Genomic DNA, 56,799 nt, shown 5'->3' with positions numbered 1-56,799 from the left:
TCCCACAGCCGGACGCGTTCGGTCTGCAACGCGGCGTTGTCGCGCCGCAGTTCGTCTTGGCCGCCGCGCAGCGAGCCCACGATCCGGTTGAGCGTGCCCTGCGCGGAGGCGTACTTGGCGACGTGGTCGCGCAGTTTGTTGCCGCCGGGCAGCCGGGAGAGGAGCCTGCGCCCCTTGGAGGCCGGCAGATCACGCGGGTCCAGGTCCTCGACCACCCGCCGGAGTTCGACGAGCGAACCCGCGACCTGCGACTGGGCGTCCCCGCCCTTGTCCGGCAGGCTCCGGATGGTCCGCTCCAGCATGCGGTTGGACTGCGCGGCGGCCGTGCGCATCTCACCGGCGCCGAGCGCGGTGATCTCGCCGACCTTGCCGGCGAACTCGGGCGAGCGGGCGTCCAGCGCGGCGAGGCCTTCGACGTACGCGGCGGCCTTCGTGGCCATGTCCGTGCGGACCGAGTCGTCGACGGGCACGAGCCCGCCGGCCTTCTCGCGCGGCACGGCGGCGACGGCCTCGGGCGGCGTGAGGGTGAAGGTGGAGGTGGAGGTGTCATCGGACATGTGCTGTGTTCCCCCTATCCGCGCGCCCGTCGCGCCAGCTCGTGCAGCACCGTGGAGGTGGGCACGGGCGCCTGGCGGACGCCGGTCAGTTCCTGCTTGAGGTAGGTGGTGGCCGAGGCGAACTCGGCGGCGACGCCCTGCGGCCGGAACCCGTGCCGGATCTCCAGCCTGCGCAACTGCGGGTCGGCCGCCAGGAGCCCGGCGAGAGCGCTGCCGTTCTCGGTGAGCGGTACGGCGGTGTGGTCGCTGTTGACGGTGGTGTCCGGGTAGAGCACCACCAGGTCGTCCGGCTGCTGCCGGTCCGCCAGGAGCGAGGCGACCTGCGACTCGTAGACGAGGACGAGCGGGTTGCCGGCGCCGCTGACGAAGTCCCGGAAGGCCGCGTCCGTGCTGGACTGCTGGGCGCCCTGGACGCTGACCAGCTTGTGCAGGAGGGGCGCCGTGCGCTCGATCTCCGCGTCGCTCGCGACCACCTTGCCGCCGTTGGCCACGTAGGACGCGGCGGCCAGGTAGAGGGCGCCCGAGCTGGAGGTCTCCGGGTCGGTGCTGGACAGATAGAGGGTGCCGGTCAACTCCCCGTACTTCTCGGCGCCCTTGAGCTGCTGCCAGGTCCGGTCGGCGCGGGCCGCGTCGAGGTAGGCGGCCATCTTCAAGGTGCCGCGGTGTTCGGCGTCCAGCGTGGCCAGGCCGTTGCCCGCGAGCACCCCGGCGGCGTTCTTGTGCGCCACGACGACGAGGGGCGAGTAGAAGGGGCGCGGGAGGGTCCCCCGCACCTTGTACTTCGCGGCCAGCTCGGTGGCGGGCGCCTGGCTGGAGGGGAAGGCGAGGTCGTACCCCTCGAGGTCGAGCCCCTCCATGGCCCAGGACCCGGAGGTCTCGGCCTCGACGGTGTAGCCCTTGGCGGCGAGGGCCTTCACCACGTCCGGATCAGCGAAGAACTCCGCCTTCTCCGACCCGATCACCATGCGCACGGTCTTCGTTGCCGTGCCCTTGTCCTCATCACTGCGGCCCGCGACGACGGCGACCACCACACCCGTCATCAGCAGTACCGCGAGGACGATTCCTGCGATTCGTCTCACATGCGGAGCGTGCTCGCGGAACCCCACGTTCCCGGGTGGTCCGGGTGAACGGGGGGTGAAGGGGGTGCCCCGGAACGCAACAGGAAGGGGAGGTTCCCCTTGCCGGGTGACGACCGGTCAGTCCGTGCGGTCGCCGGCCTTGCCGTAGCGCCGAAAGTCGTCGGTCTCCACGGTCCAGGGGCCGAAGGGGACCTTGTCGCCGTAGATGTAGGACTCGGTGTGGCGGTAGCGCCCCCGGCTCGGGTCGGAGTGCACCTCGATGGTGCCCTTGCGGGGGCCAACGATCATGAAACAAGGGATGCCCATGGCCGGATAGTCGGCGAGCTTCTCGATCAGGTCGTGGTTTGGGGCGGACGGCGGGAGGATCTCGACGACCGCCAGTACGTGCGTGGAGTCGACGGCGAGGCCCTCCTCGTCGAGCACCGCCTCGGGGATGACGACGGCATCGGGGCGGCGCATGCGGGCGATCGCGGGGCGTTCGATCAGGGGGCCGTTCGCACAGACATGGCCGGGGTGTGTGGTGGGCAGCTGGGCATCGAGTTGCTCGCGGATGCGATGGAGCGTGCCCTGATGACGATTCGACGGGCGCCTCATGGCCAGTACCGGACCGGAGGGGCCGATCTCCGCGCGCCAGGTTCCTTCGAGTGCCTCGGCGAAGGCCTCGAGCTCCTCGGCGATCGCGCGCATCTTCACGTACCCCATGCCCATTTCCTCAGAGTACGGAGAAAGATGGCGCCCGGTCCGCGCGTCGCTGCGGGTGCACGCGGACCGGGGCCGTTCATGGTCCCCGGAGGGAAGCCCCGGCCAGGGGTGGGGCCGGGGAGGGGGTTCACCGGGAGGGTGGCCCCGGTGAACCGGGTTCAGCCGGCGGTGCTCAGTTCCTTGTTCTCCACCAGGGCGGCGGCGTGCGCGTCCATGCGCTGGGCCGCCAGGATGGCCGCCGCGGTGTCCGCGCGGGACGCGGCGACGAGGAGGGCGCGGCCCGCCAGGGCGTGCGCCCGCTCGTGCAGGACCGCGGGGCCCGGGTCCGCCGGGCCGGCGGCGAGGGTGGAGCGGACCGGCGTCCGTCCTCCTCGCAACCGGGTCACCTGCTGCGCGAGCCGTGTGGCCGCGGAGTCCAGGTCGGCGGACGGCGCCGCCGCGCGCAGCTCGTCGGTGACGGCGAGCAGCGCCGCGAGATGAGCTGCGAGCTGGATGTCCAGCTCCTCCTCGCGGGAGCGATGGGGGAAGTCCGAGGGCGTGCCGGCCATCGTGGTGTGGACAGACCCACGGGATGAAGGCTTGCGGATCGGTTCGTACATGAGGATGGCCTCCTGTGCTGTCAGGAAACCATCCTAGCTTGGATTTCGTCTAAAGTTGAGCCGCCCATGAAACCGCCGCGGTCACTAGGGCTGGCTGTAGCCGTCCAGGAAGCGGGCGATCCGGCCCACCGCGTCCCGCAGGTCCGTCGCGGTCGGCAGCGTGACGACCCGGAAGTGGTCCGGCTCCGGCCAGTTGAAGCCGGTGCCCTGGACGACCATGATCTTCTCCTGGCGCAGCAGGTCCAGGACCATCTGCCGGTCGTCCTTGATCTTGAAGACGGTGGGGTCCAGGCGCGGGAACAGATACAGCGCCCCCTTCGGGCGGACGCACGTCACGCCCGGGATCTGCGTCAGCAGCTCGTACGCCGTGTCCACCTGCTCCTTGAGCCGCCCGCCCGGCAGCACCAGGTCCTGGATCGTCTGGCGCCCGCTGAGCGCGGCCACGACACCGTGCTGCCCCGGCATGTTCGCGCACAGGCGCATGTTCGCCAGGATCGTCAGACCCTCGATGTAGGAGTCGGCGTGCGCGCGCGGACCGGAGATCGCCATCCAGCCCACCCGGTAGCCGGCCACCCGGTACGCCTTCGACATGCCGTTGAAGGTGAGGGTGAGCAGGTCCGGGGCGACCTTGGCGGTCGGGGTGTGCGTGGCGCCGTCGTAGAGGATCTTGTCGTAGATCTCGTCCGAGCAGACCAGGAGGTTGTGGCGGCGCGCGATGTCCGTCAGTCCCCGGATCATCGCCTCGTCGTACACCGCGCCCGTCGGGTTGTTCGGGTTGATGATGACGATCGCCTTGGTGCGGTCGGTGACCTTGCGCTCGACGTCCGCGAGGTCGGGCATCCAGTCCGACTGCTCGTCGCACCGGTAGTGCACGGCGGTGCCGCCGGAGAGGGAGACGGCGGCGGTCCACAGCGGGTAGTCCGGGGCCGGGACCAGGACCTCGTCACCGTCGTCCAGCAGGCCCTGCATCGCCATGACGATCAGCTCGGACACGCCGTTGCCGATGAAGACGTGCTCGACGTCCGTCTCGATGCCGAGTGTCTGGTTGTGCATCACGACGGCCCTGCGCGCGGCCAGCAGACCCTTCGCGTCGCCGTAGCCGTGTGCCGTCGAGACGTTGCGGAGGATGTCCTCGAGGATCTCCGGCGGGCAGTCGAAGCCGAAGGCGGCCGGGTTGCCGGTGTTCAGCTTGAGGATGCGGTGACCAGCCGCTTCCAGGCGCATCGCCTCCTCGAGAACCGGGCCCCGGATCTCGTAACAGACGTTGGCGAGCTTGGTCGACTGGATCACCTGCATGTCTGGGAGCTTACGGCCCGGTAACGCTTCCGGGGGCGTGTTTCCCGCCACGTGAGACGGGCGGTTTGGGTCGTTATCGGCGGTAGCTGTCCCAGGAGTCACTCCTGTCCCTACAATCCGCGGCATGTTCAGGCCAGGTGAGAGTGGCGTACCTCCGGTGCGGCCGATCGTGTACCACCCGTACGCCGAGACCGATCCGGCCCCGTACGAGCGGTACGCCGATCCGGCGGCCGCCCATGGGTGGGAGAACGCGTACGACGAGACGGCCGAGCTGCCTCGGGTCCGTTCTGCGGAGAGGGAGTCGGTGCCCGAGCCGGGCGGCCGGGCGGACCGTCGGCGTGCCGCGCGCCGGCCGGGCGGCCGCTACTCGCGCCGCGTGAAGGTCGCCGCCGGGGGCGGTCGGGGCGGTGGCGCTGGCCGCGGTGGTGGCGGGGATGTCCCTCTCCGGGGATCCGGGCGGGGATCCGGCCGGGGACCAGCGGGGTGAGCAGGGGGGGCACGCGTTCGGCGTCGGACGACGCGGTGAGCCCGTCGGACGTGCCGGCTTCGGCGGCGAGCGGCTCCGCCGGATCGGTGGAGCCGACCCCGTCCGCTTCGGTCGCTCCGGTGCCGTCCTCGGGGGTCACGGCGTCCGAGGCGCCCTCCGTCGGGTCGTCGGCCGGCGCCGCCACGAGCCAGGCGCCGACTGCCGCGGTCTCCGCCTCGGCGTCCGGGTCCGCGAAGGGCAACCCCGGGAAGGGTCGGGGCCGGGACAAGGGGGGCAGGTAGGCCGGGGCGCACCCCGGAAGCGAGGTCCCGGCGGCTGAAAAGCGACCCTTGTCCTCCCCTCTCCCTGCGCTAACAATGCGCATGACAAAAGCTACGGGCGGCCGGAAGATCTCCGGTCGCCTTGTCGTAAGAGGGGACCCCCACATGAGAAAGCCTCTCGTTGCCGTGCTCTTCGCCCTGGCCATCGCCGGGGCGGGCGCGGCACCCGCGGTCGCCGCGCCGGTGAGCGCGAAGCCCGCGACGGCCTCCGCGGCCTCGGCTTCCGCGGCCTCCGCGGTCACGGCGGGCACCAAGGCCGCCGCCGCGCCGACGCTCCAGGCCGTCAACCTCGCCGGGACCGTCGCGCTCAGCAACTGTTCCGGCTCGGTCGTCCGCTTCCCCAACTCCCTGGACACCGACCCGGCGCTGGTGCTCTCCAACGGCCACTGCCTGTCGACCGGCTTCCCGGAGCCGGGCGAGGTGCTCGTCAACCAGGCCTCCAGCCGTACCTTCGGCCTGCTCAACTCGGCCGGCACCCGGGTCGCGACCCTGCGCGCCAGCAAGCTGGCCTACGGGACGATGACCGACACGGACATCTCGATCTACCAGCTCACCAGCACGTACGCCACGATCAAGAACTCGTACGGGATCTCCGCGCTGACGGTGCAGAACACCCACCCGACCGCGGGCACCGCCATCACCGTGGCCTCCGGGTACTGGAAGACGCTCTACAACTGCAACATCGACGGCTTCGTGTACCGCCTGAAGGAGGGGGACTGGACCTGGAAGGACTCGGTCCGTTACACCTCCGCCTGCCAGACCATCGGCGGCACCTCCGGCTCGCCGGTGATCGACCAGTCCACCGGCAAGGTCGTCGCCGTCAACAACACCGGCAACGAGGACGGCGCGCGCTGCACCGAGAACAACCCCTGTGAGGTCGACGCGAGCGGCACCGTCACCGTCCGCCAGGGCATCAACTACGCCCAGGAGACCTACATCATCCCGGCCTGCTTCACGACCGGCAACCAGCTCAACCTGAGCGCCACCGCCTGCACCCTGCCCAAGCCGTAGGGCTCGGACCACCGGGAGGCGTTCCGTCACATGGGACTGCGACGGACCGCCCGCCCCGCCAGTACGTCCGTGCGCCGGCCGTTCTCGATGACGAAGCGGCCGTCGATCAGGACGTGCGGGATGCCGGTGGGCAGGGTGCGCGGGGCTTCGTAGGTGGAGCCCGCCGCCACCGTGTGCGGGTCGAAGAGCACCAGGTCGGCGCGGTGGCCCTCGCGAACCAGGCCCCGGTCCGGCAGGCGCAGGCGGGCCGCCGGACGGCCGGTCAGGTGGGCGACGCACTCCTCCAGGGACAGGATTCCCGACTCCCGTACGTAGTGGCCGAGGTAGCGCGGGAACGTGCCGTACGCCCGCGGATGCGGCTTGGCGCCGGTCAGGACGCCGTCCGAGCCGCCCGTGTGGACGCGGTGGCGCATGATCGTGCGGACGTTCTCCTCGTGGCCGACGTGCTGGAGGATCGTGGGGGCCAGCCGGTCCTCGAGGAGGAGGCGGCGGGCCGTCGTCCAGGGCTCCTCGCCGCGCAGCAGCGCCGAGGCGTGGACCGTGCGGCCCACGTGGTCCGCCAGCCGCTCGTCGCCCACGCCCGAGATCTCGATCGTGTCCCAGTCCACCGGCACCCCGTGGCAGCCGTCCGCGCCGGTCACCTCCAGGTCGTGGCGGATGCGGGCGGCCGTGCCGTCGTCCGCGAGACGGCGCAGGATCTCCGCCGGGCCGCCCTCGCTCGCCCAGCTGGGCAGCAGGGCCGCGAGCGTCGTGCAGCCGGGGGTGTAGGGGTAGGTGTCGAGGGTGATGTCGGCGCCCGAGTCGAGCGCTTCGTCCAGGAGGGTCAGGAGCTCCGGGGCGCGGCCCTCGTTCACGCCGAAGTTCATGGTGGCGTGGGCGAGGTGCAGCGGGCAGCCCGCCTCGCGGGTCAGCTCGACCATCTCCGCGTACGCCTGGAGCGCGCCGGCCCCGTAACTGCGGTGGTGGGGGCAGTAGTAGCCGCCGTAGCGGGCCACCACCCGGCACAGTTCGGTCAGTTCGGCGCCTCGCGCGTACATGCCGGGCGTGTAGGTCAGCCCGGAGGAGAGGCCGACGGCGCCCTGTTCCAGCCCCTCCGCGACCAGCCGGCGCATCCGGTCCAGCTCCCGGTCGGTGGCCGGGCGGTCCTCCCAGCCGACGACGAGGGCACGGACCGTTCCCTGGGGGACGAGGTAGGCCGCGTTGACGGCGATGCCCCGGCCGTCGAAGCCGTGGTCCAGGCGGTCCAGGTACTCGCCGACCGAACGCCAGTCGAAGTCGAGGTCCTCGCCGTAGCCGTTCCAGCCGGTGATGGCCCGGCGGACCCCTTCGAGGGTGCGGTCGTCGACCGGGGCGTACGACAGCCCGTCCTGGCCGAGGACCTCCAGGGTGACGCCCTGCGCGGCCTTCGCGCTGTGGTCGGGGTCCCGCAGCAGGGCGAGGTCGCTGTGGGCGTGCATGTCGATGAAGCCGGGGGAGAGGACCAGCCCCTCCGCGTCCAGTTCCCGTACCGCCTTCGGGCGCTGGCAGCCGGCGGCCGCCGCCTCCTTCACGATGGAGACGATCCTGCCGTCGTCGATCAGCACGTCCGCGCGGTAGGAGTCCGCGCCGGTGCCGTCGACGACGTCCGCGTCCCGGATGACGAGGTCTTCCACGTTCCGACTCCCTAGAAGAATGTGCGGATGTAGTCGACGACGGTGCCGTCCGCCTCGGCCAGCGGGATCAGCGGCCACTTGTCGAAGGACGTGCAGGGGTGGGAGAGGCCCAGGCCGACCCAGTCGCCGACCTCGACGTCTGCCTCGGCGGTGGTGCGCAGCCAGGCGTGCTGGTCGGAGAGCGCGGTCACCGAGACGCCGGTGGCGGGGCGTTCCGTGCCGTCGCGGCGGATCACCTGGGCGAACGGCAGGTCCAGGTCGTAGGCCGCGTCCCGCTTGCCCGCGTTGACGAACGCCTGGTCGGGGGCGGGGCGGGAGACCACCTGGGTCCACAGGCGGAACGCGGGCTCCAGCGCGCCCTCCTCGGGAACCCGGTTGAACGGCGTGAGCTCGCGGTAGTGGCCGTCGTCGTGCGAGACGTACGCGCCGGAGCGCAGCAGCTTCAGCACCGGCTGGGAGAGTGCGGGGATCCGGGCGAAGACCTCGGCGACCGTGTCGAACCAGGCGCTGCCGCCCGCGCTGACGACGATCTCCTCGACGCCCGCGAACCGTCCCGCCTCGTCGAAGTCTACGGCGAGGGCGACCAGGCGGCGCAGCCAGGCCCGCACCCGCTCCGGGTCGGCCCGCGGGACCTCGCCCTCGTAGCCCGCGACCCCGACCAGCCGCAGGGTCGGCGCGGCGGCCACCGCGTCCGCGACCGCCGCGCACTCCGTCTCCGTACGGACGCCGGTGCGGGCGCCCTCGCCGGCGGCCAGTTCGACGACGACGTCCAGGGGGCGTCGCGCGCCGCGCAGCGCGGTGTCCATCAGCTCGACGCCGCGCACCGAGTCGACGTAGCAGACGAGGCGGAACCCGGGGTCGGCGTCGAGCTGCGCGGAGATCCAGCGCAGGGCGGCCGGGTCCACCAGTTCGTTGGCGAGGAAGACCCGCTGGACGCCGTACGCACGGGCCACCCGCACCTGATGCGGGACCGCGAGGGTGATGCCCCAGGCGCCGCGGTCGAGCTGGCGTCGGAAGAGCTGCGGGGCCATGGAGGTCTTGCCGTGCGGGGCGAAGGCGAGACCGTGGCGGGTCGCGTAGGTCTCCATGAGGGCGAGGTTGTGTTCGAGGCGCTCGGCCGAGAGGGCGAGTACGGGGGTCGCGAAGCCGTCGGTGAAGAGGTTGCGGCGCTGGGCGGCCAGCTCGCCGACGGTGAGGCCGTCGGCGTCCGGCGGGAGGCCCTTGAAGCGGTGGTCGACGCGTTCCTCGGCCAGTCGGGCGAGCGCCTCGAGTGCCTCGGTACTCATGGAACCTCCTGATCAGGAGCGTTGCACAAGCTGCAACGTCCATTGCGTATATCGCTTACCGCTGTCTAACATCTCGGCCAACGCGGGGTCAACGGAGCCTCCCCCAGCCTTCGGCCGGGGGGACCGCCATCTCGCTTCGCCCGCACGCACCAGCATGGGAGCCACGACGATCGTGACCGCCACCGGAACCCGCACCGCCCCCGACGCCGTGGACGTCGTCGCGCTCGGCGAGTCCATGGTCACCTTCCTGCCCTCCCGGCCCGGCCGCCTCGCCGACGTCCCCTCCTTCGGCCGGGGCATCGGCGGCGCCGAGTCCAACGTGGCCTGCGCGCTGGCGGCGGCCGGACACGCGGTGCGCTGGGTCGGCCGGGTGGGCGCGGACGGGTTCGGCGACCACCTCCTCGAGACCATCGGCTCCTACGGGGTCGACGTGACCGCCGTACGACGGGACCCCGACCGCCCGACCGGCGTCTACTTCCGCACCGCCGGCGACCGGGCCACCGACGCGCACGAGGTCGCCTACTACCGGACCGGGTCGGCGGCCTCCGCGATGTCCGTCGACACCGTCGGCCTCGACGCCGTGCTCGCCGGCCGGGTACTGCACCTCACCGGGATCACCGCGGCCCTCTCCGCGGACTGCCTCGGCCTGCTGCGCGAACTGACGGCTCCCCGGCCCGGCCGGCCCCTCGTCTCCTTCGACGTCAACCACCGGCCCCGGCTGTGGACGGACGGCAACAGCCCCCAGGTCCTCCTCGAACTGGCCCGCGGCGCCGACCTGGTGTTCGTCGGCGAGGACGAGGCGGCCGAGGTGTGGGGCCTGGACGGCGTCGACGCCGTACGGACCGCGTTCCCCGACCCCGAGGTGCTCGTCGTCAAACAAGGAGCGCTCGGGGCGACCGTCTTCGACCGGGGGCGCGCCCTGCACGTCCCCGCGCCGCGGGTCGACGTCGTCGCAGCCGTCGGCGCCGGGGACGCCTTCGCCGCCGGATTCCTCTCCGCCACCCTGCGCGGACTCCCCGTGCGCGACCGCCTCCGGCACGGACACCTCATGGCCGCCGCCGCCCTCACCGTCCCCGGCGACCTGGCCGTGCCGCCTTCCCGCGACCACGCCGACCGGCTCGCGGCCCTCGACGACGCAGCGTGGGGGAGACTTCGACTCGGCCCCGGCTGGACGCACGCCGAAGACCGGGCCGACGAGGAGGTACGCACAACATGAGCCAGACCGTCGACCGAGCGCTGAGCATCCTGCCGCTGCTCGCCGAGGGACCCGCCGACCTCGGACAGGTCGCCGACCGCCTCGGCGTGCACAAATCGACGGCCCTGCGGCTGTTGCGCACCCTGCACGAGCACGGCCTCGTCTACCGCCAGTCCGACCAGCGCTACCGCCTGGGCGCCCGCCTCTTCGCCCTCGCCCAGGAGGCGATGGAGAACCTCGACATCCGTGAGATCGCCCATCCGCACCTCGCCCGTCTGAACGAGACCTGCGGGCACACCGTCCACCTCGCCGTGTACGAGGAGGGCGAGGTCCTCTACATCGACAAGGTGGAGAGCCGCTACCCGGTGCGCATGTACTCACGGATCGGCAAGCCCGTCGCCATCACGGTCGCCGCCGTCGCCAAGCTGCTCCTCGCCGACCTGCCCGAGCCCGAGCGACGGGTGATCGCGGAGAAGCTCGACTACCCCCTCTACACGTCCCGTTCGACCCCCAACGCACCCGCATTCCTGCGCGAGCTGGAGAAGGTGCGCGAACAGGGCTGGGCCACCGACCTCGGTGGCCACGAGGAGTCCATCAACTGTGTCGCCGCGCCGATCCGGGGCGCCGACGGCCGGGTGGTCGCCGCGATGTCGGTCTCCGCGCCGAACGTCGTCGTCACCGCCGACGAACTCCTCACCCTGCGCCCGCTGGTACGCCGCACGGCGGACGCCGTCAGCGGCGAGTACTCCGGCAGAACCCCGATCAAGGAAGCCCCGAAGGAATGAGCCAGGCATGACCGAGAAGACCGCCCTCACCCCCAAGACCCACACCACCCCGCCCGCGAGGTTCTCGCACGGGGTGAGGAAGGGCAACATCCTCCAGGTCGCGGGCCAGGTCGGCTTCCTGCCCGCCGAGGAGGGCCGCCCGCCGACGCCCGCGGGCCCCACCCTGCGCGAGCAGACCCTCCAGACCCTCGCCAACGTCAAGGCGATCCTCGAGGAGGGCGGCGCGAGCTGGGACGACGTGATGATGATCCGCGTCTACCTGACGGACACGGCGCACTTCGCCGAGTTCAACGAGCTCTACAACGCGTACTTCGAGGAGCAGCGCCTCACCGCCCCGCCCGCGGCCCGCACGACGGTCTACGTCGGCCTCCCGGCCGGACTCCTGATCGAGATCGACGCACTCGCAGTCCTCGGCTGACCGTCCCGACCGAGCGGTCTGGCCGAGCGGTTCGGCCGACGCCTCGTCAACTTCCGCACGCTGTAACGCCTCACGGCGCGGCGTCCCCGTTCGCAGGGGACGCCGTGCCGCGATCCCCCCTGCCCGAAAGCTCCGTGAACTCCATCAGAGGACCCCCGAATGCCCCTTCCGCTCGCGGCATCCACCCCCACCGAGGCCCCACCCCACACCGGCGGACTGCTTCTCCTGATCGACGGCACCGCAGGCCTGCTGACGGTCGCCGCCCTCGGCATCGCCCTCCTCCTCTTCCTGATCATCAAGGTCAGGATCCAGCCCTTCGTGGCCCTTCTCGCGGTCTCCATAGCCGTCGGTCTGCTGGCCGGTCTGTCCGTGACCGAACTCTTCGGCACCGTCCAGCGTTCGGACGCCGTCTCCACCATCGAGTCCGGGATGGGCGGCATCCTCGGCCATGTCGCGATCATCATCGGGCTGGGCACGATGCTCGGCGCGGTCCTCGAAGTCAGCGGCGGCGCCGAGGTGTTGGCGTCCCGGCTGCTCGGCGTGTTCGGCGAGCGGCGAGCCCCCCTCGCGATGGGCCTGACCGGCCTGATCTTCGGCATCCCGGTCTTCTTCGACGTCGGCATCTTCGTGCTGGCCCCGATCGTCTACGCGGCCGCCAAGCGGGGCGGCAAATCGATCCTGCTGTACTGCCTCCCGCTGCTCGCCGGGCTGTCGATGACCCACGCGTTCCTGCCCCCGCACCCCGGCCCGGTCGCGGCCGCCGGCCTGCTGCACGTCGACCTCGGCTGGGTCATCCTCATGGGTGTCGTCTGCGGCATCCCGGCCGTGCTGGCGGCCTGGGCGTACTCGGCGTGGATCGGCCGCCGCATCTTCGTCCCGGTGCCGCAGGACATGGTCGAGGCGGCGGCCGAGGCGAAGCGGGCGGTCGTCGAGGAGCAGCGGACGCAGGGCGTCGTACCGCGCGAGGACCCGGTGCCGCTGGGCACGGTCGTCGGGATCATCGGCACGCCCCTGATCCTGATCCTCGCCGCCACCTTCTCCTCCATCGCCCTGGACCCGTCCACCGGCCGCTCGGTGATCGAGTTCTTCGGCCACCCCTTCGTGGCGCTGACCATCGCCCTGCTCCTCGCCTACTACCTGCTCGGCGTCCGGCGCGGCTGGTCCCGCAAGTCGCTGGAGACGGTCTCGACGGCCTCGCTGAAGCCGGTCGGCAACATCCTGCTGGTCGTCGGCGCGGGCGGCGTCTTCGGTGCCGTCCTGAAGGCGAGCGGGGTGGCCCAGGCGCTGTCGGACACCTTCAACGACGTGGGCCTGCCGGTGATCGTCCTGTCCTACCTGATCTCGGTGGTGCTGCGGGTCGCGCAGGGCTCGGCGACGGTGGCGATCGTGACGACGGCGGGCATCGTGGCGCCGCTGCTCGCCGAGGGCGACCACGCACAGGCTTTCGTGGCCCTCGTCATCATGGCCATCTCCGCGGGCTCCATCTTCGCCTCGCACGTCAACGACGGCGGATTCTGGATGGTGGCCAAGTACTTCGGCATCAGCGAGCGCGACACCCTGAAGACATGGACCGTGCTGGAGACGGTGTTGTCGGTGGCCGGGTTCGTGATGGCGGCCGGAATCAGCCTTTTCGTGTAGGACTCCGGTAACGAAGTCAGGGGCTGACTGTGTCCGGCACAGGATCTTCGACCATACTGCCCGCTGTGGAGCAGCGCATAGGTTCGAGCAGCCAGCCCCTGGAGGGCGCCGGGTTCGACCCGGCATTCATCCCCGGGCTCACGTCGCCCGTGACCGCGGAGCCGGAGGACGCGAAGCCGGCACCCGACGGCGGCGACGCCGTCGAGCCCGACACGGGGAAGCCCGACACGGGGAAGGGGGAGTCAGCGGCGTCGGAGCGCCCGGACGCGTCGGCGAAGCCGGAACCGTCCGAGAAGCCCGGGAAGTTCGAGAAGTCCGACGAGTCGGACGACTCCTCCGACTCCTCCGACTCCTCCGAGTCCGTCGAGGGACCCGTCTTCGAGGCCTCCGACCGCCGTGCGCGGATCGCCGCCGACGCCAAGGGCGTCCGGCTCCGCCTCGACGAGGAGTCGTGCGAGTTCCGTTGGGACGAGATCGGCGCGGTCGAGACCGAGACACCGCGCTTCGGGAAGCGGTTCACCATCACGGTGCACACCCCTGACCGCCGCTGGTACCCGATCGAGATCGAGGCGACGGCCAGGTCCCGCTTCAAGGAGTGGGAAGAGCAGTTGGACGCGGTCCTCGACGCCTACTTCGAAGACGGGGAAGCCGAAGAGGAAGCGGGCGCCGAGGGCGAGGCCGTCGAGGTCGACGACACCGACTCAGGCGACGCCGACGTCAAGGACACCGAGGTCAAGGCCGTCGACTAAACGCAGTACTGGCTCTGCTTCCCGATGGACCGGTACATGCAGTCCGCGTTCTCGAGAAGCTGGAGCACCGCGTCCCGGTTGCGGGAGGTCTCCCGCTCGATGACCTCGTCGGGCGGGTAGAACCCACCTCCCGAGCTGGACGACGGATACATCTCGAAGGTGTACGAGAAGATCTTCTGCGTACCCCAGAGATAGTCGTCGATCGACCCGTCGGTGATGTACAGGTCGCTGGACTGCTCGGGGGTGTACCCGTTGCTCGCGGCCATCTTCTGCCCGACGGCCTTGAACGCGGCGTTGTCGTCCGCGGTCATCCCGGTCGCCGTGTCCGCGGTGGTGTAGCCGAACGGCCACAGCACCAGCTGGCTGTACGTGTGGAAGTCGATCCCCGCGGTGATCTGCTGCTTGCCGCCCACGATCCGGCTGCGCACGAAGTCGGCGACGACCTTCACCTCGGGCGCGGACTCGGCGGACGTGCCCCGGTAGGTCTCGGAGGACGTCGTTCCCGAAGAGCCGCCGCAGCAGCCGAACTTGTAGTTCCAGTTCCGGTTGAGGTCCGTGCCGACGTACGAGGAACCGGAGTTGGGCTGCCGGTTCTTGCGCCACGAGCGGTAGGAGCCGGAGGCGATGTCGTACTCGCCGCCGTCCGGGTTGAGGTCGGGGACGATCCAGATCTCGCGGCCGTTGACCATGTTGGTGACCCGGGAGTCGGAGCCGTAGCCGGCGCCCAGCTCACGGATCAGGTACAGCGCCATCTCCACGGTGAGGTGTTCGCGGGCGTGCTGGTGGTGGGTGAACAGCACCTCCGGCTCGGCCTCGTCCGTGGCGACGTTGTCGCTGATCTTGATGGCGACGATGTCCCGGCCCTGGTAGGACTTGCCGATCACCCGCTTGCTCATGATGCCCGGGTAGGCGGCGATGCGCTGGTCGATCTCCGTCGTCATCTCGGCGTAGTTGTGGTACTTCGAGTCGGCGGTCGGGAAGTCGAAGAGCCGTACCTCGTCCTCGGCGACCCGGTCCGGCGCCGAGCCCAGCAGGGACACCTCGTACCCCTGCGCGCGCAGCTTCTTCACCTGGTCCGCGCGGCCGGAGACCACGACGGTCTCCTCGTCGGCCTCGTCGACGCTCACCCCGGACGCGGCGATCGCCGTGCGCATCTGGGGGGTGCTGTGGTGGACGTGGATCTCGTACTGGTGGATGTCGTCGGCGGAGGGTGCCGCCTTCGGGGCGCTGCCCGCCGCCGCGTCGGTGACCGTCGCCGAGACCGGCGCGGCGAGAGCGAGGGCGAGCAGTGCGGCGAGGACGGCGGTCCGTCTGCCGCTGCGGGCGCTTGTGGCGCCAGCGCCTGAGCCGCGAATGCGAAGTCGCATGAACTCTCCTTGTGGGGAGCCGGGTTGTGGGGGGCTGTGCGCTTGCTGTGTGCGGCGGTGCGGTGCCGCTCATCGTCGGGGCATGGCATGAGCAGGTCAAGAGACGACAAAGGGCCGTTGGCCGGAATCGTGCGGAAATCGGCGAGCGACCGGCCGCGCAGTGTATCCGCGGCCGCACCGGCCGAAGCGGCTCCCCGGCATGGCGCACTACGCGTGTCAGGTGAAGGCGCCCGCGTCCCCTGAGCGGGGGTGGCGCATGCGACGCGTGATGATCGGGTAACTCGGAGTCGAACGAGGCCTGTTGTGCGGCCCGTGGCTGAGGGACACTGGGGGCCTGCTTCGCGGGGGTGGGGGGCTTGGAGTGGCAAGCACTGCTGGCGGGGGCGTTGAGCGTGATGGCCCCGGGGCTCACGGACGACGAGGACCCTTCTCCCGGGCAGGAGCCGGACGTCGTCATGGGTCTCACGCGGCGCATGGGGGTCACGTACGACGCGCTCGGCCCGCCACCCGAGCGGGCGAGCCCGAAGAGCGGCCGGTCCGCGCAGTTCGGCGGCAGCCCCGAGGACCTGCTCGCGCTCGCCCGTGAGTACGCGGAACACGGAAACCCGCTGCTGGCGGCCGGGCTGTTCGAACGCGTCCACGCACAGCGCCCCGGTGATGCCGACATCCTCGCCGAACTCGCCGACGTGCTCGCCGCCGCCGGCCGGTATCCCGAGGCCGAGGCGAGGTTCAGACAGGCGCTCACCCTGCCGTCGGACCGCCCGGTCGCCCTGCGGCCCGTCGCCGGACTCGCGTGGCTGCTGCGGGCCCGCGACCGGACCGCGGAGGCCGAGGCGCTCCTGCGCCCCGGGCTGACCCCCGGCGGGCTGCGGGAGGTGCTGAGCGCCAGCGACCCACCCGACTCCCGCGCCGCCTACCGACGCCGCGATGACCACCGGGACCGCCCCGAGTCCACCACGGCGCAGGCGACGAGGGCGGCGCAGGAGTGGGCGGCGCAGAGAGCGGCGGCGAGGGCCGTGGCCGCCACGGCCGAGAGAGCCGCGGGGGAGCAGGCCGTGGCGGAGCGGAAGGTCGAGGAGCTCCAGGCCTTCGAGCGGGAGTACCGGACCCGGCTGAAGAGCTTCCTGGAGAGCCAGTTGCGCCAGGTGGAGCAGGCGATGCGCCCGGAGCCCGACGAGCCGCCCCCGGCCACGCGCCGCCCGGAGCGTGGGCTCACCGACCCGCGGGCTCTGGAGCGCGAGTACCTCGTGCGGATGAAGGCCTTCCTGGAGAGCCAGTTGCGTGAGCTCGACCCGCGGCGCGACCTGCCGCCCGCCCTGGCGCCGGTCGCTAACGCACCCGAGCCCGAGCCCGTCTCGTCGGAGTCGGAGTGGTTCCGTCGGCGCCGCGCCTCGACGAGGACGGGACCGGACGAACCGGCGTCGGCAGCGGCGGGCACGACGGCGTCCGGCCTTCCCCGCCGAGTCCGGAGGGCGAGTCCGATCGCGGGCGCGGCCGGCCCTTCGGAACGGCCGTCGGCGGCCCGTGTCCCCGAAGACGTCCGGGGGCGGCTGACCAATCTGCGGCGCGGTATCGCGGCTGCCAGAAAGAGCGCCCCGCAGCACCCGGCCGCCGGTAGGCCGGAGCAGGAGCAGCCGGTCCAGGAAGAGCCGGTGACCGGTCAGGGGAACGACGGGGAGGAGGAGCGGTAGTGGCCCGACAGTCGGCGAATCGCTGGAACGGCATGCTCCCCCCGCCGAAGGCGGCGCAGGAGTGGGAGGCCATCAAACCCGGGCTGGCCCAGGAGATCTTCCAGGAGTCGATCGCCGAGGAACGGCACCGGCGACGCATGGAGACGGTGCGCGCCGCCACGAAGATCCTCGGACAGTTCCTGGCCCTCGGCTCGGTCGGTCTGATGGTCCTGTTCGCCAAGTACGCGCTGGACGCCGGCGAACCCATCGTGGCGGGCTTCGCGATAGGCGCGCCGTCCGTGTCGCTCGCCGTCATCTTCGCCCTCTCCCGCACGCCGGGCAGACGCCTGGAGGAGGGCGTCGGCCGGGCCGCCCGCCGGGTCACCGCCGTGACCGCGGGCCAGGGGGCACCACCATCAGTGCTCGCCCAGACACCCACCACGCAGCCCGACCCCGCCCAACTTTCCTGAGCCGCGGTGCGGCGCTCGCTGTGCGGCGTCGGCGGCCCCCGCCGCCGCGGTGGTTCGACGCGGGGTGAGCACATCGGGTGGAGATCGCGCACGCCCCCTTGCCGGACCCGCCGCTTTGGGCTTTCTTGACCTTCATGGCGGACACCACGGGACCCCCCACGGGAAACTCCACACACACCGAGGCACCATCCGGCATCGACAACGCATCGCCCCGCAAGTCCAGTTGGAAGTACATCGGCCCCGGCATCGTCGTCGCGGCGACCGGCGTCGGCGCCGGCGACCTGGTGGCGACCCTCATCGCCGGCAGCAACTTCGGCTACACCCTGCTCTGGGCGGCGGTCCTCGGCTGCTTGGTCAAGATCTCCCTCGCCGAGGCGGCCGGCCGCTGGCACCTCTCCACCGGCCGCACCCTCTTCGACGGCTGGGCGAGCCTGGGCCGCTGGACGACGTGGTTCTTCGTCGTCTACGTCGTCGTCTGGGGCTTCGTCTACGGCGCGGCGGCGATGTCGTCGAGCGCGCTGCCGCTCCAGGCGCTGTTCCCGGACGTGATGGACCTGAAGTCGTGGGCCGTCGTGTGCGGGTTGGTGGGCCTGGTGTTCGTCTGGTTCAACAAGTACGCCGTCTTCGAGAAGGTCATGACGGTCCTGGTCGGCGTCATGTTCGTGGTGACGGTGTACCTGGCGATCCGGGTCACCCCCCATCTCGGCGACGCGTTCGCGGGCCTCCTCCCGGTGCTGCCGGACGAGAAGGACTCCGTCCTCAACACGCTCGGCCTGATCGGCGGCGTCGGCGGCACCATCACGCTCGCCGCGTACGGCTACTGGGTCAACGCCAAGGGCTGGACGAACACGGGCTGGATGAAGGTGATGCGGCTCGACAACCGGGTCGCGTACGTGACGACGGGCATCTTCGTCGTCGCGATGCTCTTCGTCGGCGCGGAACTGCTGCACTCCGCGAACGTGGCGATCGCGAGCGGCGACAAGGGGCTCGTCCAGCTCAGCGACATCCTGGAGGCGAAGTACGGCACGGCGACCGCCAAGTTCTTCCTGATCGGCTTCTTCGCGACCTCCTTCACCTCCCTGATCGGCGTCTGGCACGGCGTGAGCCTGATGTTCGCCGACTTCGTGGCCCGCTACCGCGGTCGGGGCGACGCCGGCGGGACGGAGGTCGCCTCCGGCGCGCGGGAGCGCTCCTGGCCCTTCCGCGCCTATCTGCTGTGGCTGACCTTCCCGCCGATCGTGCTGCTCTTCCAGGGCCAGCCGTTCCGCCTGATCATCCTGTACGGCGTCCTGGGCGCGGCCTTCCTGCCGTTCCTGGCGGGGACCCTGTTGTGGCTGCTCAACTCCGCTCGTACTCCACGGGAGTGGCGCAACGGGCTGCTGAGCAACGCGATGCTGGTGCTGGCGGGACTGCTGTTCCTGGTGCTGTGCGTGAAGCAGGTCTGGGATCAGCCGTGGTCGGAGTTCTTCTGACCCCAAGCCGTTCTGCCGGAAGCCGTTCTTCCAGAAGCCGCTCTGCCGGAAGCCCCTCTTCCGGAAGCTGATCCCCCCGAGGCTGATCCCCCCGAGGCTGATCCCCCGGAGGCTGATCCCCTGGAAGAGGCTGCGGCACCTGAGCCCGAACCGGAGGGCCAGTCCATCGCGTTCGCCCGCCCTCAGCCGCCGAGGACGTCCCACTGCGGACTGAGGGCGATCTTCCGCAACTGGGCGATGGTGAGAGCGGGTTCCGCGCGGGTGGCGGCCGTCGACTGGCTGCCCGAGTTGAACGCGCTGATCACCACGCGCCTGCCGTCCGCGCGCATCGTGTCGGCGGTCCACATCACGACCCCCTCGCCGCCCTTCTCGCCCGGACCCTGACTCGTGGCGACGCGGGTGCCGTCGGAGAGGGTCTCGGGGTCGGAGCCGTAGAGCTGGTCAGCGGCGTCGGACATGTTCAGCTGGAGGTTGACCTGGAGATAGCTCCTGCCCTTGCCGTCGTCCACGACGGCGTAGGCGAAGCCCTCCTGGCCGCCGCTCGAGACGATCTCCAGGTTCTCGGGGAGCGTGGTGCGCAGGACGGCGAGCATCCGCTGGAGCTGGAGGCCCGGGTCGGCCCGAGGGGTCGAGGGGTTCGGCTGCACGGTCTCCTCGGGGATGGCGGCGATGATCCGGCGCCACTCGGAGGCCGCGGCGAGCGCCTTCAACCGGGCGGTGGTCAGCGGCGGTTCGGGACGGCTGACCGGCTTCCCCTTCTCCGCCGCGGCGTTCCACTCGACGACGCTCACATGCTGCCCGGCCGGAGTGACCAGGTCCGCGCCCCACGCCTTGGTGTCCTCGCGGCGGTCGGGATACTCGTAGCCCTGGTAGACTGTGATCGCGGACCCGTCGGCCAGGACCTCGGTCTCGCAGCTGTCGAGGCCCGACTGCTCGCCGTCCGGGCAGGGCATCACCTGGGCGGACGGATCGACCTTGCCCGCGTCCGTGGGGATCCGGTCCAGACCCACCGAGATGGCCCCCTCGCCCTTGCCGTCGTCGAACACGCCCACGGCGAGCGGCGGCAGCTTCCCACCCGTGCCGCGCGCCTCCGTCCGGCTGAACTTCCCCTTGGGCAGCAGCTTCTGGAGCGTGCGGACCACGTCGTCGGCGGAGTAGGCGGGCTTGGCGGTGCTGCCGGTCGCGGCGACGGAGGAGGGCCGCGGGGTGGGCGTACCGTCCCACGGCACGAGCAGCGCCCCGCCCACCCCCACGAGGGCGAGGCTCGCCGCGCCCCCCGCGATCGTGGCCCTGCGCCGCAGCCGCAGCCGGATTCCCCGGGCCTGACCGGCGGCCGTGAGCGGGGCGCCCGGGTTGACGAGGGCGCCGCCGGTCTCGTGCAGGGCGGCGGAGAGCCGCTCCTCGAAGGGATCGCTGTACTGGTGAACGGGCATGGTGGACCACCCTTTCCGCAAGATGGGTCGAAACGAAGTCGAGGTGAGGCGGGGTGAGGCCGAGGCGGTGAGGGGCGATGTGGGGCGATGAAGGGGACTGAGCCGGTCGGCCCGGGTCGGCCCGGGTCGACTCAGGCGGGCTCGGCGGGCTGAGGACGGCTCACGGACGGCTCACGGACGGCTCATGGGCGGCTCACGGGCGACTCACGGGCGGGCGTACTCGCCGATGTCCTCGCCCAGCAGCTCCCGCAGCCGCCCGAGCGCCCGCGAGCAGCGCGTCCGTACCGCCGCCGAGCTGGCGTTCATCGCGCCGGCGGTCTCCTCGATCGAGCGGTCCTCCCAGTACCGCAGGACCACGACCGCCCGGTCCTTGGCGGGCAGCCGCCCGAGTGCCTGCATCAGGGTCAGCCGCAACGGCGTGTCGGTGCCGGCGCCGTCGGCGACGTCCGGGAACGTCTCCACGGCCCGCTCGCGGCTGCTGCGCCGGCGCTGGTGGGCGAGGAAGGTGCGGGTGAGGACGGTCTGCGCGTACCCGGCCGGGTTCTCGACCCGGGACACCCGCCCCCAGCGGACGTACAGCCTGCCGAGGGTCTCCTGAACCAGATCCTCGGCGAGGTGGGTGTCCCCGGCGGTGAGCAGACATGCCGACCGGTAGAGATGCCCGGTACGAGCCGCCGCGAACTCGGCGTACTCGTCCGCGCGGACCTGCCTCATGTGTGTTCCCCCTGCGTCGAGTGCCGTGCCGTCCTCACCTCACTAATGCGGTGGGGTGCGCGGAATGTTTCAAGGGGGACCGAAAGTGGGCGCACAGCGATCGCCAGGTAGGTTTCGCGCTGTGACAGACCAGCCGCCGCCGTCCCCTCCGCCGGGCTTCGGCCCGCCGCCACCGCAGTACGCCCCGCAGTACGCCCCGCAGGCGGCTCCACCGCCGCCCGGCCCGGAGTTCCTCGCGGTCGACAAGCACAACTCGGTCGTCGTGGACGCGTCGGGCGTCGCCTTCGAGATGTACGACATCACGGTCGAGTTCCCGTGGCCCGAGGTCCGCAGCCTCCACTACAAGGCGAGCCCCAACGGCAAGGCCCTCATGGTCGCCGTGGTCCACGTGGACGGCAGGGTCTACGAGTGCGTGGTGACGGCGAAGCCGAGGGAACGGCTACAGGCCTGGTTCGCCCAGCTGGCGTGGGTGCTGGGGTACTACCGGCCGACGGGGTAGCCGTCCGGTCGGCTCAGAGCAGGTGGTCTGCCTTCCCGGCCTCGACGTCGAGGATCATCGTCCGCAGCGTTTCGCGCGAGTCGCACCTCGCCACGGCCTGCGACACCCGCCGCCGCACGGCTCTCCGCGTCCTGGCCGCCGTCCGCCGGGCCTGTGAGGGAACGTGGGGCTTCGGCGAGGCACATGTCCGAAGTACTCCGGGTCCAGTTCGACAGCGACCCGGTTCCGCCGACCGGGTTCCGCCCCACCGCGCGTGTGTTCCCGAAGGCCACGTGGGCCGGTCGCGGGCGGTGACGTGACATCACGTCACCGCCCGCCCCTACAGGCACCCCTACAGGCGCCTACGGCAGCCCGTGCACGTGCGGTCCCACGGACGCCGACCACGCGTTGCCCGCCGTCGCGTCCCAGTTCGTCGACCAGGTCATGGCGCCCCGCAGGTCGGGATAGGTCTTCGACGGCTTGAAGGAGCCGCAGCCCGTGCCCTTGGTGAGGCAGTCGAGGGCGTTGTTGACCACCGTCGGCGAGACGTAGCCGCTGCCCGCGCCGCTCGTGGAGGCCGGCAGGCCCAGGCCCACCTGGGAGGGGGACAGGCCGCCCTCCAGCTGGATGCAGGCGAGGGCGGTGAGGAAGTCGACCGAGCCCTGCGAGTACACCTTGCCGTCGCAGCCCAGCATGGAACCGCTGTTGTAGTACTGCATGTTGACGACCGTGAGGATGTCCTTCACGTTCAGCGCCGTCTGGAAGTAGCCGTTCGACGTCGACTGCATGTCGATCGTCTGCGGGGCCATCGTCAGGACCAGCCCAGAGCCCGCCTTCGACGACAGCGACCGCAGCGCCTGTGACATGTACGTCGCGTTCAGGCCGTTCTCGAGGTCGATGTCGACGCCGTCGAAGCCGTACGTCTGCATCAGGGCGTACACCGAGTTCGCGAAGTTCGCCGCGGACGTCGGGTCGCTCACCGACACGGTGCCGTTCTGGCCGCCCACCGAGACGATGACCTTCTTGCCGGCCGCCTGCTTCGCCTTGATGTCCGCCTTGAACTGGTCGACCGTGTAGCCGCCCAGGCCCGCCGAGTCCAGGTTGAAGGTCACGGCGCCCGGCGTCGTCGTCGCGTCCGCGAAGGCCACGGCGATGATGTCGTACTGGGAGGAGACGGCCGAGATCTTCTGGACGGTCGCGCCGTTGTTGAAGTTCTGCCAGTAGCCGGTCACCGCGTGCTTGGGCACGGTCCCGCCCCCGGTGCTGCCGGTGGACGTCGTGCCCGTGACCGCCGTCGACTTCACCGACTCGCCCGCCGCGTTGGTCGCGGTGACCTGGAAGCTGTACGAGGTGGAGGCCGCGAGGCCGGTCACGGTCGCCGAGGTCCCCGTCACCGCCGTCACCTTCGTGCCGCCCCGGTAGACGGAGTAGCCGGTCGCGCCGGAGACCGCGTTCCACGAGAGGGACACCGACGACGAGGTCGTACCCGAGACGGCCAGGCCAGCCGGTGCGCTCGGCACCGTCGGGGCCGGGTCGCCGCCTCCGCCGCCGTCGGGGCCGTACACCGACACGTCGTCCGCGTAGTACGCCGCCTGGCCGTACCAGCCGTGCGTGTACACGGACACCGAAGTGGTCGACGCACCGGTGGTGAAGGTCGTCGACAGCTGCTTCCAGGACGCCGAGTCGGGCGTCCACGTCGAGACGTCCGTCGTGCCGGTGCCGGTCACGCCGAGGTAGGTGTAGCCGCCCTGGACCCATGCGCTCAGCGTGTACGTCGAGTTGGGCTTCACGGCCACCGTCTGGGCGCACCGGGCGTTGTCCTGCCCGGCCGGTGTCGCCTTGAGCGCGGCCGCGCCGGCGTGCGCCGGTGAGGAGACGGTCGTACCGCTGCCCGCCGAACAGGTCCAGTTGGTCAGGCCGGACTCGAAGCCGGCGTTCTTGGCGTTGTTCAGGTCCGCGGCGGACGCCTGAGCCGCGCCCGTCATGGACAGGGCCAGGGCGGCGGCGAGGACGCCCGCGGCTCCCGACCCTAGTCGCGTCTTTCGTTTCAGTGGGGACATGACAGTAAGTTGGTCCAGACCAATTCTGTTGTCAAGAGGTCCGGTCGTGGAGGGTCGGTGGAGGCCACCTGTGCGTAACCTGCCCCGATTTGCCGGGACTTGCGCGAAGAAGAGTTGCTTGGCAGCCGGAGAAAGCTGTTCTCCGGCCACAGAGGCGTGGATACAGTGCTGAGGTAGTCACGCAATGAAGTCACCCCGGTGCATCGGAGTAACGCCGGTGGGCCGGACCGCGGGAATCGGGGAGCTGCGCGTGCCAACAGCCATTGCCGTGACCGGAGCCGACCTGGCGCTGCCGCCGCAGGACGAACGCACCCTGCCCGCCACCGTCCTCGCCGATCTCGACCAACAGCCGCTGGACCGTGCCCTCGCCGCCGTCCAGGCCCTCGTCGACCAGTACGGACACGTGGTCGTCGTGTACTCGCGGGCCGTCCCCGCCGCCGTCGAGCAGCGACTGCACACCATCCGCTCCCTCCTGGAGAGCGACCGCATCGCGCTCTTCCGCCCCGACCTTCCGCCGCTCGCGGTGGCGGTCCTCGCCCGCCAGCTGCGCCAGCTGGCCTCCTGCGACCTCGGCCCCGGCGTCCTCGCCTGTGCGGGACGGCTGCTCACCCACTACCTTCACGCGGGCGCGCTGCTCGGCTCGGTCGCCCGTCTCGACCGGGTGCCGGTGGTCGGCCTGAAGTCGCATGCCAGGTCATGGGTTCCGGGTAGTCAGTTCGGTGTGCTCGCCCACCCGCAGCCGGAACTGGTCAAGGCCACCCCGGAAACGGTCCTGCCCGGACCGGAGTTCGGCACCTGGCTGCTCGTCGCCCGCGGGCAGCTCCAGTCCGACTGGGTCACCGAGATCCTCGCCCCCGCCTGGAAGGTCCAGGGGCTGCGCGAGACGCATCTGCCCGCCGAGTCCGCCGACTGGTGGGGCACCGGCAAGGCGATCGAGTTCTGCGCCTACCTGCCCGACCTCTCCGTCCTCTACCAGCTGGTCACGTCCGTCCGGCAGAGCGTCTGCCACTGGTGCGGCATCGACGTCATCGGCGACCGCTGCGTCTTCTGCTCCGCGACCCCGCCGCCCGCCTCCGACCTCACCGCCCGCCCCGCAGCCCGTCCCGCCGCCCGCGCGCTCACCGCGGGCGACTGAAACCAGCCCGACCGAACCAGCTCGACCGAACCGGCCCGACCGACCGAACCAGCTCGACCTGTACGCCCGTTCCCGTCCGCTCGACCCGACCCCCAACGAGGTTGTACGGCCCATGAACTCCCGTCAGCGCCGCGGCGTGATCCTCCTGCTCCTGTCGGTCCTGTGCGCCCTCGGCGCGTTCGCCGGCGTCCTCTCCGTCATCGACGACGTGAAGTCCAAGGTCGGCCCCGAGGTCACCGCGTACGAGCTGCGCTCCGACGTGGCGCCCTACACCACCCTGAGCTCGGGCCAGTTCAAGAAGATCGAGATGCCGGAGCGCTGGCTCTCGGAGAACGCCGTCACCGACCTCGACGCCATCCGCGGCAAGATCGCCGTGACGACGCTGAAGAAGGGCTCCCTGCTCCAGAGCGACATGATCGTCGACCAGCCCGCCCTCCAGCCGGGCCAGCAGGAGGTCGCCATCATGATCGACGCGGCCACCGGAGTCGCCGGCAAGATCACCCCGGGGTCGTCCGTCAACGTCTACGCCACCTTCGAGGGCGCCCGGGAGAGCGATCCCGACCAGTCGAAGATCATCGTCACCAATGCCCGGGTCCTCGACGTGGGCGAGCTGACCGCCCTCGAGCCGGACGCGGACACCCGCGGCCAGTCGCCCACCGACGCGGTCCCCATCACCTTCGCGCTGTCCACGCTCGACGCCCAGCGCATCACCTACGCCGAGTCCTTCGCCAAGCGCGTCCGCCTCGCCCTCGTCGCGCCCGGCGGCGACACCACGGTCCCCGACCAGGACCGTACCTACGAACTCGTCACGGACAAGTGAGAGGCCGCCGCCCATGCCCACGAGGATCCTCCCGGCCGTCGGCGACGCGGACGCGGTCCGTTCCCTCACCACCCTGCTCAGCCAGCTCCCGGACGCCGAACCGGTCACCCCGGTCTCCGACTCCACCCAGCTCGTCGACACCCTCGCCCGGCTCGCCGCCGAGTCGGTCGACGAACTGCCCGAGGTCGTCGTCGTCCACGAACGCATCGGCCCCGTACCGGCGCTGGAGCTGGTCCGGGAGGTCGCCCTGCGCTTTCCCGCGGTCGGCGTCATCCTCGTCACCACCGACGTCGGCCCCGGCCTCTTCGCCGCCGCCATGGACTCCGGCGCCCGCGGCCTGGTCACCCTCCCGCTGAGCTACGAGGACCTCGCGAACCGCGTCCAGGCCGTCGCCCAGTGGTCGGTCGGCGTACGGCGCCATCTCGGCCACGGCGCCGACGTGTTCACCGGCGTCGGCGGCACCGTCATCACGGTCAGCGGCGCCAAAGGGGGCGTGGGGGCCACCCTGACGGCCGTCCAACTGGCCCTCGCAGCACAGGCGTCAGGCCGCCCCACCGCCCTCGTCGACCTCGACCTCCAGTCCGGCGACGTCGCCTCCTACCTGGACGTCCAGTTCCGCCGTTCGGTCGTCGACCTGGCCGCCATCGCCGACATCTCGCCCCGCATCCTCGCCGAGGCCGTCTTCCGGCACGAGACCGGCGTGGCCCTCCTCCTCGCCCCCGCCGAGGGCGAACGCGGCGAGGAGGTCACCGACCGCGCCGCCCGCCAGATCATCGGCGCCCTGCGCTCCCGCTACGAGGTCGTCGTCGTCGACTGCGGCGCCCAGCTGAGCGGCGCGGGCGCGGCCGCCGTCGAACTCGCCGAGCGGGCCCTGCTCGTCACCACCCCCGACGTCGTCGCCGTCCGCGGCGCCAAACGCACCGTCCGCATGTGGGACCGGCTCCAGATCCGCAAGGCCGAGGAGACGACCGTCGTCGTCAACCGCCACACCCGGAGCACGGAGATCCAGCCCCCGCTCATCCAGAAGATCACCGGCACGGCGATCGCCGCGACCACGGTCCCCGCCAACTTCCGGGAACTCCAGGCCGCGGTCGACGCCGGCCGGGTGCACGCCCTCGACGGCAAGGGCACCGTCCGGCAGGCCCTGTGGGCGCTCGCGGCGGAACTGGGGCTGGTCAAGGCCCCGGAGACCGCCCTCGTACGCAGGCCCGGCGGCCGGGCCCGCGGCGGGGACCGGGGCGCGGCCGGGTTCCGGCGGAGGAGGGAGTGAACGCCATGCGGGGACACCGGGCGCGCGACCGGGGCCAGGTCACCATCGAGTTCCTCGGCATGACACCGCTGATCATCGTGACCTTGGTGGTGATGTGGCAGTTCGTCCTCGTGGGGTACACGTTCACGCTCGCGGGGCATGCTGCCGACGAGGCGGTGCGAGCGGGGACGGCGGCGCACCGGGGGGAGCGGCAGGCGATGTGCGAACAGGCGGGGCTGGCGAACCTGTCGGACGCGTGGCGGTCCGGGGCCACGGTGAGCTGCTCGTCCTCGGGGTATGTGACCGCGGACGTCGCCCTCAAGGTGCCGGTTCTCTTCCCCGGCACCATCGCCTTCCCGTTCACGGTGCACGGTCACGCGGGCGCCGTCGAGGAAGAGGACGACTGAGATGCCGTGCCGAAGGCGATGGGGCGGGGGCGGAAGCGAGGGCGGAAGCCGGGGCGGGCGCGGCCGTGGGGCCGGCGGCGACCGGGGCCAGGTGGCCCTGGAGTACCTCGGGTTTCTGCCGCTGCTCCTCCTCGTGGCCCTGGCGGCCGTACAGCTCGGCCTGATCGCGTACGCGGCGCAGCAGGCGGGTACGGCGGCGCGGGCGGGCGCGCGCAGCGCGTCGCTCCGCGAGGACTACGCGGGGGACTGTCAACGGGCGGTCAGCAGCTGGCTGAACGCGAGCTGCTCGCCCGCGTACCTGGGCGACGAGGTGCGGGTGACCGCCACCGTCACCATCCCGTCCGTCATCCCCGGCTTCGGGGACTTCGAGGCGCACAAGACGGCCACGATGCCGGTCGACCACTGAGGGAAGGGCATCCGACATGAGCCTGCGGGCACGCATCAGCTCCCCCGAGGAGAACGGCGGCCGGGGCGAGGACGGCCATCTGGTGACCTCCTACCGCGCCAAGCTGCTGGAGGAGATCGACCTCGCCGAGATGAGCTCGCTGGCCGCCGCCGAGCGCCGGGCGCGGCTGGAGCGGGTGCTGGGACACATCATCAGCCGCGAGGGCCCGGTCCTGTCGACGGTGGAGCGCTCCCAGCTGATCCGCCGGGTGGTCGACGAGGCACTGGGCCTGGGCATCCTGGAGCCCCTCCTCGAAGACGCGTCGATCACCGAGATCATGGTGAACGGACCCGACGCGATCTTCGTCGAACGGGGCGGCCGGGTCGAACAACTGCCCATCCGCTTCGCGTCGAACGACCAGCTGATGCAGACGATCGAACGCATCGTCTCCACCGTCAACCGCCGCGTCGACGAGACGAACCCGATGGTCGACGCGCGGCTTCCGTCGGGCGAACGGGTCAACGTCATCATCCCCCCGCTGTCGCTGACCGGCCCCACCCTCACCATCCGCCGCTTCCCGCGGTCCTTCACCCTGCACGAACTGATCGGCTTCGGCTCGCTGGACGAGCAGATGCTGTACCTGCTGGCGGGTCTCGTGCAGGCCAAGTTCAACGTGATCGTCTCGGGCGCGACGGGCACCGGCAAGACCACGTTGCTGAACGCGCTCTCGGGCCTGATCCCGGACGGCGAACGCATCATCACCATCGAGGACTCGGCGGAACTCCAGCTCCAGCAGTCGCATGTGATCCGCCTGGAGTCCCGGCCTCCGAACGTCGAGGGCAACGGCCGCATCACCATCCGCGACCTGGTCCGCAACTCCCTGCGGATGCGCCCGGACCGGATCGTGGTCGGCGAGGTCCGGGGCGGTGAGTCGCTCGACATGCTCCAGGCGATGTCGACCGGTCACGACGGCTCCCTGGCCACGGTCCACGCCAACAGCGCGGAGGACGCCCTGATGCGCCTGCAGACCCTCGCGTCGATGTCGGACGTCGAGATCCCCTTCGTCGCGCTGCACGACCAGATCAACAGCGCGGTGGACGTCGTCGTCCAGCTCACCCGCTTCGCCGACGGCGCCCGCCGCATCACCGAGATAGCCGTGCTCGACAGCCACGGCGGAGAGCCGTACCGGCTGGCGACGATCGCCCGCTTCAACGCCCAGCCGATGACCGCCGACGGCCGCGTCCACGGAGCCTTCGAGTACTTCCCCCTCCCACGCCGCACCGCGGACCGCCTGTACATGGCGAGCCAGCCGATCCCGCAGGCGTTCGGGGTGGCGCGCGCGGCACACGAACTGACGACAAGGGAAGCCCGGTAACGCTGATGGACCTCGACGACCTGATCACCCTCACCACCGGCGGAACCCTTCTGACCTGCGCCCTGGCCGTCGCCGGCCTGCACGCGTACACGCGGGGCCGGGCCCAGCGGGCGGAGCTGGTGGAACGCCTCTCCTACACCGGCCGGCTGCCCGGCACCGGCCGCCGGCGCCGCTTCCGCACCCTGGACCGACGGCTGCGCCGCACGAACACGGGCCGCGAGCTGGAGCTGAAGCTGGTGGCGACCGGCCTGGACGTGACGCCCGGCGAGTTCTTCGTCTACATGCTGGCGGCGGTGGCCGGCCTGTGGCTGATCGGCGAGGCCACCCTGGCCCCCTTCTTCGGCCCGATCGCCGGCCTCCTGGGCGTCTGGGCGGCCTGGCAGTTCCTCAACTGGCAACGTCAGAAACGCATCGAGAAGTTCATCAACCAACTCCCCGAACTGGCCCGCATCCTGGCCAACGCCACCCATGCGGGCCTGGCGCTGCGCACCGCGATCGGCATGGCGGCGGAGGAGCTGGAGGCCCCGGCGGGCGAGGAACTTGCCAAGGTGGCCAACCAGTTGGCGGTGGGTCACTCCATGGACGACGCGCTGGGCGAGCTCGCCGACCGGCTCCCCTCCCGCGAACTGGTCGTCCTCGTCACCACCCTGGTCCTCTCCAACCGGGCCGGCGGCCAGGTCGTCGGCGCCCTGCGCAACCTGACGGAGACGCTGGAGGAACGCAAGGAGACCCGGCGCGAGGTCCGGACCCAGCTGTCGCAGGTGAACATGACGTCCTACGCGGTGCCGGCGCTGGGGGTCGGGGCGTTGTTCCTGATGAACAGCGTCGAGGCCGGAACGCTGGACCGCATGACGGGCTCGGCCGTCGGCCAGGCCTGCGTGATCATCGCGTTCGGCCTCTACGCGGTCGGCTTCGTCCTCATCCGCCGCATGTCCCGGATCGACGTCTGAGCAGGAGGTGGCGTAGGGGATGGAACTTCTGCTCGCACTGGCCGTGGGCCTCAGCGTCTGGGGCATGTTCGCCGGCATCCGCATGTACCGGGCCGACGTGAAGCTGCCCAGCGACCTCGCGCTGGCCCTGGAGGTCGGCTCGACCCGCACCGGCGCCGTCGGCTCGCTCGTCGACCGCATGGGCATGCGCTACGCCCCCGCCGTCCTGCGTCTGATGGGCCCCAAGCAGGTCACCCGATACCGGCGCAGGATCGACCTCGCGGGCAACCCGGGCGGCCTGACCATCGACCGCTACGCGGCCCGGCGCGCGGTCTACGGCGGTATCGGCGCCCTCGGCGCGTTCGCCGCGCTGCTCCAGGGCAGCTTCTTCGTCGCGCTGCTCATGCTCGCCTTCGGCGTGTTCTGGTCCGAGGTCGGCATCTGGTCCGCGATCCGGGTCCGCAAGGACGCCATCGAACGGACCCTGCCGGACTTCCTCGACGTCCTCGCCGTGGTGGTGAGCGCGGGCCTCGGCTTCCGCCAGGCCCTCGACCGGGTGGCGTCCAGGTACGAGGGCCCCTGGGCGGACGAGATCCGCATCACGCTGCGTCAGATGGACCTCGGCGTGAGCCGCCGTGAGGCCTTCCAGGAGCTGCGCCGCCGCAACGACTCCGAGCAGGTCGCCATGTTCGTCACGGCGCTCCAGCAGGGCGAGGAGCTCGGCGCGCCGATCGTCGACACGCTCGTCTCGATCGCCAAGGACATGCGCCGGACGGACGCGCAGAACGCCCGCCGCAAGGCGGCCCGCGCGGTCCCCAAGGCCACCTTGATGATCACCACGTTCATGGTCCCGGCGACGATGCTCCTCCTCGGCGCGGGGATGCTGCTCGGCTCCGGCACGGACTTCAGCTCGATCACGGGCGAGTAGGCGGACGGGATGACGGCCATGACGACGACCACGACGACGGTCAAGACGGCGGCCACGACGACGGCCGAGCCGTCGATACAGGAGGACGTCCGCCTCCAGGTCAACGCGCTCCAGGCGATGTGCCGCCAGGTGTTCGGGTTCCGGCTGGCCATGATCGCGGTCGCCACCCCCGCGGCCCTCCTCAACGCCGCCCCGGGCCTGAGCACCCGCCTGGTGGGCGCGGCCGTGGTCGTCACCTTCATGGGGTCCTACGTACTCTTCCGCGACTGGGAACGCTTCGGCCCCCTTCTCCTGCGCCACCCCTCCCTGCTGGCCGTGGACACCCTGTTCGGCACCCTGCTGCTGATCTCGGCCGGGCCGGACACCACGCTCGCCTACGTCAGCGTCTGCACCCCGCTGCTGGCCGGCATCGTCTACGGCTGGCGGGGCGCCGCCTGCTTCGCGTCCCTCCAGTCGCTGATCCTGCTGCTGGTCCACGCGACCCTCGTGAGGGAGCCCGGCGTCGGCCTCGCCGAGCGACTGCTGCTGCCGGGCCTCTGCGTCATCACCGGCGCGATGGGCTCGTCGCTGCGCCACCTCATGCTCCGCTTCGGCGCGGCCACCCAGGCCCTGACCGCCGTCAAGGCCCGGCTGGCCGGTACCGAGGCGGTCGCCGCCGAACGCGCGCGACTGGCCCGCGAGATGCACGACTCGGTGGCCAAGACGCTGCACGGGGTGGCCCTCGCCGCGGACGCCCTGGCCCATTCGGCGGGCTCGCCGGGCATGGACCCGGTCATCGTGCGGCAACACGCCGAACTGGTCGCCCGCGCCGCACGCCGCGCCGCCGCCGAGTCCCGCGAACTCCTCACCGACCTGCGCCGGGAGTCCGACCCGGCGCAGGACGTCGACCTCCTGCCCGAACTGGCCGCCCACGCGGACGTGTTCGAGGACCGGACGGGCCTGCCGGTCAGCTACCACGCCTCCGGCGACCGCGCCACGCTCCCCGTCCCGCCCGCGGTGGCCCGACAGCTCCTCACGATCACCTCGGAGGCCATGGAGAACGCCCACCGCCACGCGGCCCCGACCCATGTGGAGGTGCGAGCGGCCGTGAACGGCGAGCTCCTCACCCTGAGCGTCCGCGACGACGGCCGTGGCCTCCCGCCCGAGGCCACCCTCGAACAGCTGCGCCGCACCGGCCACTTCGGCCTGGTCGGCATGACCGAGCGGGCCGCCTCCGTCGGCGCCCGCATCCGCATCGGCCACGGCCACGGCTCCCGGGGCACCGAGGTGCGCCTGGAACTCCCGCTGGCCGCGCTCACAGAGGAGGTCGTCTGATGCCGGACCGACCGCCCCACCGCCCCGGTGCCGAGCAGCCGCTCTTCCCGCCCCCACCCAGGCCCTGTCCCGTCCGCGTGGTCGTGGCCGACGACAACCCGGTGGTCCGCGCGGGCCTGACCGCCCTGCTCTCCGGCCGGGAGGACATCACGGTCGTCGCCCAGGCGGCGGACGGCCGCGAGGCCTACGAGGCGGCCCGCCGGCACCGCCCCGACGTCGTGCTGCTGGACGTCCGCATGCCCGGCGTGGACGGCCTCTCGGCCCTTCCGTACCTGGCGCGGATCACCCGGGTCGTGATGCTGACGTACAGCCACGAGGCCGAGATCGTCCAGCAGGCCCTGCGCGGTGGGGCCGGGGGCTACCTCGTCCATGGGGAGTTCACCGTGGACGAGTTGGTGTCGGCGGTGCGCGACGTCACCCGGGGCCGCGCCCACTTCACCCCGACGGCGGCGACAGCGGTACTGGCACACCTGCGAAGCGATGCTACTGCACACGTCAAAGCGGACCCATCTTCCCTATTTTCAGAGACTTCCACGGAAGCGCTTTCGCAGTTGCAACCAATCGTGAGACAGTCGTCGTCAGTATCGAGGGCGGGGTTCCAACTCAGCGCGAGGGAGGCGGAGATCATGGACCTCATCGCGTCGGGCATGAACAACCAGCAGATCGCCGCCACCTGCTTCATCAGCGAGAAGACGGTCAAGAACCACATCAACCGCATCTTCGCCAAGCTGCACAGCAGCAGCCGCTCCGAGGCCGCGGCCAAATGGCTCGGCACGGCGGTGACCTCATGAGACCCCGCCGAACACCGCGCCGAACTTCCGACTGGGCCCGGAATTGGGCCCAGGGGCCCTTCTCCGACGTGGACGCACGGTCTTACGTTGCCGGTCACGCCACCGATGGGGAGGAACGCCATGAGCGACCTGCTGCTGAAGACCGCCGTCGCGGCCAAGGTCCGGGTGAGCGGCTGGACGAACACGACGGTGCGGGCCGTACGGCGCCGCGCCTACGACGACAGGGGACAGACCGCCGTCGAGTACCTGGGCATCATCGCGGTGGTGGTGGCGATCGTGGTCCTGATCGCCAACACGAACCTGGGCCAGACGATCGTGGACAAGCTAAGGGCCCAGATCACCAAGGTGGCCCCCTGACACGACTCCGCAGGCGCACGTACGGCGACGCAGGGCAGGTCTTCCCCATCTACATCGTGGTGGTGGCGGGCCTGCTCTTTCTCGCGTTCGCGTACTTCGCGGTCGGTCAGGCCGCGGTGAACCGCAACGGCGCCCAGACCGCCGCCGACGCGGCGGCGCTGGCGGCCGCTCAGGAGACCAGAGACGATCTCGCCGACCTGTGGAAGCTGGACGTCCTGGACCCGACGAGATGGCAGAGCATCTTCGACGGGAACGGTGGGAACAATGCGTGCTGGCGGGCGGACCAGCTCGCGGCGCTGAACGACGCGGGCAACGTTCAGTGCCAACCCAAGGGACTCCTGGGCTATCGGGTCACCGTCCAGGCGAACAAGTCGGCGGGTGACTCCGTGATCCCTGAGACGAGCACCACGAAGTCACACGCCACCGCCACGGCCGTGATCGACTCCCTGTGCACCTTCGAACCGCCGGATCCACCGTCGGTTCCACCGTCGGGTGAGCCGTCGGGCCAACCGTCGGGCGAACCGTCGGGCGAACCGCCGGGTGAGGACGACGCCACGCTGCCGACGCTGACCTGCGAGGACGGGGAAGAGTGGGAGCTGGACCCGGACGATCTCACGGATCTGCCCGGACCCGAGGACCTCTTCGCCGTCCACCTGGCCACCGACTGACATGCGATCGACGAGTTCAGAAAGAAGCGGAGTGATGAGCATGCGGTTCACTGCGAAAGCCCGCAGGGGGATGGTCGCGCTCGCGGTCGTGGCGGGGCTGGCAGTCGGTTCGGCGGCCTGCGCCGGGGGCGGGGACGACGACAAGAAGCCGGAGAGCTCGTCGTCCGCCTCGCGAACCGGTGGGTCGCAGCCGGACCCGCAGGAAGGTCAGTCGGAGGATCCGATCGCCGAACTGAAGGGCCCGAGCGGGCTGCTCCTCCAGATCACGTCCGCCGTACGGGACTCGGGTGGCTTCGTCACCGTGAACGGCGCCCTGAAGAACGACAGCGGGTCGGAGGCGGTGATCCCGTCCGCTCTGAGCGGCAACGAGACCGAGATCATCAACAATGGACTGTCACTGGGCGGCGCGACCCTCGTCGACTCCAAGAGCAAGAAGCGCTATTACGTCCTCCGTGACACCGAAGGCCGCCCCCTGACGACGACGGGCTTCTCGACGATCAAGGCCGGCGAATCCATCGACGTCTTCCTCCAGTTCCCCGCGCCCCCCGCGAGCTCGACGGACGTCTCCTTCCAACTCCCGCTGTTCCCCAGCGGGGTCATCAAGATCTCCGGGTGAGGCCGATCATGACCCCACGTCTCACTCTGGCGGTGGCCGCGGCCACCCTCGTGATGGTCGGCATGGCCCCTGCCGCCGAAGCCGACACCACCCCCAGCGTTCCCCCCGGCACCGAACCCACCGCCACCGCGCCCGTGGAGGTCGACCCCAACGACCCCGACCTCAAGCTCCCCGAGGGCGGCACCCTCGCCGAGCCCAAGGTGCTCGACATCAAGCAGGTCGTCGAGGACGAGTCGGGCGACGAACGCCGGGAGGACACCAACGCGGACGTGACGTTCGCGCTCCAGGCAGAGGTCCTCTTCGGCAAGGACAGCGCGAAGCTCGGCGCGGAGGCGAAGTCCCGTATCGCCACGATCGCCGCGGAGATCAAGAAGCAGAACAACACCACCGTGGTCCGGGTCTTCGGCTTCACGGACAACCTGGGCTCCTCCGGGCACGGCGACGTCCTGTCGAAGCAGCGGGCGGACGCCGTCCAGGCGGAACTCGCGGGCGATCTGAACGACCCGGACATCACCTTCGAGGTCCGCGGCTACGGCGAGCAGTACCCCATCTCCGACAACTCCACCGAGGCCGGCCGCAAGAAGAACCGCAGGGTGGAGGTCACGTTCCCGCGCACGACGAGCTGACCCTCACCTCCACCCGCACCCCCGCCCGCAGCCCCCACCCCTCCATCGCCCCGGCCGCCGCCTCCAGTACGTGGCGGGACCGCAGCCGGGGCAGGCCCAGCCGTCCCGGCCGCATGGTGCGTACGGCGATGACGCGGAGCCGTCGGTCCAGATACGCGACGTCGATCGGCATGCGCATACGAAAGGTGTGCACGCTGCCGGCGGGCGACAGCAGCATCGCCCCGTCCACCGAGTCCCGCCCGAGCAGCCCCCGGGTACGGGCCCGGTAGGAGGCGGCGATCTCCAGGGGCACCCGGAAGCCGACCCCGCCTTCGCCCCCGACCCCACCCCCGTCTCCGCCCGCGTCGCGGTTTACGTCGCCCACCACGAGTTCGCCCCGCCCGTCCCGCCAGCGCGCCATCCCCGTCTCCCCTCGGCCGTGTCGCTATCCCCTGGACCCTCTGGGCCCTCTGGATCCCTTGCACCGTAGCGAGCCGGAACACAGGCCCTGTTCCCGCACACCGACGTGAGCATTCCGAACGTGCTCCGCCTCACCGAGACCCGCGCCTCGGCAACGGGGTCGGGCCGCCGCGCTACGCGTGACGGGTCGCCGAAAATCGGCGGCACCCCCCTGACCCCTCTGCCACCATCCCCGTATGGACGACAAGGGCCGGGACACCGGTGACGACAGCGACCACGCGGAGCCCGCCTTCGAAGCCCTCCTGGCCGAAGGGGCCGCCGTCCCCGTCGACGGGTGGGACTTCTCCTGGTTCGAGGGACGGGCCACCGAGGAGCGGCCCTCCTGGGGTTACGCGATGTCGCTGGCCGGACGGCTGGCGGGCGCGAGCGCCGCGCTCGACGTGCAGACCGGGGGAGGGGAGGTCCTGGACTTCGCCCTCGGCCGGGCAGCCCCCAAGGCCCCCGTGCTGACCGTCGCGACCGAGGGCTGGCCGGCGAACGTCGCCAAGGCCACCGCCCTGCTGCGCCCACGTGGCATCGCGGTCGTGGCGTCCCCGGAGGACGCCCCGCTGCCCTTCGCGGACTCCACCTTCGACCTGGTCGCCAGCAGGCATCCGGTGCGGCCCCTCTGGGACGAGATCGCCCGGGTGCTCCGGCCCGGCGGTACCTACTTCGCCCAGCACGTCGGTCCGCGCAGCGTCTTCGAGCTCGTCGAGTACTTCCTCGGGCCGCAGCCGGAACAGGTGAGCGGCGGCCGGCATCCCGAGCGCGAGCGCGCCGGAGCGGAGGCGGCAGGGCTGGAGGTCGTCGGCCTGCGGACGGAGCGGCTCCGCGTCGAGTTCCACGACGTCGCCGCCGTGGTCCACTTCCTGCGCAAGGTGGTGTGGACGGTCCCGGGCTTCACGGTGGAGGCCTACCGGCCCCAACTCCGCGCCCTGCACGAGCGGATCGAGGCCGACGGCCCCTTCGTCGCGCACAGCACCCGCCATCTCTTCGAGGCCCGCCGCCCGTAGCGCGGGACTGGCCAGGAACCGCCCTTCCCGCTTCCCGCGCTCAGGTCTGTGCCCTCCCGCGCTCCGGTCCTCGCCTCCACAGAGTTTCCACATCGTTATCGCGATCGGTTCAGGTCCCCTGTCGACCTCGCGTAAGTTCTTATTCAGGCAATTCGCGTACGCAAAGCTGCGTGGACGTCACCGCGCAGTGGAGGGGGCTGCGCGGTGACGCCCGCGTCAAGCGGGCGTTCGCGGCCGGAGTAGCCCGTCGGGGGGACGGGCCGACGTGGGGCGGACGGGACCTCAAGCCGCTCCAAAACCTCAGCTTCCCTCGGTGACCGGGTCCATTCCCCTGGGAATCCGTTGCGTTTCGGCCATGAGTCACCCATGAACTACGCATTCCGCGGGCACCGCCGCGTCGCCGGACGACTCCGGAGAGTAGTTGTGGCGCGCCGATGCACGCAGCATCACTTACGAAGGGTTATGGTGGAAGCCCCCCCTCGGGCCGGTCCGTCTCCCCCCCACGGACCGGCCCGTTTTTTTGCCCCGGCACAGTCGCTCGTGCGGTGGCCGCGCTTCCCGCCCGTCAACGACCCTGGCCCCGCAGGGGTAGGCTGCGCCCCGCGGGGACCGCACCGTACGGAGGGGCTGACAATCACGTGAACCTGCGCGACAAGCTGCGCGGCCTTCTGGTCAGGCTGTACGCACGCCGGGTGGAAGGTCACCTGGACCACGCTCAGGTGCCGAAGCACATCGGCGTCATCATGGACGGCAACCGACGCTGGGCGAAGGCCTCGGGTTCCACCACCGAGCACGGCCACCGCGCCGGTGCGGAGAAGATCGAGGAGTTCCTCGGCTGGTGCTCCGAGACGGACGTCGAGGTCGTCACCCTCTGGCTGCTGTCGACGGACAACCTCGACCGCCCCGACGACGAACTCGTCCCGCTCCTCGGCATCATCGAGGACGTCGTGCACACCCTCGCGGCCGACGGCCGCTGGCGCGTCCACCACGTCGGCACCCCGGACATCCTCCCCTCCCATGTACAGACCGCGTTGAAGGTCGCCGAGGAGTCCACCTCCCACGTCGACGGGATACTGGTCAACGTCGCCATCGGCTACGGCGGCCGCCAGGAGATCGCCGACGCCGTGCGCTCGATGATCGTGGACGCGGCGGACAAGGGCACCTCGATGGAGGACCTCGCCGACTCCGTCAGCGTCGATCTGATCGGCCGCCACCTCTACACCGGCGCCCAGCCCGACCCCGATCTGGTGATCCGTACCAGCGGCGAGCAGCGGTTGTCCGGATTCATGCTGTGGCAGACGGCCCATGCGGAGTACTACTTCTGCGAGGTCTTCTGGCCGGCCTTCCGCAAGGTCGACTTCCTGCGCGCCCTGCGCGACTACGCGGCCCGTCACCGCCGTTACGGCGGCTGAGGAACGAGCCCCGGGGCGTCCTTCGCGGGCGTCCCGTTTACCCCGGTCGGGGCGGAAGTAACGAGGAGTTCACCGGCGCGCCGTCATATGCCGTGGCATGGCGGCGCTTGTTCGAGGGCATAAGCCAAGCAGGCCGACGCCCGAACCACGGGTGTCGGATCTCAGCGGGCGGCACGGGGCCGTCCGCCCGGGAGGCCCTTTTGCACCAGCCCGACCGTGCGGTCACGGCACGGAAGAAGCAGCGGGGGGCCGGTTCTCGGCCCGTGCGAAGCGGCCGACGACCGGTCCAGCTCCACTCCGTCGCTCCCCGACCTCATCCGAGGGGGTACGTCCTTCCGTGGTGACCAGCACAAAGCGCCGTATGCCAGACCGGCGCACCTATGTTCTCGACACCAGCGTCCTGCTGGCCGACCCGAACGCCCTGACCCGCTTCGACGAGCACGAGGTAGTGCTCCCCATCGTCGTGGTCACGGAACTGGAGGCCAAGCGGCACCATCCGGAGCTCGGCTACTTCGCCCGGCAGGCGCTGCGCCTGCTGGACGACTACCGGGTGAAGTTCGGTCGCCTCGACGCCCCCATCCCGATCGGGGAACTCGGCGGCACCGTCCGTGTCGAGCTCAACCACTCGGACCCCAGCGTGTTGCCTTCCGGCTACCGCCTGGGTGACAACGACTCCCGCATCCTCGCGGTCGCCCGTAATCTCCAGGCCGAGGGTTTCGACGTCACGGTCGTGTCGAAGGACCTCCCGCTCAGGATCAAGGCGTCGTCGGTCGGCCTCCTCGCTGAGGAGTACCGCGCCGAACTCGCCATCACGGGCTCCTCCGGCTGGACCGGAATGTCCGAACTGACCCTGTCCGGCGAGCAGGTGGACATCCTCTTCGAGGAGGGGCACCTCCACGTTCCCGAGGTCGCCGACCTTCCCGTGCACACCGGTCTGACCATCCAGTCGGAGCGGGGCAAGGCCCTGGGCCGGGTCACCGCCGACGGCGACGTCCGCCTCGTGCGCGGCGACCGTGAGGCCTTCGGCATCAAGGGCCGCAGCGCCGAGCAGCGCATCGCGCTCGATCTGCTGCTCGACCCGGACGTCGGGATCCTGTCGATGGGCGGCCGGGCCGGCACCGGCAAGTCCGCGCTCGCGCTCTGCGCGGGTCTGGAGGCGGTCCTGGAGCGCCGCCAGCACCAGAAGGTGATGGTCTTCCGGCCGCTGTACGCGGTGGGCGGACAGGAGCTGGGCTATCTGCCCGGTTCCGAGGCCGACAAGATGGGCCCCTGGGCGCAGGCGGTCTTCGACACGCTGTCCGCGGTCACCAGCCGCGAGGTCATCGAGGAGGTCACCGCGCGAGGGATGCTGGAGGTCCTGCCCCTGACCCACATCCGGGGCCGTTCCCTCCACGACGCCTTCGTGATCGTCGACGAGGCGCAGTCGCTCGAGCGGAATGTGCTTCTCACCGTTCTGTCCCGGATCGGCGCGAATTCCCGGGTGGTTCTGACCCACGATGTGGCGCAAAGGGACAATCTGCGCGTCGGGCGTTATGACGGCGTGGTCGCCGTCGTCGAGAAACTGAAGGGCCATCCGCTCTTCGCGCACGTCACGCTGAACAGGTCCGAGAGGTCCCAGATCGCAGCACTTGTGACCGAAATGCTGGAGGATGGGCAGATCTGAATGACCCGCCCCAATTGACGGGGGGCGAGCGGTGGTTGGCGCCGTCCGACAAAGGCTGTGAGCCTAGTCGGGCGGCGCCGACGTATGTGGGGGTTTCGCGAAATCCCCAGGGTCCCCACGGGTGTGAGCTTTCACACGCAACTCGGAATTGCCTTGCGCAGTCTGGTTACGGCAAAGTCTCAGTCCTGTCAGGCCCCGCATGCGACACATCTGTGCCCCCAGCAGTACGGCACCGCTTGAGCATCACCTTCAACTCCATACCGACCGTCGTATGCCGCCCGTGCACCATGTGGCACTCCTTCATCGGGAGTTGCCCACCGGGCCCGTGTCTCCTGTGACCCCGCAGTTCGGAGACCAGCGACAAGGGCACGATTGCGTCCGCCAGGGTCACCGAAGCGGGCGACGCTGGAAGGAAAACCGTGTGAGCCGGATCTCGGTCCGGGGATTCGCAGTGGCCTCGGCCACGGCGGTCACCGCTGTCGGAAGCGTCGTCGGCGTTGCCTCGGGCAGCGTCGCGCAGCCCAACGACGCTGAAGCGACGGCCAGCGACGCGACGCTCCTCGCCGACATACCCGTGGGCCAGCAGGCCCAGGTGCAGACGGCATCCCTCACGCAGCAGGCCAACGTACAGGCCATCGCCGCGGACGAGGGTGCGAAGAAGGACGCGGAGGAGTCGGCCCGCAAGGCCGCCGCCAAGTCGGCGATCGCGAAGAAGGAGGCAGCCGAGAAGGCTGCCAAGGACCGCGCGGAGGCCAAGACCAAGGCCAGCCGCAGCTCGGGCGACTTCCCGATCCAGAGCTCCTACTCCGTCGCGCAGATCCAGGCGATGGCGGCCCAGATGGTGCCCAGCGGCCAGTTCCAGTGCTTCAGCAACATCGTGGACCACGAGTCCAGCTGGAACTACCACGCCGTGAACGCCTCCTCCGGCGCCTACGGACTCTTCCAGGCCCTGCCCGCCGGTAAGTACGCGTCCGCCGGCTCCGACTGGCAGACCAACCCGGCCACCCAGATCAAGTGGGGCCTGAACTACATGGACAGCCGTTACGGCAGCCCCTGTGAGGCATGGTCGTTCTGGCAGGCCAACCACTGGTACTAAGCCCACGCGGCCCTGGTCGTGCAGTTCTCCATCCGACGGCACAACAGAAGGAAACCGCGTGAGCCGGATATCGGCCCGGGGATTCGCCGTGGCTTCTGCCACCGCGGTCACCACTGTCGGCGCTGTCATGGGAGTCGCCCAGGGCAGCGTGGCCCAGCCCAACGACGACGCCGAGGCGACGGCGGGCGAAGCGACCCTCCTCTCGGACTTACCCGTAGGGCAGCAGGCCCAGGTACAGACGGCCTCGCTGACGCAGCAGGCCGACGTCCAGGCCATCGCCGCGGACACCACCGCCAAGAAGACGGCGGAGGAGTCCGCCCGTAAGCAGGCGGCCAAGGACGCGGTCGCCAAGCAGAAGGCGGCCCTGGCCAAGGAGAAGGCGGCCCAGGAGGCCAAGGAGAAGGCGGCCGAGGCCGCGGAGACCAAGGCCGACACCGAGGTCGCGTCGACCTCGTCGGCCGGCAGCTTCCCGCAGCAGGCCTCGTACACCGTCGCCGAGGTCCAGGCCATCGCGCGCCAGATGGTGCCCAGCGGCCAGTTCCAGTGCTTCAGCAACATCGTGGACCACGAGTCCACCTGGAACTACCAGGCGGTCAACCCCTCGTCGGGCGCCTACGGTCTCGTGCAGGCCTACCCCGGCTCGAAGATGTCGTCCGCCGGCGCGGACTGGCGGACCAACCCGGCGACCCAGATCAAATGGGGCCTGAACTACATGAACGACCGCTACGGCAGCCCCTGCGACGCCTGGAACTACTGGCTGGCCAACGGCTCGTACTGAGCCGGATCCGCCGTCCGCCGCTCAACCTTGCGCAGCCCCTCCCCGTCCTAGGGGGAGGGGCTTTCGCCCTGTACGGTCGGTACGGCCGGGACCGACGACTCCAGGGGGAGTGGTGGGGGAAGACGGGGGAAGAGGACGGATCATGTCGCGAGTTCCAGGGTGGCTCGGCCGGCTCGGTGCCGGACTGAGCGAGATGGGTGAGCGGCTCGACGAACGGCGTGCCGAGGTCGAGCGTGAGCGGCGGGAGAGCGCCGCCGAGCCGGAGCCCACACCGCCGGACACCGCCGAACCGGCCGCCGAGTCCTACCCGGACGAGCTCGTGCCCTCCGCGCCGCGCCCCGACCCCGCCCAGGCCGTGCCGTGGGGGGTCCGGGTCGCCGCCGAGGCGGGCTGGCGGCTGCTGGTGCTCGCCGGGACCGTCTGGGTGCTGATGAAGGCCATCAGCGCGATCCAACTCGTCGTCATGTCCTTCGTGGTCGCGCTGCTCCTCACCGCGCTCCTCCAGCCCACCGTGGCCCGGCTGAAGCGGGCCGGAGTGCCCGGCGGAGCGGCCACCGCGCTGACGGCGATCCTCGGGTTCGTCGTCATCGGGCTGATGGGCTGGTTCGTGACCTGGCAGGTCATGGCGAACATCGACAACCTCTCCGACCAGGTCCAGGACGGCATCGACGATCTGCGCCGGTGGCTGCTCAACAGCCCCTTCCACGTCACCGACAAGCAGATCAACGGCATCGCCAAGAACCTGCGGGACGCCATCGGCGACAACACGGACTCGATCACCTCGGCGGGCCTGGAGGGCGTCACCGTCGTCGTCGAGGCGCTGACCGGGATCCTCCTGGCCTTCTTCTCGACGCTCTTCCTGCTGTACGACGGCAAGCGCATCTGGGAGTGGACGCTCAAGCTGGTCCCGGCCGCGGCCCGGCCGGGCGTGGCGGGCGCGGGTCCGCGGGCCTGGGCGACGCTCACGGCGTATGTGCGCGGCACGGTGATAGTCGCGTTGATCGACGCGATCTTCATCGGCCTCGGCATCTACTTCCTCGACGTGCCGATGGCCGTCCCGCTCGCCGTCTTCATCTTCCTGTTCTCCTTCATCCCGCTCGTCGGCGCGGTCGCCTCCGGCGCGCTGGCGGTCGTGGTCGCGCTGGTCACCCAGGGCGTGTTCACCGCGGTGATGACCCTGGCGGTGGTGCTGGCCGTGCAGCAGATCGAGGGCCACATCCTCCAGCCGTTCATCCTCGGCCGCGCGGTGCGCGTCCACCCGCTGGCGGTGGTTCTGTCGGTCGCCGCGGGCGGCATGGTGGCCGGCATCGGCGGCGCGATCGTGGCGGTGCCCCTGGTGGCCGTGACGAACACGGTGGTGGGCTACCTGCACGCCTACTCCCGCGAGCAGGCCCTGCGGCACGCACCACGGCCGAGGGGCGCGACAGCGGCGGGCGTGGCGCCGGTGGCGGCGCCGAAGGCCTCTTCGACGGCTTCCGCCACGGCCTCCCCCACGGCTTCTCCGACGGCCTCCACCGCGCCGGAAGCGCCCTCGGACAAGGCTCCCTGACAGAACGACCGAGGTCTTTCAACCGGTCAAATGGGCTCCGAACAAAGCGAATTGAGTCCATCGGCGGAGCAACTTCCGTCAGCTGAGGGCAGGTCGGAAATCCCTCGCTGGAATATGCGTACGGACTGATACACATTCCCTCCTCAGCGCTACGCGTCAGGCGTATGTGCGAGAGGTCCAAGGGGAGTGATGTCGGGCTACGAACTGCTGGCACGCGACCTCGCCGCGTGCGGCCGGGAAGGCTTCACCGGGGAACTGCACGTCCTCGGCTCGCCCGGCGGCATCTTCCATCTGCACGGCGGGCTGGTCGTCGCGGTCGAGTCGCCGGGCGCCCCCGCACCCGAGGCACTGCTGTTGCGCTCCGGCCGGATCGGCGGGGAGGAGTGGGCCGGGCTGGTGCGCGAGTCGGGCGGCGTGCGCTGGCCGGCCGCCGGGCTGATCGCCCACGGTTACGCGGGGGCCGCCCAGCTCCGGGTGGTCTGCGCGATGGCTCTCCAGGACGCCGTGTTCGCGGTCGTCGCGGGCAGCGTCGACGGCTGCGAACGCGGTCCGGCGACCGGGCCGCCGCCCGCCCCGGTCGCCGTGGGCGAGCCGCCCACCCGGCTGCTCCAGGTGGCGTCCCGCAAGCTCGGCGCGCTCCTGGAGCAGCCGTATCCCGTGCGCCCGGACCGGGAACGGCCCGTGCCCGCCTCCCTGTCCTACGCGGCCGGCCGGCTCGGCGTGCTGCAACGCGAGCTGCTCGCCCATGCCGACGGCCGGCGCACCGCCCGGGACCTCGCCTTCCGGACCGGGCGCGGGGTCTACACCGTCACCGTCGAGGTGGCCCGGATGCTGGCGGAGGGGCTCCTGGAGTGCGTGGACGCGCCCCGGCCGATCCCGGTCCGGCTGCCGCCCGACGGGCACGGCATCCGCCCCCGCGAACCGGCCCCGCCGCCGCCCCGGCAGCCGTCGGCGCCGGAAGCGACGGCCCTGCCGCGCCGCAGCCCCGGCGCCAGCGGCATCAACGAAGCCCTCACGACGGAAGGCAACGGCACCGGCACCGGCTGGAAGGAGTTCTTCCGCCTGCGGAACCCCACGGCGAAATAACAGCCCCACGCAGGAAACAGGCAGAAACCCCACGCAGAAACCCACTGTGGAATCCCGACGCGGAGAACTCCGACGGGAAGCCCCGGCGGAAGCCCCACGTATACCCCCACGTACACCCCCACAGAAAAAAGACGGTCATATGCGATCAGAATTAGGGGAGTTGCACTCATGGACCACACAGCCCTCGCGCGGGAGATGCGCGGCCTGCGGGAGCAGGTGACCGGTATCACCGACACGGCGCTGGCGGCGGCGGACGGACTGCTGATCGCCGCCGACACCGCCGACTCCATCGATCCGGAGGGCCTCGCCGCCCTCGCCGCGGCCGGCCTCGGCCTCGCCCGCCGCACCGCGGAGGCGACCGCCCGCGGCGCCCTGCACCGCACGGTGGCCTACGGCAGCCACGGCTGCGCCGCGTTCTACGCGGTCGGCGACACCGCGCTGATGGTCGTACTCGGTGACGAGGGCATGGACGTGGAGCGCCTGCACCGGGCGACCCAGCCCGCCCTGCGCCGCATCGATCTGATCCTCACCGACCGGACCGACCGGACCGACCGGACCGACCGGACCGACCGGACCGACCGGACCGACCGGACCGACCGGACCGACCGGACCGAGACGACCGAGACGACCGTGAAGACCGCCGAAGGAGTCTGAAGGGATGGCGACGAAACGTATGACCCCAGGTTTCTCCGACCAGGTGATGGGCCTGGTCAAGTCACTGCGCACGGATGCCCCCGACTGCGTCGCCTCAGGCGTCGTCGACATGTCCACCGGCATGCTGCTCTCCTACGAGACCGTCGACAACCATCCGCCCGAGGTCCTGGACCTGCTGGCGGGCGCGACGCTCGACCTGTTCCAGGGCCGTACGGTCGTGATGATCGAGGACGTCTTCAAGGAGCGGCGCGGGGTCCAGAGCGACAACCACTTCTTCCAGGAGATCCTCGTCAACAGTGAGAACCTCACTCACCTGTTCGTGCGGATGACCGAGCAGCAGGACGTCGTCGCGGTGGTCGTCTGCCGCAAGTCCGTCAATGTCGGCATGCTGTTCGCCCAGGTGCGCAGGGTGGTGCGGGAGTACCAGCTCTGAACGCGGAACGGTCCCTCCCCGGGCGGGGAGGGACCGTCTGCTCATGGCGTGTTCGCCGCGCTCACTCCGTGCGCAGGCCGTCCGGCCGCAGCAGTTTGAGCAACGGGGGCAGGCTCAGCAGCGTCACCAGCAGGACGACCGCCGCGCCGCAGCCGGTCATCGCCAGCACGCTCGCCCAGTCCACGCCCACCGGCGTGTCCGTCATCCTCAGCAGGACCACGCCCAGCGTGAGCCCCACCCCCATGGCCAGCACCAGGCCCAGCGCGATCGGGATCGCCGTCTGCCACAGCACCGACAGGCCCAGGGTGCGCCGCCGGGTGCCGAAGGCGACCAGGGACGACAGCAGCTTGCGGCGCTCGCGCAGCTGCTCCAGCTGGGAGACCAGCAGGCTCGCCCCGATCAGCAGCAGCACACAGGCGGAGCCGACGAGCAGACCGGTGCGGATGGTGGTGAACTTCGTGTCCTGCCGAGTGGACGCCCACGTCATCGGTGCGGCCAGCGGATCCACCCGGTACGCCGTGTTACGGGCGTACTCGTAGGCGTCGGGCACGGACTCGTCGATCGACAGGTAGATCTCACCGGTGACCAGCTTCTCGGCGGCCTCGGGCAGCGCGCTCGGCGTCATCAGGAAGCCACCGCGTTTGTAGTCGGTGAGGCCCTTGACCGACTTGGCCTCGGTGATGCCCGCGGGGACGGTCCAGACGACGTCGCCGGTGCTCCCGGAGCCGGACGGCTCGATGTACAGCTTCTTGCCGGGCGTGTTCATCTTCGGCCCGTCGGCGGAGTACTCGTCGCCGTCGAGGACGAACTGGTCGCCGTCCTTGCACGAGGGCAGCTTCGCCACCTGGCGCAGGGCCGGACAGTCGCCCACGGTCAGCTCGGTGGAGAGGTTCGGGCCGTTCTCGGTGTTCCAGGAGGTGTCGCCCAGGTAGCCCTCCCACAGGGCCGTGACCTTGCTGACGGCCTTGGTGTCGGCGAACTTCTTGGCGGTCGCCGCCAGCGGGGCGCCGTCCGGCACCCGGACCTGCATCTGCGCCCGGGTGAGGTCCTGGCCGGTGGACTTGGTGTAGTCGCCGTCCACACCGGCGAACAGCATCTGGAGCGCGATCGCACCGGCCACCGCGACCGCGATGCCGTTGACCATCCGGGCTGCCGTACCGCTGCTCAACTGGAGCCTCCGTACGGCCAGTTGCCAGGCCAGGCCACCGGAGCCGAGCCGGCCGACGACCGTCTCCACGAGCCACGGCAGCAGCGCGGTGATGCCGACGAGGATCAGGACGACACCCCCGCTCACCAGGTACTGGTTGAAGTCGCCGTTGGTGTGGCCCTGGCCGACCATCGGGTAGAGCATCGCGAAGCCGCCCACCGGCAGCAGCAACCGCCACCACAGCCGTCGCCGCGCGGGCTTCGCCGTGCGCACCACGCCGAGCGGCTCGATCACCACACCGCGCAGGGCGAAGAGGGTGACCAGGACCGCCGCGGCCGGCACCGCGAGGGCGACCAGCGCGGCCAGCGCGGGGGAGGGGTCGAGGTAGCTGGGCCACACGCTGATGCCCATCACCTCGACCGAGCCCGCCACCTGGCGGCCGATGAGGAAGAACACCGTGCCGAGGACCAGGCCCAGCAGCGCCCCGGCCATCGCCTCGCCGGCCGCGATACGCCGGGTCATCCGGCCGTCCGAACCGATCAGCCGGAGGGCAGCGAGCCTGCGGTCGCGCCGCTCACCGCCGAACCGCACGGCCGCGGCGATGAACACGGCCACCGGCATCAGCAGCACCACGATGATGACGAGGACCAGCAGGAGCAGTACCGGGTCGGTCTCCTCCTTCGAAGGGTTCGGGTTCCCGAACTCCTTCAGCCGGGCCGCCCCGTAGTCCTCCATGTGCGCGGCGAGCTCGGTGGAGCCCGAGTAGTAGGCGAGTTCCTGGGAGCCGACCAGCCCGCTCTCCCCGATGGTCCCGGTCACGCGGTACGGGAGGCGTTCCCGCAGCAGCGCCGAACCGTCGGCGGCGAGCAGCTTCTTCAGCGCGGGCGAGACCACCATGTCGCCCTCGGCCGGGAACCGGCTCAGGCCGGGCGGCAGCGGGGCGCGCGCTCCTTCCGGCTCCACCAGTCGGCCGCGTACGTCCTTGTCACGGAACGTCGTGTCGGCGTTCGCGACCACCAGGGTGTCGTCGCCCTTGGCCGGCGGCTCGCCGAACGGCCAGTCCAGCCGGGACTGTTCCCGGTCGTGGCGCACCGACAGCGCGCTCGGCACCGCCGTCGTCAGCAGCAGGACCGCCACGCCGAGCCCGACGCCGACCGCGGTCAGCACGGCCCGTACCCAACCCTCCCGGCCGCCGCCGAAGGCGAACCGGACCCCCAGGCCCAGATCCCTGGACCACTGCCCCACGCTCATATGGCCCGCTCCATGTCCCGCGACTTCCCGTCCCGTACGACGATCTCGCGGTCGGAGTAGGCCGCCACCCGTGCCTCGTGCGTGACGAGGACTACGGCCGTGTTGGCCGACCGGGCGGCCTCGGTGAGCAACTCCATCACGCGTTCGCCGTTGAGCGAGTCCAGCGCGCCGGTCGGCTCGTCGGCGAACACCACGCGCGGGCTGGTCACGAGCGAGCGCGCCACGGCCACCCGCTGCCCCTGCCCGCCGGACACCTCACCGGGCCGCTTCTTGCCGAGGTCGTCGACCTCCAGCCGCTGCATCCACCCCAGGGCGGTGCGCTCGGCCTGCTTGCGCGGGGTGCCGTTCAGCCGCAGCGGCAGCGCCACGTTCTCCACGCAGGTCAGTTCCGGCACGAGCTGCCCGAACTGGAACACGAAGCCGAACTCGGAGCGCCGCAGCTGACTGCGCTGGGCGTCGCTCATCGTCGCGAGCTCGCGGCCGTCGTACATGATCGAACCCGATTCGGGTGTCACGATCCCGGCGAGGCAGTGCAGCAGCGTCGACTTGCCGGACCCGGACGGGCCCATCACCGCGACGACCTCGCCGGGGTGGATGGAGAACTCGGCACCGGCCAGCGCCATCGTCGGCCCGTACGTCTTGTGCAGGTTCTCGGCGGTGAGCAGGGATCCCCCGGGGGCGTTCACGCGATCACCGCGGCCTTCAGTTTGTCGAGCCGGGCGGTGGCGAGTTCCAGCCAACGCAGGTCGGCCTCGAGATGGAACAGGGCGTGGTCACAGATCAGCTGGTCGGCGAAGTCGCCGTGGCGCTTGCGATCGGTGAGGATGCGCATGCTGCGCAGGTGCTCGGCACGCTGGGTGTCGAGGATCTCGGCCGCGTCGCGCTGGGTCAGCAGCGCGAGGACGACCTTGGTGTACAGCGTCGACTGGAGATACGGCTCGGGCTTCTCGGGCGTCGCGAGCCACTGCTCGACGTCGGTGATCCCGGCACCGGTGATCGCGTACCGCTTGCGCTCGGGACCGCCGCCGGCCTCGATGCCGTCGACCTCGACGAGCCCGTGCTTCAGCAGACGCGACATCGTCGAGTAGACCTGGCCGTAGTGCAGCGGCCGGTCGTGACCGAACTTCTCGTCGAAGGCCCGCTTGAGGTCGTAACCGTGGCGGGGCCCGGACTCCAGGAGTCCCAGGAGGGTGTGACCGATGGACATGGGGAGGACTGTACATGCGGTGTATACCCGGTGTGTATACGCCCTGTGTACAGGTGACGCCGGGGAGTGGGAGTCCGCAGGTGAGAACCGATTGTCACCGTTCTGCCACAGGCCCAGCACCCGCCTCGGTCAGGCGCCTGCCGCAGGCTCGGTGCCTGCTTCGGGCTGGGTGCCTGCTTCGGGCCCGGCGCCTGCCTCGGGGTCCGCGTCTGCCGAAGGCCGGCGCCCGCCTCGGTCCGGCGCGTGTCTCGGGCTCGGCGGCTGCGACAGGCTCGGGATGTGGGGGTGGGGGTGAAGTGGAGGTCGGCCGTTCAGGCCGGCGGGGGGCCGGGGGGCGGGCCGCCGGGGGGACGGCCGCGACGGGGCAGGGGCCCGGTGTCGCCGGGCAGCCGCCCGGCCTCCTTCAGCGCCTTGCGCAGCAGGAACTCGATCTGCGCGTTCGCCGACCGCAGTTCGTCCGAGGCCCAGCGGGCCAGCGCGTCGTGGACCAGCGGATCCAGCCGCAGCAGCACCTGCTTGCGCTGCTGCGGCCGACGCTGGGGGGCCGGACCCCCGGCGGGATCACTCACTGGTAGAGGCTCCCGGTGTTCAGTACCGGCTGGGGCGCGCGGTCCCCGCACAGCACCACCATCAGGTTGGACACCATCGCAGCCCTCCGCTCGTCGTCCAGCTCCACGATGCCTCGCTCGGAGATGCGCTGGAGCGCTGCCTCGACCATCCCCACGGCCCCGTCCACGATCTCCCGCCGCGCCGCGACCACGGCGCCCGCCTGCTGTCGCTGAAGCATCGCCGAGGCGATCTCGGGAGCGTACGCGAGGTGGGTGAAGCGGGACTCGATGATCCGGACGCCGGCCGCCTCCACGCGCGCGTGCAGCTCAACGGCGAGCTTCTCGGTGATCTCCTCGGCGTTGCCGCGCAGCGAGAGGCCGCCCTCGTCGTGCGAGTCGTAGGGGTACTCGATGGCGATGTGCCGGACGGCCGCCTCGGTCTGGGTGGCGACGAACTCCAGGAAGTCGTCCACCTCGAAGCTGGCCTGCGCGGTGTCCCGCACGTTCCACACCACGACCGCGGCGAGCTCGATCGGGTTGCCGTAGGCGTCGTTGACCTTCAGTACGGCCGTCTCGTGGTTGCGGACCCGGGTGGAGATCTTCTCGCGGGAGGTGAAGGGGTTCACCCAGCGCAGTCCGTCCTCGCGGATGGTGCCCCGGTAGCGGCCGAAGAGCTGCACCACGCGCGCCTCGCCCGGCGACACCGTGTTCAGCCCGCACATCGCGAGGAACGCGGCGACCCCGACCAGGATGCCGACGGTGATCAGCGCCGTCTTGGGGCCGGCCGCGTCCACCTGGGCGCCGAGGGCGACCATTCCGGCGCCGGCCAGCAGTCCGACGAGACCGAGCAACAGGGCGAGTCCGCCGGCCACGCTGTTCGCGGGGAACTCGTACACCCGCGGGGCGGGCATGTCGGGTGCGTCGACGGTGTCGCCGTCGGTATCGATGTCGAGGTCGGTGTCGACGTGGGCTTCGGTGGTGGCCGAGGGGTCGTGAGTGGACATGTCGGGTCCCCGTTTCTCGTCGCCGACTGATTCAGTAATCAGCGGCCTATCTAAGTGATATCACTTTAGCGCCTCATGGCAACCCTGTGCCACTCTCGTACGTCGGACTCGGTGGAGACGTACGGGCGGTTCCCTCGCGCGGGGTGCTGATTCTCACGCCCTGTACGGACCGGACCGAGACCCCTTCGTCATAGACAGCGGTGTTAGCTTTCTGAGCTGACCTGCCCCTGCCCCCGGGCACTGGTGTGACTGCCGAGTAGGAAGCGGAGCGAGCGGACTCATGGGACGAGCGGACGAGAGACGAGCTCGACAGCGCGGTGGCCGCCGCGCGGCGCCCAGGGGCCGCTCGAATGAGACCGACACGACGACGGCGCCCTCCAGGGCGGAGTCCGTGGCGACCGCGGAGGCGGAGCCGGAGACCGCTCCCGCGACCGGAGGCCGCGCGGCCGCCCGCCGGGGCGCGAAGAAGGGCGGCAAGGGCGCCAAGGGCAAGGCCGGCAAGAAGGACAAGAGCTTCATACGCCGGCTCTTCACCTGGAAGAAGATCCTCGGCACCTTCCTCGGCCTGATCGTGGTCGTCCTCGGCGCCTTCGTCTGGCTGTACGTGAGCACGCCGATCCCCGAGGGCAACCCCGACGCCGACCTCCAGAGCAACGTCTACGAGTACGACAACGGCGCGATCCTCGCCCGCGACGGTGAGGTCAACCGGGAGAACGTCGAACTCGCGAAGATCCCGATAGAGGTCCAGCACACCTTCGTCGCCGCCGAGAACAAGTCCTTCTACACCGACGTCGGCGTCGACTTCAAGGGCACCACCCGCGGTGTCCTCAACACCCTCATGGGCAAGGGCGCGCAGGGCGGTTCGACGATCACCCAGCAGTACGTCAAGAACTATTACCTGACCCAGGAACAGACCGTCACGCGCAAGCTGAAGGAACTGGTCATCTCCCTGAAGCTGGACCGGGAGAAGGACAAGGACTACATCCTGGCCGGTTACATCAACACCAGCTACTACGGCCGCGGCGCCTACGGCATCCAGGCGGCCGCCCAGGCCTACTACCGCGTCGACGCCGAGAAGCTCACCGTCCCGCAGGGCGCCTACCTCGCCGCGCTGCTCCAGGCGCCCAGCCAGTACGACTGGACCTCCGCCTCCGACACCGGCAAGAAGCTGGTCACGGCCCGCTGGAACTACGTCCTCGACAACATGGTCGGGCAGGACTGGCTGGACAAGAGCAAGCGCGACGCCATGACGTTCCCGGAGCCCAAGGAGCCCAAGGCCGCGCCCGGCAAGGAGGGCCAGATCGGCTACCTCGTCGACGCGGCCAACGTCGAACTGGCCAAGCAGCTGGTGGCCCAGGGCGTCGCGGACGACTACGAGTCGGGCATGGCCCTGGTCAGGCGCGGCGGCTGGAACATCGAGCTCAACATCGACAAGAAGAAGCAGAAGGCGCTGGAGACGTCCGTCAAGGAGCAGCTGACCAGCAAGCTGGACAAGAAGAAGCGCTCGGTCGACGGCGACGTCCAGGCCGGCGCGGTGTCGGTGAACCCGAAGACGGGCGCCGTCGAGGCGATGTACGGCGGTACCAGCTACACCGACCACTACACGAACAACGCCACCCGCACCGACTACCAGCCCGCCTCGACCTTCAAGCCGGTGATCCTCGCCGCGGCCTTCGACGAGGCAGCCAAGACGCAGGACGGCGACCCGATCACCGCCAACACGCTCTACGACGGCACCAGCAAGCGCCCGGTCGTGGGCAGCGACATCGGCTTCGCCCCGGAGAACGAGGACGACCAGGACTACGGCGACGTCACCGTCCAGACGGCGCTGAACAAGTCCATCAACTCCGTCTTCGCGCAGATGGGCGTCGACGTCGGCATGCCCGAGGTGCTGAAGGTCGCGGCCAACCTCGGCATGGACACCGCGGACCTCAAGGCCGTGCCCGCCCAGACCCTGGGCACCATGGGCGCGAGCCCGCTCCAGATGGCCGGCGTCTACGCCACCCTCGACAACCACGGCAAGCAGGTCACCCCGGCGCTCATCAAGTCGGCGGAGAACAGCGCCCACCCGACGTTCAAGCACACCGACCCCGTCGGGGAGCAGGTCATCAGCCGCGAGGCCGCCGACTCGGTCACCTCGGTGCTCACCGGCGTGGTCGACGACGGTACGGCGAAGAAGTCCGTACGGGACAACCCGCTGCGCAAGGGCCAGAAGGTCGCGGGCAAGACGGGCACCTCCGACAACAACAAGTCGGCCTGGTTCACCGGCTACACCCCGGACCTGGTCACCTCGGTCGGTATCTTCGGCGAGTCCGCGAAGGCCCCGCACCCCCAGGTCCCGCTGACCGGTGCGACGAACGGCCTGACCTCGGACGCGGGCCGCGTCAACGGTGGTGGCTTCCCGGCACAGATCTGGGCGGCGTACACCTTCGGCGTCTCCACGAAGGTCACCAAGTTCGACCTGGACACCGACCAGGGCGCGGCGGTGCAGACCGCGTCGCCGTCCCCGAGCACCTCGCCGTCCGCGAGCACGTCCCCGTCCTCGTCCCCGTCGACGAGTTCGTCCCCGTCCTCCTCTCCGTCGACGAGTTCGTCCCCGTCCACGTCGTCGAAGCCGAGTTCGTCCCCGTCCAGCACACCGACGGGTGACACCTCGTCGGAACCGAGCACGGACGATCCGTCGACCGGGTCGGAGGATCCGGAGGACCCGCTCTTCGGCCAGTAGCGGCCACCGGCGGCAGCAACAGCGGAGGGGGCGCCCGGAAATCTCCGGGCGCCCCCTCCGCGTGGTTACCGCGTTCGCCTCAGCTCCGGTTCAACTCGAACCAGACCACCTTGCCGGTGCTGAGCCGGGTGGCCCCCCACCGCCGGGCCAGCCGGTTCACCAGATACAGGCCGCGGCCGCCCTCGTCGGTCGCCCGGGCCTGCCGCAGCCGAGGCAGCTGCGGCACGTCGTCGCCGACCTCGCAGCGCAGCACGTCGGTCCGCAGCAACCGCAGGGTCACCGGCCGCGTGGCGTACCGCACCGCGTTGGTCACCACTTCGCTGACCAGCAGCTCGACGGAGTCGGTCATGTCCTCCATCCCCCAGCGGGACAGCGCCCGCCGGGCCAGCCGACGGGCGCGGCCGGGAGCCGCGTCCTCCGGTTCGAGGAACCAGTACGCCACGTCGCTCGGCGCGATCCCGTCGAAGCGGGCGGCGAGCAGCGCGATGTCGTCGTCCCGGTCGCCCGGGCCGAGCATGTCGAGCACCTCGTCGCACAGGGCCTCGAGCGGCGGCGGATGATCGGGCCCGGTCAGCTGGGCGGTCGCGGCGAGCTTCTCCCGCAGCTGCTCTATGCCGGTCGCCACGTCCCGCAGCCGGGACTCGACCAGGCCGTCGGTGTACAGCAGCAGCGTCGCCCCGGCCGGGGCGTCGAGCTCCACCGCCTCGAAATCGACCCCGCCCACGCCGATCGGCGCGCCCGGCGGCACCCGCAGCACCTCGGCCCGGCCGCCCAGGTGCAGCAGGATGGGCGGCGGGTGGCCCGCGTTGGCGATGGTGATGCGGTGCGAGACCGGGTCGTAGACGGCGTACAGGCAGGTCGCCATGCGGTCGGTGCCCAGCCGCTGGGCCTGCTCGTCGAGGTGGTGCAGGACCTCCTGCGGGGGCAGGTCGAGGCCGGCGAGGGTCTGGGCCGTCGTCCGCAGCTGCCCCATGATGGCCGCCGAGGTCATGGAGTGCCCCATGACGTCGCCCACCACCAGCGCCACCCGGCTGCCCGGCAGCGGGATGGCGTCGTACCAGTCGCCGCCGACCCGCGCGGTCTCGGCCGCGGGCAGGTACCGGGAGGCGAGCCGTACGCCCGTGGGGCGGGGCAGGGTCTCCGGCAGCATCGTGCGCTGCAACTCGTCGGCGATGTACGCCTCACGGTCGTACAGCACCGCCTTGTCGATGCCCAGGGCGCTGTGCGTGGCGAGCTGGGCGGCCACCAGCAGATCGTCGTTCTCGAACGGGATGCGTTCCGGGCGGCGCAGGAACACCGCGGCGCCGATCACCCGGCGACGGCCCCGCAGCGGGGCCAGGACGGCCCGCTGACCGCTCGGGATGGCCAAGGTGCTGTCCTCGCCCAGCAGTTCGGGCAGCGCGGCGCGTGCGGCCGGATGGTCGGCGAACACCGGACGCACCCCGCGCAGCACCTCCGCGAGCGCCCCGCCGGGCCGCACCTCGCACAGCTCGGCGACCGCGGCCGACAGCTCGGCGGTCAGCTCGGCCGGTTCCGGGGGCGGCAGGGCGAGCGCCGCGAAGCCGGTCTCGGTGTCCCGTTCCTCCGGGATGCGGTCGGTGCGCCGCAGCCGCAGCATGATGCGGTCCGCCGCGGGCCGCTCGTCGCCCACGGGCAGCGGATCGCGCAGATAGACGAGGATCGCGTCGGAGAAGGTCGGCACGGTGGCCCGGCACAGCCCCATCACGATCTCGTCGAGGTCCAGGCCGCGGGCGATCCGCCGGGTCGCGGCGCCCACGAAGCGCAGCCGGTCCCCGTCCCGCCGCATCGGCGTGGGCCGGCCGGGCGTCAGCGTCCCTCCGGCGCGCCGGTCCTGTCCTTCCGGACCCCGCTCCGGGCGCGCGTCGGCGCCCGGCTGGGCCGGGATGGACTCGGGAGCGGGGCGCGGCCGGTGGTCCCCCACGCTGGGCTTGGCCCGCGCGGGGGGCGCCCCCATCGCCTCGTCGGACGCCGACGGCTGGGAGTGTTCGGTGCCGGATCCGGCCTCCGAACCGGTCGCATCCGTTCCCGTGCTTCCCTGGCCGCCCATGCCACCCTTTCCGCCCTTGCCGCGCGGCGTCGTCGTACCCGAGGCATCGGGCGGTAAGGCGGACGAGCCCGGCGCCGGTGCCTGGGTATGCAGCAGTGCCCCACGGGGGTCCGTGGGGTCGACGCCCTGGGGGCGTTCGTAGGAGGTGGGCTGCTCCGTCACGCGTGTCGAATCCGTCCGTCCGGGGCTGCGCGCAGCGCGCGCAGTTGGTCCCGCAGGAAACCCGATACCCGGAATACGTGCCCCCGGAACGGAATTCCCGCGTGGTCAGAGGTTGTTCCTGTGCCACCGGTGGGCCGCGCGCGGCCCTGGGGGCCGACGTCGAGCGTCCCGCCGGTGTTGCCCTCGTACCCCTCGCTCACGTGCTGCCGCCCCTCGGTGACGTTCGGTCAGGCCCGGCGTCCGCTCCGGGAGTTACTGCCAGCGTGCCTTGCGGAGGACGATCCTACGTTTGTTGCCCGGGGGCGCATCAAGGGTCTCATGTGGACATGTGCGCGGGCGTACGGTCCCAGTCCTCCGGCAGCAACGGTACGGCCCAGGACGGATCCGGGCGCCAGTTCTGCCAGCCCTCGCTGAACGGAGGCCCCCACGCACGGATCACCTCCACCGCCCGGCCGGCCGCCTCCCGTACCTGTTCGGCGACCGCCCGGTCCATCAGTCCGTCCTGCTGGGCCTGCGCGAACTCGTCCTCGTCACGCAGACCCCAACTGCGGTCCGGGTAGACGCAGATGTCCAGGAAGTGGTCCTCGGAGTCCACCCCGCCGTCCCAACGGGCCAGCGGTGTCTCCAGGTTGACGTACCAGTTCTTGAACTGCCACCCCGGATCCCAGAACAGCCACACCGACCACGGTTCGCCGGGCCGGGCCACCTTCAGCACGCCGGTGCCGAGCCAGTGGCCCCGTGCAACGGTACGCGGCTTGGTGTACCGGGTGCGCAGCGGCTCCTGGTGCGGCGAGGTGCCGTCCGCGAGCATCGGCTTGACGCACTGCGTGCCCGGGGCCAGCCAGACGGCGAGCAGCTCCTCGTCGTCCCGCACGACGGTGACCGGGCGGGCGATGTGGAAGTTCGGCCCGCCGTTCTCCCGGTAGCGCCACAGAATCCGGCTCCCGGGCTCCCAGAAGGCCGCCGCACCACCAGTTCCCACGCGTCTCACCGCTCCACCGTCTGCCATGCACAGATATTAGGTGCCATGGGCATACGACGCTGCGGCGCGCGTCACGGTTCTCACGCCCGGGGCGCGAAAACGCACGAGGGTTTACGGGTGTGTCATCCGCAGGACATCCAGGGCCTCGTCGAGCTGCTCGACCGTCAGATCGCCGCGCTCCACGTACCCGCCGTCCAGCACCACCTGCCGGATCGTCCGCCGCTCCGCCAGCGCCTTCTTGGCCACCTTCGCGGCCTCCTCGTACCCGATGTACTTGTTCAGCGGCGTGACCACGGCCGGCGAGGACTCGGCGTACTCCCGGGCGCGCTCGCGGTGCGCGACGATCCCGTCGACCGTCCGGTCGGCGAGCAGCCGGGACACGTTGGCGAGCAGCCGGATCGACTCCAGCACGTTCTTGGCGATCACCGGCAGCATGACGTTGAGCTCGAAGTTGCCCGCCGCGCCCGCCGTGGCCACGGTCGCGTCGTTCCCGACGACCTGCGCGGCGACCATCAGCACGGCCTCCGGGATCACCGGGTTGACCT

At 71.0% G+C, this 56,799-nt stretch carries 52 protein-coding genes and 3 pseudogenes (2 of these 55 running past the window's edge); 34 read left to right on the top strand and 21 right to left on the bottom strand.

From position 1 onward, the window contains the following. The 5 genes from ACIRPU_RS28950 to ACIRPU_RS28930 form a co-directional block, all read right to left on the bottom strand. Positions 1-557 carry the 5' portion of a toxic anion resistance protein gene (locus ACIRPU_RS28950; protein WP_403872365.1) on the bottom strand. 625 nt of this gene lie to the left of the window's left edge, so only the first 557 of its 1,182 coding nucleotides appear in the window; its start codon is at positions 555-557; its stop codon lies beyond the left edge, outside the window. Between the two features lie 14 nt (positions 558-571). Next, a complete protein-coding gene (locus ACIRPU_RS28945) occupies positions 572-1,636 on the bottom strand; it encodes a substrate-binding domain-containing protein (protein WP_403872363.1) in 1,065 nt (354 codons plus the stop codon). Positions 1,637-1,753: 117 nt separating this feature from the next. Beyond that, positions 1,754-2,338 carry a Uma2 family endonuclease gene (locus tag ACIRPU_RS28940; RefSeq protein ID WP_403872361.1) on the bottom strand — a complete coding sequence of 195 codons (585 nt, stop codon included), beginning with the start codon at positions 2,336-2,338 and terminating at the stop codon, positions 1,754-1,756. 158 nt (positions 2,339-2,496) lie between these two features. Further along, the gene (locus ACIRPU_RS28935; protein WP_403872359.1) at positions 2,497-2,937 is read right to left on the bottom strand and encodes a hypothetical protein; all 441 of its coding nucleotides are present in this window, start codon (positions 2,935-2,937) and stop codon (positions 2,497-2,499) included. Between the two features lie 84 nt (positions 2,938-3,021). Further along, positions 3,022-4,233, bottom strand: a complete 1,212-nt coding sequence (locus ACIRPU_RS28930; RefSeq protein WP_062640747.1) for a pyridoxal phosphate-dependent aminotransferase — start codon at positions 4,231-4,233, stop codon at positions 3,022-3,024. Positions 4,234-5,145: 912 nt separating this feature from the next. Here ACIRPU_RS28930 and ACIRPU_RS28925 point away from each other — a divergent pair. Further along, positions 5,146-6,051: a serine protease gene (locus ACIRPU_RS28925; protein WP_355706651.1), complete on the top strand. Its 906-nt coding sequence runs from the start codon at positions 5,146-5,148 to the stop codon at positions 6,049-6,051. 26 nt (positions 6,052-6,077) lie between these two features. Here ACIRPU_RS28925 and ACIRPU_RS28920 read toward each other — a convergent pair whose 3' ends face one another. Together ACIRPU_RS28920 and ACIRPU_RS28915 are read right to left on the bottom strand one after the other, a co-directional pair. Then, positions 6,078-7,703 (bottom strand): amidohydrolase family protein, encoded by a 1,626-nt coding sequence (locus ACIRPU_RS28920; protein WP_403872356.1) that lies wholly within the window; start codon positions 7,701-7,703, stop codon positions 6,078-6,080. A gap of 11 nt (positions 7,704-7,714) precedes the next feature. After that, positions 7,715-8,989, bottom strand: a complete 1,275-nt coding sequence (locus ACIRPU_RS28915; protein WP_403872354.1) for an amino acid deaminase — start codon at positions 8,987-8,989, stop codon at positions 7,715-7,717. Between the two features lie 172 nt (positions 8,990-9,161). On the opposite strand from ACIRPU_RS28915, the gene ACIRPU_RS28910 reads away from it, so the two are divergent. From ACIRPU_RS28910 to ACIRPU_RS28890, 5 genes are all read left to right on the top strand, one after another. Further along, the gene (locus ACIRPU_RS28910) at positions 9,162-10,205 is read left to right on the top strand and encodes a sugar kinase (RefSeq protein ID WP_403872352.1); all 1,044 of its coding nucleotides are present in this window, start codon (positions 9,162-9,164) and stop codon (positions 10,203-10,205) included. Then, entirely contained in the window at positions 10,202-10,969 is a 768-nt protein-coding gene (locus ACIRPU_RS28905; protein WP_384112215.1) for an IclR family transcriptional regulator, read from the top strand. Before ACIRPU_RS28910 ends, ACIRPU_RS28905 begins: the two co-directional genes overlap by 4 nt. 7 nt (positions 10,970-10,976) lie before the next feature. Further along, the gene (locus ACIRPU_RS28900; protein ID WP_355706656.1) at positions 10,977-11,387 is read left to right on the top strand and encodes a RidA family protein; all 411 of its coding nucleotides are present in this window, start codon (positions 10,977-10,979) and stop codon (positions 11,385-11,387) included. 159 nt (positions 11,388-11,546) lie between these two features. Next, on the top strand, positions 11,547-13,025 hold the full coding sequence (locus ACIRPU_RS28895; protein WP_403872350.1) for a GntP family permease: 1,479 nt from the start codon (positions 11,547-11,549) through the stop codon (positions 13,023-13,025). Between the two features lie 65 nt (positions 13,026-13,090). Further along, a complete protein-coding gene (locus tag ACIRPU_RS28890) occupies positions 13,091-13,774 on the top strand; it encodes a hypothetical protein (protein WP_403872348.1) in 684 nt (227 codons plus the stop codon). Here ACIRPU_RS28890 and ACIRPU_RS28885 read toward each other — a convergent pair. Further along, on the bottom strand, positions 13,771-15,141 hold the full coding sequence (locus tag ACIRPU_RS28885; protein ID WP_403872346.1) for a M14 family metallopeptidase: 1,371 nt from the start codon (positions 15,139-15,141) through the stop codon (positions 13,771-13,773). The two genes, ACIRPU_RS28890 and ACIRPU_RS28885, sit on opposite strands and share 4 nt — an antisense overlap. A 356-nt stretch (positions 15,142-15,497) precedes the next feature. On the opposite strand from ACIRPU_RS28885, the gene ACIRPU_RS28880 reads away from it, so the two are divergent. The 3 genes from ACIRPU_RS28880 to ACIRPU_RS28870 all read left to right on the top strand — a co-directional run bounded on the left by ACIRPU_RS28880 (position 15,498) and on the right by ACIRPU_RS28870 (position 18,753). Beyond that, positions 15,498-16,832, top strand: a complete 1,335-nt coding sequence (locus ACIRPU_RS28880) for a tetratricopeptide repeat protein (protein ID WP_403872344.1) — start codon at positions 15,498-15,500, stop codon at positions 16,830-16,832. After that, entirely contained in the window at positions 16,832-17,281 is a 450-nt protein-coding gene (locus ACIRPU_RS28875; RefSeq protein WP_403872342.1) for a hypothetical protein, read from the top strand. The genes ACIRPU_RS28880 and ACIRPU_RS28875 overlap by 1 nt, the downstream gene beginning before the upstream one ends. Positions 17,282-17,415: 134 nt before the next feature. Then, positions 17,416-18,753: an Nramp family divalent metal transporter gene (locus ACIRPU_RS28870; protein ID WP_403872340.1), complete on the top strand. Its 1,338-nt coding sequence runs from the start codon at positions 17,416-17,418 to the stop codon at positions 18,751-18,753. Positions 18,754-18,935: 182 nt separating this feature from the next. Here ACIRPU_RS28870 and ACIRPU_RS28865 read toward each other — a convergent pair whose 3' ends face one another. Both ACIRPU_RS28865 and ACIRPU_RS28860 read right to left on the bottom strand, forming a co-directional pair. Further along, positions 18,936-20,186, bottom strand: a complete 1,251-nt coding sequence (locus ACIRPU_RS28865; RefSeq protein ID WP_403872338.1) for a hypothetical protein — start codon at positions 20,184-20,186, stop codon at positions 18,936-18,938. Between the two features lie 204 nt (positions 20,187-20,390). Further along, positions 20,391-20,900, bottom strand: coding sequence for a SigE family RNA polymerase sigma factor (locus tag ACIRPU_RS28860; RefSeq protein WP_403872336.1), 510 nt, complete (start codon positions 20,898-20,900; stop codon positions 20,391-20,393). 121 nt (positions 20,901-21,021) lie between these two features. On the opposite strand from ACIRPU_RS28860, the gene ACIRPU_RS28855 reads away from it, so the two are divergent. Further along, positions 21,022-21,399 carry a hypothetical protein gene (locus ACIRPU_RS28855; RefSeq protein ID WP_384112191.1) on the top strand — a complete coding sequence of 126 codons (378 nt, stop codon included), beginning with the start codon at positions 21,022-21,024 and terminating at the stop codon, positions 21,397-21,399. 341 nt (positions 21,400-21,740) lie between these two features. On the opposite strand, the gene ACIRPU_RS28850 is transcribed toward ACIRPU_RS28855, so the two are convergent. After that, positions 21,741-23,438 carry a chitinase gene (locus ACIRPU_RS28850; RefSeq protein ID WP_403872334.1) on the bottom strand — a complete coding sequence of 566 codons (1,698 nt, stop codon included), beginning with the start codon at positions 23,436-23,438 and terminating at the stop codon, positions 21,741-21,743. A 250-nt stretch (positions 23,439-23,688) separates the two neighbouring features. On the opposite strand from ACIRPU_RS28850, the gene ACIRPU_RS28845 reads away from it, so the two are divergent. The 12 genes and pseudogenes from ACIRPU_RS28845 to ACIRPU_RS28790 all read left to right on the top strand — a co-directional run. Next, complete coding sequence (locus ACIRPU_RS28845; protein WP_403872332.1) at positions 23,689-24,573, top strand: hypothetical protein; 885 nt, start codon at positions 23,689-23,691, stop codon at positions 24,571-24,573. Between the two features lie 112 nt (positions 24,574-24,685). Continuing rightward, positions 24,686-25,393 carry a Flp pilus assembly protein CpaB gene (gene cpaB / locus ACIRPU_RS28840; RefSeq protein WP_403872330.1) on the top strand — a complete coding sequence of 236 codons (708 nt, stop codon included), beginning with the start codon at positions 24,686-24,688 and terminating at the stop codon, positions 25,391-25,393. A 13-nt stretch (positions 25,394-25,406) separates the two neighbouring features. After that, a complete protein-coding gene (locus ACIRPU_RS28835) occupies positions 25,407-26,663 on the top strand; it encodes a CpaE family protein (protein ID WP_403872328.1) in 1,257 nt (418 codons plus the stop codon). Between the two features lie 5 nt (positions 26,664-26,668). Further along, positions 26,669-27,049 (top strand): TadE family protein, encoded by a 381-nt coding sequence (locus ACIRPU_RS28830; RefSeq protein WP_355706669.1) that lies wholly within the window; start codon positions 26,669-26,671, stop codon positions 27,047-27,049. 91 nt (positions 27,050-27,140) lie between these two features. Then, complete coding sequence (locus ACIRPU_RS28825; protein ID WP_385562068.1) at positions 27,141-27,455, top strand: TadE/TadG family type IV pilus assembly protein; 315 nt, start codon at positions 27,141-27,143, stop codon at positions 27,453-27,455. Between the two features lie 16 nt (positions 27,456-27,471). Next, complete coding sequence (locus tag ACIRPU_RS28820; RefSeq protein ID WP_355706671.1) at positions 27,472-28,809, top strand: CpaF family protein; 1,338 nt, start codon at positions 27,472-27,474, stop codon at positions 28,807-28,809. 5 nt (positions 28,810-28,814) lie between these two features. Next, positions 28,815-29,759 carry a type II secretion system F family protein gene (locus ACIRPU_RS28815; protein ID WP_403872325.1) on the top strand — a complete coding sequence of 315 codons (945 nt, stop codon included), beginning with the start codon at positions 28,815-28,817 and terminating at the stop codon, positions 29,757-29,759. Positions 29,760-29,778: 19 nt separating this feature from the next. Then, entirely contained in the window at positions 29,779-30,666 is an 888-nt protein-coding gene (locus ACIRPU_RS28810; protein ID WP_355706672.1) for a DUF5936 domain-containing protein, read from the top strand. An 18-nt stretch (positions 30,667-30,684) separates the two neighbouring features. Then, positions 30,685-31,980 carry a sensor histidine kinase gene (locus ACIRPU_RS28805; protein WP_403872323.1) on the top strand — a complete coding sequence of 432 codons (1,296 nt, stop codon included), beginning with the start codon at positions 30,685-30,687 and terminating at the stop codon, positions 31,978-31,980. Continuing rightward, entirely contained in the window at positions 31,980-32,771 is a 792-nt protein-coding gene (locus tag ACIRPU_RS28800) for a response regulator (protein WP_403872321.1), read from the top strand. The genes ACIRPU_RS28805 and ACIRPU_RS28800 overlap by 1 nt, the downstream gene beginning before the upstream one ends. 120 nt (positions 32,772-32,891) lie before the next feature. Continuing rightward, entirely contained in the window at positions 32,892-33,128 is a 237-nt protein-coding gene (locus tag ACIRPU_RS28795) for a Flp family type IVb pilin (RefSeq protein ID WP_403872320.1), read from the top strand. Further along, positions 33,125-33,289, top strand: a pseudogene (locus tag ACIRPU_RS28790) (pilus assembly protein TadG-related protein); the annotation flags it as partial. The gene ACIRPU_RS28795 and the pseudogene ACIRPU_RS28790, both read left to right, overlap by 4 nt. 190 nt (positions 33,290-33,479) lie before the next feature. On the opposite strand, the pseudogene ACIRPU_RS28785 reads toward ACIRPU_RS28790, so the two are convergent. Next, positions 33,480-33,635 (bottom strand): annotated as a pseudogene (locus ACIRPU_RS28785) (hypothetical protein); the annotation flags it as partial. Positions 33,636-33,830: 195 nt separating this feature from the next. Here ACIRPU_RS28785 and ACIRPU_RS28780 point away from each other — a divergent pair. Both ACIRPU_RS28780 and ACIRPU_RS28775 read left to right on the top strand, forming a co-directional pair. Further along, on the top strand, positions 33,831-34,412 hold the full coding sequence (locus tag ACIRPU_RS28780) for a hypothetical protein (protein ID WP_403872318.1): 582 nt from the start codon (positions 33,831-33,833) through the stop codon (positions 34,410-34,412). Between the two features lie 8 nt (positions 34,413-34,420). Beyond that, complete coding sequence (locus ACIRPU_RS28775; RefSeq protein ID WP_403872316.1) at positions 34,421-35,038, top strand: OmpA family protein; 618 nt, start codon at positions 34,421-34,423, stop codon at positions 35,036-35,038. Here the strand turns inward: ACIRPU_RS28775 and ACIRPU_RS28770 are convergent. Continuing rightward, the gene (locus tag ACIRPU_RS28770) at positions 35,013-35,438 is read right to left on the bottom strand and encodes a DUF192 domain-containing protein (RefSeq protein WP_403872314.1); all 426 of its coding nucleotides are present in this window, start codon (positions 35,436-35,438) and stop codon (positions 35,013-35,015) included. The genes ACIRPU_RS28775 and ACIRPU_RS28770 overlap by 26 nt on opposite strands. Positions 35,439-35,673: 235 nt before the next feature. Between ACIRPU_RS28770 and ACIRPU_RS28765 the strand changes: the two genes are divergently transcribed. The 9 genes and pseudogenes from ACIRPU_RS28765 to ACIRPU_RS28725 all read left to right on the top strand — a co-directional run bounded on the left by ACIRPU_RS28765 (position 35,674) and on the right by ACIRPU_RS28725 (position 45,160). Next, complete coding sequence (locus tag ACIRPU_RS28765; protein WP_403872312.1) at positions 35,674-36,489, top strand: class I SAM-dependent methyltransferase; 816 nt, start codon at positions 35,674-35,676, stop codon at positions 36,487-36,489. Positions 36,490-37,127: 638 nt separating this feature from the next. After that, the gene (locus ACIRPU_RS28760; protein WP_403872310.1) at positions 37,128-37,901 is read left to right on the top strand and encodes an isoprenyl transferase; all 774 of its coding nucleotides are present in this window, start codon (positions 37,128-37,130) and stop codon (positions 37,899-37,901) included. A gap of 337 nt (positions 37,902-38,238) precedes the next feature. Further along, entirely contained in the window at positions 38,239-39,564 is a 1,326-nt protein-coding gene (locus ACIRPU_RS28755; RefSeq protein WP_355706680.1) for a PhoH family protein, read from the top strand. A 421-nt stretch (positions 39,565-39,985) separates the two neighbouring features. Beyond that, on the top strand, positions 39,986-40,660 hold the full coding sequence (locus tag ACIRPU_RS28750) for a transglycosylase SLT domain-containing protein (protein WP_355706681.1): 675 nt from the start codon (positions 39,986-39,988) through the stop codon (positions 40,658-40,660). 58 nt (positions 40,661-40,718) lie between these two features. Then, complete coding sequence (locus ACIRPU_RS28745; RefSeq protein WP_403872308.1) at positions 40,719-41,438, top strand: transglycosylase SLT domain-containing protein; 720 nt, start codon at positions 40,719-40,721, stop codon at positions 41,436-41,438. Positions 41,439-41,580: 142 nt separating this feature from the next. Continuing rightward, entirely contained in the window at positions 41,581-42,987 is a 1,407-nt protein-coding gene (locus ACIRPU_RS28740) for an AI-2E family transporter (protein WP_403872306.1), read from the top strand. A 189-nt stretch (positions 42,988-43,176) separates the two neighbouring features. Next, positions 43,177-44,073 carry a MarR family transcriptional regulator gene (locus tag ACIRPU_RS28735; protein ID WP_403872305.1) on the top strand — a complete coding sequence of 299 codons (897 nt, stop codon included), beginning with the start codon at positions 43,177-43,179 and terminating at the stop codon, positions 44,071-44,073. A 168-nt stretch (positions 44,074-44,241) separates the two neighbouring features. Continuing rightward, positions 44,242-44,610, top strand: a pseudogene (locus tag ACIRPU_RS28730) (roadblock/LC7 domain-containing protein); the annotation flags it as partial. 121 nt (positions 44,611-44,731) lie between these two features. Continuing rightward, a complete protein-coding gene (locus ACIRPU_RS28725) occupies positions 44,732-45,160 on the top strand; it encodes a hypothetical protein (RefSeq protein WP_054242616.1) in 429 nt (142 codons plus the stop codon). 61 nt (positions 45,161-45,221) lie between these two features. Here ACIRPU_RS28725 and ACIRPU_RS28720 read toward each other — a convergent pair whose 3' ends face one another. The 5 genes from ACIRPU_RS28720 to ACIRPU_RS28700 form a co-directional block, all read right to left on the bottom strand. Further along, positions 45,222-47,558: an ABC transporter permease gene (locus ACIRPU_RS28720; RefSeq protein WP_403872303.1), complete on the bottom strand. Its 2,337-nt coding sequence runs from the start codon at positions 47,556-47,558 to the stop codon at positions 45,222-45,224. Further along, on the bottom strand, positions 47,555-48,244 hold the full coding sequence (locus ACIRPU_RS28715) for an ABC transporter ATP-binding protein (RefSeq protein ID WP_403872301.1): 690 nt from the start codon (positions 48,242-48,244) through the stop codon (positions 47,555-47,557). Before ACIRPU_RS28715 ends, ACIRPU_RS28720 begins: the two co-directional genes overlap by 4 nt. Next, entirely contained in the window at positions 48,241-48,765 is a 525-nt protein-coding gene (locus ACIRPU_RS28710; protein ID WP_403872299.1) for a PadR family transcriptional regulator, read from the bottom strand. The genes ACIRPU_RS28715 and ACIRPU_RS28710 overlap by 4 nt, the downstream gene beginning before the upstream one ends. Before the next feature lie 311 nt (positions 48,766-49,076). Further along, positions 49,077-49,334: a hypothetical protein gene (locus ACIRPU_RS28705; protein WP_355706689.1), complete on the bottom strand. Its 258-nt coding sequence runs from the start codon at positions 49,332-49,334 to the stop codon at positions 49,077-49,079. After that, on the bottom strand, positions 49,331-50,317 hold the full coding sequence (locus ACIRPU_RS28700; protein ID WP_403872297.1) for an SPFH domain-containing protein: 987 nt from the start codon (positions 50,315-50,317) through the stop codon (positions 49,331-49,333). The genes ACIRPU_RS28705 and ACIRPU_RS28700 overlap by 4 nt, the downstream gene beginning before the upstream one ends. 280 nt (positions 50,318-50,597) lie before the next feature. Here ACIRPU_RS28700 and ACIRPU_RS28695 point away from each other — a divergent pair, with 280 nt between their 5' ends. Then, positions 50,598-53,042 (top strand): transglycosylase domain-containing protein, encoded by a 2,445-nt coding sequence (locus ACIRPU_RS28695; RefSeq protein WP_403872295.1) that lies wholly within the window; start codon positions 50,598-50,600, stop codon positions 53,040-53,042. 79 nt (positions 53,043-53,121) lie between these two features. Here the strand turns inward: ACIRPU_RS28695 and ACIRPU_RS28690 are convergent, their stop codons facing one another. From ACIRPU_RS28690 to ACIRPU_RS28680, 3 genes are all read right to left on the bottom strand, one after another. Continuing rightward, positions 53,122-55,272 (bottom strand): SpoIIE family protein phosphatase, encoded by a 2,151-nt coding sequence (locus ACIRPU_RS28690; RefSeq protein ID WP_403872293.1) that lies wholly within the window; start codon positions 55,270-55,272, stop codon positions 53,122-53,124. Positions 55,273-55,588: 316 nt separating this feature from the next. Then, complete coding sequence (locus ACIRPU_RS28685; RefSeq protein ID WP_403872291.1) at positions 55,589-56,281, bottom strand: DUF402 domain-containing protein; 693 nt, start codon at positions 56,279-56,281, stop codon at positions 55,589-55,591. An 84-nt stretch (positions 56,282-56,365) separates the two neighbouring features. Beyond that, on the bottom strand, positions 56,366-56,799 hold the end of the coding sequence (locus ACIRPU_RS28680; protein ID WP_355707437.1) for a class II fumarate hydratase. The gene runs 952 nt beyond the window's last position; 434 of the gene's 1,386 nt are visible here — the last part of the coding sequence; the start codon falls outside the window, past its right edge — the gene reads right to left on this strand; its stop codon occupies positions 56,366-56,368.

The organism is Streptomyces sp. NPDC102259, from assembly GCF_044766465.1.
In the GTDB taxonomy this organism is placed as follows: domain Bacteria; phylum Actinomycetota; class Actinomycetes; order Streptomycetales; family Streptomycetaceae; genus Streptomyces.
The sequence above is the reverse complement of the archived record's forward strand: the minus strand, read 5'-3'. Positions and strand labels throughout refer to the sequence as shown.

Bases quoted from the DNA above. Each gene is read 5' to 3' on its own strand.
- ACIRPU_RS28940 (WP_403872361.1), bottom strand. From the start codon at position 2,338: ATGGGGTACGTGAAGATGCGCGCGATCGCCGAGGAGCTCGAGGCCTTC.
- ACIRPU_RS28865 (WP_403872338.1), bottom strand. From the start codon at position 20,186: ATGCCCGTTCACCAGTACAGCGATCCCTTCGAGGAGCGGCTCTCCGCC.
- ACIRPU_RS28710 (WP_403872299.1), bottom strand. From the start codon at position 48,765: ATGTCCATCGGTCACACCCTCCTGGGACTCCTGGAGTCCGGGCCCCGC.
- ACIRPU_RS28685 (WP_403872291.1), bottom strand. From the start codon at position 56,281: ATGGCAGACGGTGGAGCGGTGAGACGCGTGGGAACTGGTGGTGCGGCG.
- ACIRPU_RS28830 (WP_355706669.1), top strand. From the start codon at position 26,669: ATGCGGGGACACCGGGCGCGCGACCGGGGCCAGGTCACCATCGAGTTC.
- ACIRPU_RS28725 (WP_054242616.1), top strand. From the start codon at position 44,732: ATGGCGACGAAACGTATGACCCCAGGTTTCTCCGACCAGGTGATGGGC.
- ACIRPU_RS28870 (WP_403872340.1), top strand. From the start codon at position 17,416: ATGGCGGACACCACGGGACCCCCCACGGGAAACTCCACACACACCGAG.
- ACIRPU_RS28770 (WP_403872314.1), bottom strand. From the start codon at position 35,438: ATGGCGCGCTGGCGGGACGGGCGGGGCGAACTCGTGGTGGGCGACGTA.
- ACIRPU_RS28695 (WP_403872295.1), top strand. From the start codon at position 50,598: ATGGGACGAGCGGACGAGAGACGAGCTCGACAGCGCGGTGGCCGCCGC.
- ACIRPU_RS28915 (WP_403872354.1), bottom strand. From the start codon at position 8,989: ATGAGTACCGAGGCACTCGAGGCGCTCGCCCGACTGGCCGAGGAACGC.
- ACIRPU_RS28720 (WP_403872303.1), bottom strand. From the start codon at position 47,558: ATGAGCGTGGGGCAGTGGTCCAGGGATCTGGGCCTGGGGGTCCGGTTC.
- ACIRPU_RS28735 (WP_403872305.1), top strand. From the start codon at position 43,177: ATGTCGGGCTACGAACTGCTGGCACGCGACCTCGCCGCGTGCGGCCGG.
- ACIRPU_RS28815 (WP_403872325.1), top strand. From the start codon at position 28,815: ATGGACCTCGACGACCTGATCACCCTCACCACCGGCGGAACCCTTCTG.
- ACIRPU_RS28810 (WP_355706672.1), top strand. From the start codon at position 29,779: ATGGAACTTCTGCTCGCACTGGCCGTGGGCCTCAGCGTCTGGGGCATG.
- ACIRPU_RS28895 (WP_403872350.1), top strand. From the start codon at position 11,547: ATGCCCCTTCCGCTCGCGGCATCCACCCCCACCGAGGCCCCACCCCAC.
- ACIRPU_RS28800 (WP_403872321.1), top strand. From the start codon at position 31,980: ATGCCGGACCGACCGCCCCACCGCCCCGGTGCCGAGCAGCCGCTCTTC.
- ACIRPU_RS28905 (WP_384112215.1), top strand. From the start codon at position 10,202: ATGAGCCAGACCGTCGACCGAGCGCTGAGCATCCTGCCGCTGCTCGCC.
- ACIRPU_RS28925 (WP_355706651.1), top strand. From the start codon at position 5,146: ATGAGAAAGCCTCTCGTTGCCGTGCTCTTCGCCCTGGCCATCGCCGGG.
- cpaB (WP_403872330.1), top strand. From the start codon at position 24,686: ATGAACTCCCGTCAGCGCCGCGGCGTGATCCTCCTGCTCCTGTCGGTC.
- ACIRPU_RS28740 (WP_403872306.1), top strand. From the start codon at position 41,581: ATGTCGCGAGTTCCAGGGTGGCTCGGCCGGCTCGGTGCCGGACTGAGC.
- ACIRPU_RS28820 (WP_355706671.1), top strand. From the start codon at position 27,472: ATGAGCCTGCGGGCACGCATCAGCTCCCCCGAGGAGAACGGCGGCCGG.
- ACIRPU_RS28835 (WP_403872328.1), top strand. From the start codon at position 25,407: ATGCCCACGAGGATCCTCCCGGCCGTCGGCGACGCGGACGCGGTCCGT.
- ACIRPU_RS28930 (WP_062640747.1), bottom strand. From the start codon at position 4,233: ATGCAGGTGATCCAGTCGACCAAGCTCGCCAACGTCTGTTACGAGATC.
- ACIRPU_RS28765 (WP_403872312.1), top strand. From the start codon at position 35,674: ATGGACGACAAGGGCCGGGACACCGGTGACGACAGCGACCACGCGGAG.
- ACIRPU_RS28850 (WP_403872334.1), bottom strand. From the start codon at position 23,438: ATGTCCCCACTGAAACGAAAGACGCGACTAGGGTCGGGAGCCGCGGGC.
- ACIRPU_RS28780 (WP_403872318.1), top strand. From the start codon at position 33,831: ATGAGCATGCGGTTCACTGCGAAAGCCCGCAGGGGGATGGTCGCGCTC.
- ACIRPU_RS28885 (WP_403872346.1), bottom strand. From the start codon at position 15,141: ATGCGACTTCGCATTCGCGGCTCAGGCGCTGGCGCCACAAGCGCCCGC.
- ACIRPU_RS28795 (WP_403872320.1), top strand. From the start codon at position 32,892: ATGAGCGACCTGCTGCTGAAGACCGCCGTCGCGGCCAAGGTCCGGGTG.
- ACIRPU_RS28805 (WP_403872323.1), top strand. From the start codon at position 30,685: ATGACGACGACCACGACGACGGTCAAGACGGCGGCCACGACGACGGCC.
- ACIRPU_RS28900 (WP_355706656.1), top strand. From the start codon at position 10,977: ATGACCGAGAAGACCGCCCTCACCCCCAAGACCCACACCACCCCGCCC.
- ACIRPU_RS28775 (WP_403872316.1), top strand. From the start codon at position 34,421: ATGACCCCACGTCTCACTCTGGCGGTGGCCGCGGCCACCCTCGTGATG.
- ACIRPU_RS28700 (WP_403872297.1), bottom strand. From the start codon at position 50,317: ATGTCCACTCACGACCCCTCGGCCACCACCGAAGCCCACGTCGACACC.
- ACIRPU_RS28935 (WP_403872359.1), bottom strand. From the start codon at position 2,937: ATGTACGAACCGATCCGCAAGCCTTCATCCCGTGGGTCTGTCCACACC.
- ACIRPU_RS28860 (WP_403872336.1), bottom strand. From the start codon at position 20,900: ATGAGGCAGGTCCGCGCGGACGAGTACGCCGAGTTCGCGGCGGCTCGT.